This is a genomic window from Arenibacter nanhaiticus, assembly GCF_900141935.1.
GTDB classification, from domain to species: Bacteria; Bacteroidota; Bacteroidia; order Flavobacteriales; family Flavobacteriaceae; genus Arenibacter; species Arenibacter nanhaiticus.
On record NZ_FQYX01000008.1, the window covers coordinates 1 to 57671 of the forward strand.

Genomic DNA, 57671 nt, shown 5'->3' on the forward strand with positions numbered 1-57671 from the left:
TTCATGAATTCCTTTAAAAAACAATAGACAAGCCATGAATAAAAAACGAACCAGGGTCGAGAGTCAAAGGTACAGTGTACCTTTGGCTGGAGGAGCCAGCCGTAGCGTTGGCCTTTCTTGCGAAATGATTCATTCAGAATATTTTTTTGTCAGCACTTAAATTTTAGGAACTCGCTTTTGAAAAACAGCTAAATAAGATAATTCGTTTAGCTCAGACAGCCTAAAATCGCCAACGCGCAAGCTGGCCTCTTCACTAAAATAGTCCAGTGGACTATTTCTTAACCTTCGATCCTCATTCAAATTTTACGATAAATTTTCGATAGGCCAGAGAAAAATAAAACCTTTAAAAAGACCCCCATATTGTCAAAAATCTTTTAAAATACAGATATATAAAGTGTTTGCAAAGATTGGCTCAAATCGTTTAGGACGCTATTGGTTATATATTAATAAACAATCGTTTAAAGTTTTGTTTTTCCTTTTTTAAGGACAGTTCCTGATAGTTTAATCTGTCCGCTTCTTCTTCATTTACTCATGTATTTGTTATTTGTTTTCAATAGGTATTCGTGAACCGTCCATGACGGTTTCTTTTGCTTGTCCAGGGCCGAGACAAAGGTACGGTGTGCCTTTGGATGGAGGAGCCAGCTGTAGCGATGTCCTATCGTGCTAAAAGCTACAGTCTAGAGGAATAGTTCTTCCTCATCGAGTTCGAAAAACCGGTTTCAAAACTTCGCGTCGCCTCGTATCTTCTCCACGGCGCCAGCTGGCCCCTCACGACAAATGCAAATTGTTGCATTTTCTGCTCGGTCCTATGCGAATCAGGGTTTTTTGCTGCGCTGGCTTACTATCATATGACTAAAAATGTATTTGTTCAATATTTACCAAAAGTCATATTGACCAGTAGTCCCGCAACATGCGGGGGAGGTACTGATTACTTTTTATTACTAATTGGTTATTGTTTACTGAATACCGCGTTAGGGATTGCAGCGGCATCCTTTTTTAGAGGGCCATGGGACCTTTAAAAAAGATACAGCGGAAAGAGCGACCCGATAGGGGAACGCCCATATACATATATAATATGGAACTTTGAACAATCTTTTGGGCCAACAGGAAAGGTGTAAAAAGAAAAAAGCCTCGTAAAAACGAGGCTTTTAAGGTGGTGCCTCCAGGAATCGAACCAGGGACACATGGATTTTCAGTCCATTGCTCTACCAACTGAGCTAAGGCACCTTACTTGCTGTAAGCGGGTGCAAAGATAGTGGGTATTTTTAAATATGCAAATAATCAGCGAAAATAGTCTAGAACTATTTTTTTTTCAGGCAAAAATGTTAAAATTAGAAATGTTGCCCTCAGCCGACCTGAAACCATGGTCCAAGATGAAAAATATGGCTTATTGTAAGAATTTAATTCTTTTTCCATAGATGGGAAATCTCGGTATAAATTATAGGGCAAGGGTAGTGGAAAAGGTGTAAAAAGAAAAAAGCCTCGTAAAAACGAGGCTTTTAAGGTGGTGCCTCCAGGAATCGAACCAGGGACACATGGATTTTCAGTCCATTGCTCTACCAACTGAGCTAAGGCACCTTACTTGCTGTAAGCGGGTGCAAAGATAGAGGCAATTTTGTTATTTGCAAATAAAAATCATAAAAAAGGTGTTTATTTTTTATTGATTTATAATCTTTGTAACATGAATTTAGTTGTTGATGCCGGAAATACTTTTGTGAAACTCGCTGTTTTTGAGAAAACTAAAGAGGTTTCTTTTCAAGTTTTTGCACTTGAGGATTTCTGTAAAAAAAGTAAAGAGATTTTTAAAGTTTACCCGGAAATTAGCCATGCCATTGTTTCTTCAGTGGGTTTTTTAAGTGAAAAAGAAATTGCAATGCTTTCTGTTTTTTGCAAGGTTCACGTTTTGTCGCACCAAAGTAAAGTGCCTTTTAAAAATTCTTATGCCACTCCCCAAACATTGGGAGTCGATAGGATGGCACTGGCCGCGGCGGCATTTTATTTTAATCCAGCGGGGAATACATTGGTTATAGATGCGGGTACTTGCCTTACCTATGATATGGTGAACGATTATGGCGAATATTTAGGCGGTGCCATTTCACCAGGGGTTGCCATGAGATATCGGGCCATGCATCAGCAAACGTCAAAACTTCCGCTGCTCGAAAAAGGAGAAATTATCGATTTCATCGGAAATTCTACCGAGTCGAGCATGCATAGCGGAGTGGTCAATGGTATTTGTAATGAAATAGATGGCGTTATAAGCCAATATAAACAGCGATTTTTAAATTTAACAGTAATTTTTACGGGAGGAGACGCTCAATTTTTGTCAGAACGAGTAAAAAATACCATATTTGCGCATTCTAAATTTCTCCTATTGGGGTTAAATCATTTGCTAGAATACAACAAACGCTAGATGATCAAAAACTTTGTAATTGCAATTTTATGCCTAACTTCAGTTAGCATATATGCTCAGAACAGTACGTCTTCTCCATATTCTTATTTCGGTATAGGGGATTTGAAATTCGCTGGTACAGTGGAGAATCAAATGATGGGCGGAATAAGTGTTTATGCCGATAGTATACACTTAAACTTAAGAAATCCTGCCGCTTATAGCGGATTGGGATTAACAACTTACACCGCAGGGATCTCTCGAAAGGAGACCAGTTTTAGGGGTAACGGAGTACGTGAAAATGCTTCGAACGCTACATTAGACTACCTGTCCCTTGGATGGAGCCTAGGGAAAGGATTTGGGATGGGATTTGGTATCATGCCGTATTCTTCGGTAGGATATAGGTTTAAGGCTACCAGTACCGGTGCTAATGATGCGGAGGTTACGAATTCTTACTCCGGAGAAGGCGGCCTTAATAGGGCGTACCTGAGCATAGGATACGAATTGTTTAAGAATTTTAGTTTAGGGATAACCTCTAATTATAATTTTGGAAAACAGAGTGCTCAAAGTTTTCAGAACATAGAAAATGTTCAATTGGGCTCTTTTTCAAAAGTGTCCTCAAGGATTGAAGGTTTCGATTTTAATTTTGGGGCTACGTATGCCCCTAGGATTAAAGAAAAATATACTCTTTTTACTAGTGTGTCCGTAAATACACAGGCAAATTTAGTGTCAGAGAACGAAAAAACTTTTGGTTCCTATTCTACCGCCAACGGTATGGATGTAGAAGTTCGTACAGTGGATTTAGAAGCACAAGGCTTGGCTAGAACTGGAGTGCAAATCCCAACAACCACTAACATAGGGTTGGGGTTTGGAAAGGATATGAACTGGTTCCTGGGTGCTGAATATAGCTTTCAACAACTGAGTTCTTTTGAAAATGAACTGTCGCCATCGAGCAATTTAGAGTATCAAGACGCACAGGCTATTAGAGTTGGCGGATACTATATTCCTAACTATTCTGCCTTTTCTGGCTACTTCAATAGAGTAGTGTATAGGGCAGGTGCTAAAATATCAAAAAGTGGTATGCTAGTAGATAATAAAGAAATTAATGATTTTGGCATAACTTTTGGACTAGGGTTACCATTGGGAAGAACCTTTTCCAATATTAACTTAGGATTCGAACTCGGGAAAAGAGGAACACAAGCAGGAGATTTAATCGAGGAGAATTACTTTAAAGTTAATTTAGGTCTTTCGTTGAGCGATACAGAATGGTTCAAAAAAAGAAAAATTAATTAAATTAAAATTATTACTTTAACCACCTTAAAAAAATATACTATGAAAAAGAAACTCTACATCGCAGCAATTGCCATTATGGGGGTTGTTGGTTTAGGGAATGCACAGGCACAAAATCCAGAGTGTATGACGAACCTCTCAATTTATACCGAACATGTAAAGGTTAAGAATTACGAGGCTGCCTATACCCCTTGGAAAATGGTGTACGATAACTGTCCTGCTCTAAACTGGGCAAACTTCCTTTATGGAGAACGTATTCTTAAGGATAGGATCAAAAAATCTGAAGGAGCAGAGAAAGAAGCAAATATTAATGCTTTAATGGAGCTTTTCGATAAGAGCGCGCAGTATTATCCAGCAAAAAACACAGTAGCAGGAGTAGCTATTGATAAGGTGTTGTTGAAGTACGATAATAAAATGATTTCTAATGAGGAAATCTACAGCAGCTTGGACAAAGCTTTTAACGAGGACAAAGCGAATTTTAAAAACCCTAAAGCCCTTTACCTATATTTCTCTAGTTTGGTTGATTTGAACAGTGAGGGAAAAAAAGAATTGGAAGAGGTTTTTGAGAAGTATGACATTATTACTGAAAAAATCGAAGAGGAAAACGATACGTTTACTGCTGGGATCAATAAACTATTGCCAAAAGAAGATGCTGGTACGCTAACATCTAAAGAGAAAAGGCAATTGTCTTCTTATACTAGCTATTCTGAAAGCTACGGTAAAATTACCGAGAGTATCGATAGTAAGTTGGGAGCTTTGGCGAACTGTGAAAACCTTATACCATTATACGAAAAGAACTACGAGGCTAAAAAAGGCGATGTTACTTGGGTAAAAAGAGCCGTGAGTAGAATGTTTAGCAAGGAATGTACAGAAGATCCATTGTTTAAGAAACTGTTCGAGGCCCAATTGGCTTTAGAGCCTTCTGCTAGTGCCTATATGTATGGTGGTACCTTGAAAAACAACGCTGGAGATACCAAAGGTGCTATGGCCGATTTTAACAAGGCCTTGGAATTGGAAACAGATTCCAGAAAAAAATCGAATATTGCTCTAAAGATTGCTACTAGCTACAGAAATCGTAATAAATCGGCTTCTAGGAGCTATGCGCAAAAAGCACTGGATGCAAACCCATCTAACGGAAAAGCTTATTTGTTAATCGCAAGTTTGTATGCCAATAGTGCCAACGATTGTGGTAATACTGCTTTTGAAAAAAGAGCAATTTATTGGAAAGCCGAGGATATCGCTCGCCAAGCAGGTCGTGTAGATCCTTCTTTGAGCGGTAAATCTGCTCAGGCCGCAGCCAGTTATGCTGCTAAAGCCCCTTCCAAAACAGATGTTTTTAACTCTGGGATGGCAGGTAAAACATTAACCTTCCCATGTTGGGTTGGTGGTAGCGTAAAAGTACCAAGCCTATAAGATGAAAAAATCTTATTTAAATATATTTTCAAACATTGCCATAGTTATTTCTATGGCTTTGTTTTTTTTCTCATGTACCGATACCTACAAAAGAGTAGGAGATGAGGCCGTAAAAAAAATATACCCCACAGGAGTGGCCCAGGACTTTGTGCTTACCTCTACCGAAACCGATGATAAAGAAGGAATAGATAATAAGGAAGCAAGATTGCAATCGAGGGTAGTAGTCGTTTTAAAGAGTCCTTTGTGTAACGATTTTGACAATTTGGAATTTCCCCATCTAACCTTTCCAAAGGGACTGGTGGTGGAGTTTTTTGATGAAAAAGGTGAAAAAAGTACGATCTCAGCCGACTATGGTATTATATATTCCAAGACTAATTTAATAGATTTGCAAGGAAATGTCATTATTGAGACCAGTGATGGCAAAAGGTTAGAAAGTCCTCAATTGTATTGGGACAGGGCCAATGAATGGATTTTCACTCAAGAGAAATTTACATTTATCAATCCAGAAGATGGAACCGTTATGGATGGGGAGGGAATGGATTTTAATAGAGATCTGAGTTTTTTTAATGCCCATAGAACGTATGGGTTAATGAGTATAAAAGAGGAGTAATTATGATTAAAGTTTTAAGATATACCGAATATTTGTATTTAGCAGTAGCTGTAGTTTCTTTGTTTACCATTTATGAGGAGTGGAACGTAGATAGGGATCGCGCCTATTTGTTTGTGTTCTTTGCGGTGATTTCTATTGGGATGTTTATTTTCAAAAAATCGTACCGTAAAAAGTTCGAAAATCGTCAAAAAAATAACAAGCAATAATCTTGGACACCGACATAGTTATTATTGTTTTATCCCTTTTGTTTTCTGCCTTCTTTTCGGGAATGGAAATAGCCTTTATATCTGCTAATAAAATTCATATAGAAATAGAAAAGAAGCAAGATGGTTACTTGGCCAAGGTATTGACCTTGCTTACCAAAAAACCGTCAAAGTTTATTGCAACCATGCTTATAGGCAATAATATTGCCTTAGTGGTATACGGACTCTATATGGGAGAGTTGTTAATGAGTTGGTTTCAGGGGATGGAGACGGGATCAAATTCATTTCTGCACCTTTTGGTGACCGATTTTAGTCTGGTGGCCCAAACGGTTATATCGACCATTGTAATTTTATTGACGGCAGAGTTCTTGCCAAAGGTGTTGTTTCAGATTTATAGCAATACATTATTGCGGTTGTTGGCAATCCCGGCCTATTTTTTCTATGTGATTTTCTCGGTGATTTCCAATTTTATTATCTGGGTGTCAGATTTTATTCTTAGGGTTCTTTTTAAGACCAATGGTGATAAAGTTCCCCTGGCCTTTAGTAAAATAGAACTGGGAGACTATATAACCGAACAGATGGAAACGGTAGAAAAGGAAGATATTATAGATTCCGAGATACAGATTTTCCAAAATGCATTGGAGTTTTCCGCGGTGAAAGCAAGAGAAGTGATGGTGCCCAGAACAGAGATCGCTGCGGTAGAATTACACGAGACACCAAAAAATTTGGCAAAACTCTTTACGGAAACTGGTTTTTCTAAAATATTGGTCTTTAAGGATACCATCGATAATATAATTGGATATGTGCATTCTTATGAGCTGTTTAAGAAACCCAAGACCATAAAAAGTATCTTGTTGCCGGTAGAGTTTGTTCCAGAAACAATGCTGATCAACGATATATTAAATGTGCTTACAAAGAAGCGGAAAAGCATCGCCGTGGTGTTAGATGAATACGGGGGCACTTCTGGGGTGATGACTGTTGAGGATATTGTTGAAGAGTTGTTTGGAGAGATTGAAGATGAGCACGATACGCAAGATTTGTTCGAAGAGCAATTAAGCGAAAACATGTATAAGTTTTCGGGCCGTTTAGAGGTCGATTATGTAAATGAACATTATAATTTAGAGCTACCAGAAAGTGACGAATACGAAACATTGGGCGGGCTGATTATGAATGAAACCGGTGAAATTCCAGAAAAGAACTCCGAAATAAGGATAGGTGATTTTCTCTTTGTGGTCTTGGAGGTTTCTAGTAACAAAATAGATTTGGTTTCCTTGGAGATAGGTAAAAGGGACTAAGGCTAATACGTCAAAAATTTTGATTTTTTTTAGTTTTTAATATTTAAAAAGAAAGTGGTAATTTGGCCACCATATTTAAACATTTTATATAATGGCAGTTTTAGAAAGTATAAGAAAACGAACCACCGTTTTGATTTTAATTATAGGTTTGGCATTGTTCGCCTTTGTTATATCGGGGGTGTTTAGTAATGGAGGCATGGGAGACGGAAAAGTTGGTTCTTCTATAGCAGAAGTTAATGGCGAGGAAGTTTCAATCGATCAATTTAGAAGACAGGTAGAGAGTATGTCTAGAATGGCAGGTCCTAACGCTTCTTCATTGCAAGTGGTGAACCAAGTATGGGAAAACGAAGTGAGAAGTCTTTTGTTGGCTCAACAATTTGAGGATTTAGGGATTGAAATTGAACAAGATCAAATTATCAATTATGTAAAAACGATTCCTAATTATGTTCAGAACCCTGAGTTTCATAATTCGAACGGAGTGTTTGATGAAAATGTATTTAGAGGTGCTGTAGCAGATTGGAAAGCTAATAACCCCGCTCGTTACAGCATGTGGTTGCAAGATGAAGCTGCAATTATTCAAAATGCAAAAGAGCAAACTTATTTTAACCTTATTAGAGCTGGTTTGGGAGCCACTTTAAAAGAAGGTGAATTGGAATATAAACTGGCCAATGATAAGGTAGATGTCAAATATGTTCGCGTACCATACACTGCTATTGCCGATTCTTCTATTCAAGTATCCAAAAAGGAAATGCAAAAATACTTGGAAAGCCATAAACAAGAATTTAAGCAAGACAAATCTAGAGATATACAGTTCGTATACTTCGAGGAAAAAGCATCTTTGAAAGATGAGAATGCTGTGAAAGAAGAGATTACTGCTTTGTTAAACGATACAGAGGTGTATAATGCTCAGAAAGATGCCAACGAAACCATTCAAGGATTCGAAAATACCACTGATGTAGCTGCCTTTTTAGACCGTAATTCAGATATTAAATTCGATACCATCTATAAAGCAAAGAATGATCTGTCTGCAAAATATGCCGATACTTTAATGGCGTTGTCTATAGGAAGTATCTATGGTCCTTATCGCGATGGCGACTTTTTTAAGATTTCTAAAATGATGGGAAAAAAGGCTAACGGAGCAGTAAAAGCTAGCCATATCCTCATTTCTTACGCCGGGGCGCAATCTGCAAGTCCAGAGGTTACGAGAACTAAAGAAGAAGCCGAGAAAAAAGCTAAAGAATTATTGGCGGAAGCCAAAGGAAGGGATGCCGTTTTTGCCCAATTGGCAAGAGATAATTCCGATGGGCCATCTGCACCAAGAGGTGGAGATTTAGGGTTTTTCCAAGAAGGAATGATGGTAGAAGCTTTTAACGATTTTGCCTTTAAGAATTCTAAAGGAAGTATCGGATTGGTAGAGACCGATTATGGTTTTCACGTTGTGAAGATCGACGATAAGCAAGATGTTGTTCAAATAGCTACCTTGGCAAGAGAGATCGAGCCTTCTGAAGAAACGATCAATGCGCTATTTACAGAAGCGACAAAATTTGAAATGGAAACTTCTGAAGGAAAGTCATTGCCAGAATTGGCCAAAGAAAACAATTTTGTTGTACGACCAGTAAACAAAATTAAAGAATTGGATGAAAACCTGCCGGGCTTAGGCGCGCAACGTGCAATTGTACAATGGGCTTTTAACGGTGAGACTAATATTGGTGATATTAAAAGGTTTAATATTAATAACGGTTATGTAGTGGTTCAAGTAACCGCTGCCTACAAAGAAGGTTTAATGAGCGTTGAAGATGCTTCTGCTTTGGTTTTGCCTAAAATCAGAAAAGAGAAAAAGGCTGCTCAAATTATTGGCGCAAGCAAAGGAAAATCTATGGATGATTTTGCAAGTAGCTATAATGTAGTGCCATCTACTGCTACGGCCTTGACCATGAAAACACCTACCATACCTGGTGCCGGATCCGAGCCTTTGGTTGTTGGAAAGGCATTTGCCTTGGCTCAAGGGGCTACTTCAGGTTTGATTGAAGGGCAAACTGGAGTGTATATGGTTACCGTTACCAAAAAGGAGGAAGCTCCTAAATTGGATAACTATAGTACTTATGCTAATAACTTAAGGGCTGCTGAAGAAGGAAGAATCACTTTCTCTGTGTATAACGCCTTAAAAGAAGCTGCCACTATTGAAGATAAAAGACCTAGTTTTTACTAGCTAATCTGAATGATATCAAAAAAAACCTTCCGATCGGAAGGTTTTTTTTGTTTTCTACTTTTTTGTAAGGCCGAATGATTGCCTTAGTTTTGGCTAATTTTGTTTGCTAACCGATGGTTTAAGCTAAATATCGATACCTATTAACGAAGTTTTTATTGGGCCATATAACTCCAGGCCAACGATTACTTTACCATTTTTGAAAAAGGAATCACAGTAGTATATCCCTTGTTTTTAAAATAATCCGGAGTGTTTTTATTTCCGGTTACCAATATAAAATCGCCGCCCCAAGCGCCTAAACTTTTAATGGCACCTTTAAAATCCGGGAATAAACGTTCTTTGATTGGAGCTATTTCTAGAACCTCACTAAGGGCTTCTTCGTGTTTTTTTAATAACTTCTCAAACTGAGATAGACTGCTGGCCGTTAATACACGTTGAGTGAAATTGTTGATCTTTGATAGTAGCCCTATTTTATTGAAATCCTTGCTCTTGTATGCTGCAATGCCCTCCCTGCTATTTTGTTTTTGATTTAAGTAAACAAAATAAAGGCTGTTTTTATACGAGGGATTAAAAGAAACTTGATTTACTAGAGGTTTATTGTCCGTAAGTTTATACGTGATTGGCGAATGGTGCTGGGCGCAAGCAATATCATATCCACTGCCAGAAAAGGAATTCCAAAGCAAGCTATAGGCGTTTACATTGGCCCAGCTCGCAATATTATTAATTAAGGTAGATGATGTTCCCAAGCCCCAATTTCGAGGGAAATTTAAAGAGGTGGTGACCTCAAATCCTTGCTGGTGGGCTAAAAAACCCGGATTTAAGTTTCTTGCTTCTTTCAGTATGTTGGACAAGGTGGTGGCAATAGCCATTTTTTCCTCAGATTCTGTGTCGTTATGAGAGCTCGCTGTAGAAAAGCTATAGTCAGATTCCTTGGAGGATAATGCTAAAGTTTCTAAATCAAATACACCCTGGAACCAAACATTTCCTTTTTCATCCAGGCTTCGCCAAGCAAGTAGCGGGGCCTCAATTTTTTTTAATCCCAAAGACTGGCCATAAATAGTGGGGATGGCCAAGCTTTCGGCCCCGTCTAAAACGGCATACTCGCCGGTGATCAATAATTTTCCGTTACTGTAAAATTCTGTTTTCATACGTTATTTCTCAAGGCCTCAAAAGCGGTTACTACAGCGCTATGCGATGCAGTGTTCTTTTTAAAATGGTTTACCAGTGTTTGCTTTTCGGCTTCAGTGGCTCCTAATTGGTTTAAAATGTTTAACAGGTGCATTTTCATGTGCCCTTGTTGTATGCCGGTCGTTACCAACGATTTTACGGCAGCGAAATTTTGTGCTAATCCGGCAACGGCAACAATTTCCATCAGTTCCTTGGCAGTTGGGTTTTGTAAAATCTCTAAAGCGACCTTTACCAATGGGTGTAAATTCGTGAGACCGCCTACAGTACCTATAGCCAATGGAATTTCTATCCAGAATTTGAATTGGTCATCTTCTATACTGGCATGCGTTAGGCTGGTATATTTTCCGTCCTTACTGGCATACGCATGTGCGCCAGCTTCTATAGCCCTAAAATCGTTCCCAGTGGCCAAAACAACGGCATCTATGCCGTTCATAATACCCTTGTTGTGGGTAACGGCTCTAAAGGGTTCTACCTTTGCAATATTCACGGCGCGAACCATTTTTTTTGCAAACTCTAAGGAAGAGGCTGCATCTTGGGGTTTTAAATCGTTAACAGCACAACTTACTTCTGCACGGACCACACAATTGGGGACGTTGTTAGAAAGTATGCTCATCACTATCTCTATGTCTTTTTCCTGATCGGTAAAAGCAGGGTAATTTTGGGCCTCGGCCTTTAGGGTTTTTGCAAAAACCTCTAAACAGGAGTTTATAAAATTGGCCCCCATGGCATTCATGGTCTCAAAGGTGCAGTGCAGTTGATAGTAATTTTCTAACTCGGCTGTTTTGTTCCTTAGTTCAATGCCACTTATACCACCGCCACGCTTTTCCATGTTTTTGGTGATGGAAGCTACATTGGCCAAAAGTTGTGGCTTTAAGGCCGAGAAAAATTGCGCTAATTTTTCAGCATCGCCCGTATACATAAAATGAACCTGTCCTACCTTTTCTGTTCCTAGAATGGTCGTTTTAAACCCACCACGGGACAACCAGAATTTGGCGGCCTTACTGGCCGCGGCCACTACCGAACTTTCTTCTATGGCCATAGGTATGGCATATAAACGATCGTTGATTAAAAAGTTTGGGGCAATCCCAAAAGGTAGGTAAAAGTTGGTAATCGTATTTTCTATAAACTCGTCGTGCAACTTTTGTAGCTGCGCGTCCTTGTTCCAGTACTGTTGTAATAGTTCAAGCGTCTGCTCAGAATTATGGGTGTAATGTTTGGCAATCCAACTAATTTTAGCTTCTTTGCTAAGCTTGGAAAAACCTTCTATCGGTGCAATCATAAGGTATTTGATTTCTTGCGGCAAAGATAGTGATTAAGGAAATAAGCAAGGGGTGTCTAAATTGGAGGAAAAGGCAAATAAAATTGTTATTATTTTATTTAAAGTAGATGTTTGTGTGATTTTTTTAGTAAACTTGACAGTTTTAAGCATTTTTAAAAGTTTAAACGAATTTTCAATCAAAATTATTGGGAATAATTAATAAAATTCAGTGAAAAACGTGAGAAAAATTTCCTTTTTAGTAGCATTAACGTTCAGTATTTTTTCAACCATTACCGCCCAAAACAAACAAATTTCCCTAGAGGAAATTTATGGGGGTCACTTTAGAACCGAAGGTTTGGACAGGTTGAGATCCCTAAAAAATGGTAAACAATACACCATCCTGGATTTCGATAGCAGCAAGGGTACTACCGCCATAGACAAATACGATTATTCGACCCAAGAAAAAGTAGAAACCATAGTTTCTTCGGCAGATTTAAAGGAAATTTCCCATTTTAGTTCTTATGAATTTAGTGAGGACGAATCTCGGCTATTATTGGCTACCCAGTTAGAGTCCATCTATAGACGATCAACCCTAGGTGTTTATTATGTATACGATCTTCAGTCAAAAAATCTTGTAAAAATTTCAGACACTAAAATACAAGAACCTTCCCTTTCTCCCGATGGCACCCAAGTGGCCTATGTACAGGAGAATAATATTTATACCTTTAATTTAGCGACTAAAAAGACCAAGCAAATCACCACCGATGGGGTGAAAAACAAGATCATTAACGGAATTACGGATTGGGTGTACGAAGAAGAGTTTTCTTTTGTTAGAGCCTTTGAATGGAATGCCGATGGTACAAAAATTGCTTTTATCCGTTTTGATGAAACCGAGGTTCCTGAATTCTCTATGGATATTTATGGTTCTGAGCTATATCAAACACAGCAAGTTTTTAAATACCCAAAGGCAGGTGAAAATAATGCCGTGGTATCTTTACATTTGTTAGACGTCGCTTCCGGAAATACAACCGAAGTAGCCTTAGGCGATGCGTATTATATTCCCAGAATAAAATGGATGAACGATGCGAACACCTTAAGCGTACAGACCTTAAATAGGCATCAAAACCATTTAAAACTGTTGGCTGTTGATGCTAAAAAGAATCGTGTAAGCGTGCTCTTGGAAGAAAAGGATGCGGCTTATGTTGATGTTGCCGATAACCTTACCTTTTTAGAAGACGATAGCTTTATATGGACCAGTGAAATGGATGGTTATAACCACATCTACCTATATAACGCCAAAGGGAAACTTGTAAGGCAAATTACAAAAGGGCCTTGGGAGGTAACCAATTATTATGGATACGACCAAAAGCAAGATAAAATATATTATCAGTCCACCGAAAATGGCTCTATCAATAGAGATGTTTACAGTATTAAGAGCAATGGCAGAAAGAAACAACGCCTAACTTCCAAGGAAGGGACTAATGCCGCCGATTTTAGTACCGATTTCACCTATTTTATAAATACTTTCTCCAACGCAACCACACCGCCCGAATATACGTTGCATGCTGCCAAATCCGGTAAAAAGCTAAAGGATATCAAGGACAACAAGGCCTTACTTGAAAAGCTTGGCGACTACGCCTTAAGTCCTAAGGAATATGCCACCATAAAGGTCAATGGCAACGATTTAAACATGTGGATGGTAAAACCTACGGATTTTGATGCCAACAAACAATACCCCTTGTTTATGACACAGTATAGTGGGCCAGGTTCACAGTCAGTGTCCAACAGTTGGATGGGTTCTAACGATTACTGGTATCAAATGTTGGCCGATGAAGGCTATATTGTGGTTTGTGTCGATGGGCGTGGAACTGGATTTAAAGGACGCGATTTTAAGAAGGTTACCTATAAGGAATTAGGGAAGTATGAGGTTCAAGACCAGATCGATGCGGCAAAACAACTTAGCGAGCTGCCGTATGTAGATGAAAACAGGACCGGAATCTGGGGTTGGAGCTATGGCGGTTTTATGTCTACCAACTGCCTGCTAAAGGGCAATGATACTTTTGAAATGGCGATCGCTGTGGCACCGGTAACTTCATGGGGCTTTTATGATACCATTTATACAGAACGTTTTATGCGTACCCCACAAGAAAATCCTAGCGGTTACGAGGATAACTCACCTTTTAACTATCCTGAATTATTAAAGGGAAAATATTTATTGGTCCACGGTAGTAGCGATGACAATGTACACGTACAAAATACCATGCGAATGGTAGAAGCCTTGGTACAAGCCAATAAGCAGTTCGATTGGGCAATATATCCCGATAAAAACCACGGAATTTACGGAGGGAATACACGGCTGCACCTCTATACGAAAATGACCAATTTTATAAAAGAAAATCTATAACTAACTAAAGATACCTATGCAAAGTTCAGTAAAGGAAATACATCGGAAAGAATTATTTGGCCATCCCGTTGGTCTTTTTATATTGTTTTTCACTGAAATGTGGGAGCGCTTCTCATACTATGGGATGCGCGGAATCTTGGTGCTCTATATAGCTACCTCTGCCACTGCCATCGATCCAGGTTTGGGTTGGTCCAATAAAGATGCCATATGGCTGTATGGATGGTATACCATGTTGGTATATGTAGCCTCCATTCCTGGAGGTTGGATTGCCGATAAGTTTTTAGGGCAGAAAAAAACGGTCATGCTCGGGGGGCTACTGCTTTGTGCAGGGCATGTCACCCTGGCCATTCCACAAGATTGGGCCTTTTTTACAGGATTGATCCTAATTATCCTAGGGGTTGGTGGGTTAAAGCCTAACATTTCTACCATGGTAGGTGGACTGTACCAAGAAGGGGATATAAGAAGGGATAGCGGATTTACCATATTTTATATAGGTATTAATATAGGTGCTTTCTTAGCTAGTATTTCTGTTGGCTTGGTAGCTTATTATTACGGTTGGCATTATGGTTTTGGACTGGCAGGAGTAGGAATGTTGTTGGGGCAGGCTGTATTTATTTGGGGACAAAAGTTCCTAAAGGGAGTTGGAGAATTTAGTGGAGGTAAGAATGTTTCTGAAGAGGAACGTATCGCCGCCAAAAGGCCCTTGAACAAAATAGAAAAGGATAGAGTATTGGTATTATTGCTTTCATTTTTGATCGTGATCGTATTCTGGGGGGCTTTTGAGCAAGCCGGAGGCCTGATGAACCTGTACACGGATGCCAAAGTAGATAGGACTATAGGTTTAAGCTGGTTGCAAGAAATCCCTGCTGCCGTGTTCCAATCATTAAATGCCGGATATATTATCATTTTTGGAACGCTAGTGGGAGGCTTTTGGATCTGGTGGAAAAAAAGTGGAAAAGAATCGTCGTCTTTGTTTAAAATGGCCATAGGGACCATTATAATGGGACTTGGTTATATTTTTATGATGTTCGCCTCTAAAGAAGCCAGTTCGGAGGTCTTTGGGAAAGCAGCCATGATATGGATCTTTCTAGCCTATTTATTTCATACCATAGGAGAATTATGTACTTCGCCTGTATCGCTTTCATTTATTACCAAACTCGCCCCAATAAAGTATGCTTCTATTATGATGGGGGTTTATTTTGCGGCAACCGGATTTGGAAATAAGTTGGCAGGTAGTATAGGGGAGTCGTCTCAATTGCATCCTTATCAGGGAGAAATGATCGTAAGTAAGGAAGCTGTTCTTCCCTATATGAGCAAGGATTCCATGGAAATCAAAAATCCGGACAAAAAGATTGTCAAGATATATGATTACCCTATTAATGAGGACAAAAACTTTGGTATTAAAACCCAAGTGTATTTGGACAATGATGCGGTAGTGTTCCAGGAAATAAAATCGGGAAAACCTCTTAATGATCTGTTTAAGCTAACCGACAATAAGGACAATAACCTAGCCAAATTAAAAGAAACGCTTCAAGAAAACAACGCAACTTCTAGCAGTCCGTATCACGCCAAACTCGTATTCGAGAAAAATAGGGATGCCGCTCAAAAGATAGAAAATAAAGGAGATGGGGAAAACTACGAAGTTTCCTTTGTATTGGAAGAGGAACAAAGCGAACAAGAATACAGCACCTTTTTATGGCTGACGGTCTTTACCGTAAGTTTTGGGTTGCTGCTAATCTTATTCTTGAAAAAACTGAAGAAACTAACCCATGGTGCCGAGGATCATGAGCATGATATGAAGGATAATGAGCCTTATGAATTGGCGGGAACGGATATTAACAAAACAAATTAAGCTGCAGTTAAGGAAGTATTTAACGAATATAGAAATATGAATACCGATATTGAAAATTTATTTAAGGATAAGGTTATAGGGCATCCGGCCGGACTTTTTGTCTTATTTTTTACAGAGATGTGGGAGCGGTTTTCCTTTTATGGAATGCGAATCCTATTAGTACTTTTTTTAACGGCACCCTTAATTGGGGACAATCCTGGTTGGGAATGGCCCCGGGAACACGCCTTGGCGTTGATTGGAACTTACGCTTCCTTGCTTTATCTGACACCAATTATCGGAGGCTATGTAGCCGATAAATTTACCGGCTATAAATGGGCGGTGATCATAGGGTGTTTTATCATGATGTTGGGCCACGCTGCCATGGTCTTTGAAACGCAATTTACCTTATATCTAGGATTGGCATTTTTGGTTATAGGAACAGGATTCTTTAAGCCTAATGTCACTTCCATGATTTCCGAAATGTACAAAGGCAAAGAATCTAAGAAAGATGGAGCATACACTATATTTTATATGGGGGTTAATGCCGGTGCTTTCTTTGGAATGATGCTTTGTGGGTACTTGGCCGAGAATATCGGTTGGAGCTATGGCTTTGGATTGGCAGGGATTTTTATGTTCTTGGGAATGCTGCAATTTTGGTTGGCCAAAGATTTATTTGGTAGTATAGGGGAAAAACCTAGTAAAAAATACGAGGTAGAATTGCCGCAAAATATTAACGAAGAAAGTGTTGTAGTCGATGAGAATAAGGAAGCAGAAGAAAAACTAAACCCTTTTACGACACTAGACAAGGTGTTAATGATCTTATCTGCCATCGGAGGGGTGTTGTACCTTTTTAACGATCCGATGTCTAAAATAGGCGACATAAACCTTCTGAACTTTAGTATTGGTAACTATGATGGTTCGACGATAACAGTGCTAGCGGCCTTGGTGATGTTCTTGTGGCTTATTATCAGCAGAATCTTTAGATATACCAAAATTGTACGCGATAGAATTATTGCCGTTTCTATTTTTGGATTGTTTACGGTGTTTTTCTTTGCCGCCTTTGAGCAATCTTTGGGATCCATGACCATTTTTGCCAGAGATTATACGGCGAGGGAATTATCAGGAAATGCTGCTACGATTTTTAAAATCATAGATTTAATTCTGACGGTTGGACCTTTGGCGGTAATCTCATGGGTGTTGGTGTTATTGTTTAAAAAAACCTATACCAAGATTCCGTATTCCAATATTGTTTTGGCGCTTGCCTTTGTTTCGCTTTGGGGTGTTGTAATTTGGAAAATCGACAGGGAGTTTAGTAAGGATGCTACCGAAGTAGGAGCTTCATGGTTCGGAATTCTAAACTCCTTTTTTATTATCGTTCTCGCGCCTTTCTTTTCGAAATGGTGGGAAAGCAAATACAATCCGAGTGCGGCCATGAAATATGGGTTGGGATTAATTCTTCTGGGACTGGGATTCGGTTTTTTGGCCTTTGGAACTGCCGGAATACCTCCAGGAGCACAAACAGCTTCGGTGAGTATGGTGTTTTTAATTTGTACCTACTTTTTCCACACCATGGGAGAGCTTTGTTTGTCTCCCGTAGGCTTATCGTACCTAAGTAAATTGGTGCCTGGAAGAATGATCGGTTTTATGTTTGGTATTTGGTATTTGGCCATTGCCATTGGTCAAAAGGCCGCCGGAAATATGGGAGGAATGATCGATAAAATTGCGACTGAATATTCCCTAAGTACTTTCTTCTTAATTTTTACATTAATACCAGTAGGGGTAGGATTTATATCGATTGTATTAAATCCGATCATTAAAAAACTAATGCACGGAGTACGTTAAACTACTCAAAAGTATATATCAGAGCTCCCTTTTCACCAGTATAGTGAAAAGGGAGCTTTCTTTTTTTACAACTTGCTTCCCACTGTGCTATATAGCTTTTGTAGTTACTGCCATCGGCAACTATTATTTCTGGATGAAGCGTGTCAATAAGGCGATCTAAATTAATTTTTGGGGACTGTGTCAATAGCAAAGTAGTAACCTTGTAATCCGTCTTGGGATAAAATCCACTGCTGTCTACCACAAATAAGTTGTCCTCCCCATACCTAAAACTGTTTTGTAAGATACTGTAATTAATTTTCCCAATGTTTTTGGATAGACTAAAGTCGTTCACCACCCTTGCTGTGGCAAGGCTATCTCTATGAAAAACGCTTAAGCTATTGCCGCTTTGATACAGAATGGCAGAACTCCTAGGGATATGGGCTATCAGAATTGTTTCGGTTTTATAAAGTTCCAAGGAAACATAGTACCACCACAGCTGAAAACACAAAATACCAAGAAAACACATCAGCACTCGTTTAAAAGAAGCCTTGGCAAATAGCAGGCCCATTGAAATAATTATAACAAAGCTTAGGACCAATTGTACGGCATCAAAGTAAATATTCTTAAAAAGAAACAACTCTTGTTGCGCTATCTGTCCAATGACCCAGTTCATGCTTTTGATGATAGAATTATACCCTAAGGCCAAGAAGGACGGTAAAATATCGAAGACTACTAAAATTAACAACAGTATCCCCATGCCCAATATAAAGGCAAGGAAGGGGACCACTATAAGGTTCGAAACAAAGAAGAGCCCAGGGAATTGATGGAAATAAAAAAGGCTAATGGGCAATACGCCCAATTGTGCTGCGATACTGACCGAAAGCAGTTCCCATCCTTTTTTTAGGAACCAGTTTTTTGGCGTCCAGAATTCTTGAAGCTTAGGGAATATCAATACAATAGAAAATACGGCGGCATAACTTAATTGAAACCCTACCTGAAACAACAACATGGGGTTGATGAGGAGTAGGATAAAAAGAAGGGACAGGGCCAGAACATTAAAATTGCTGGTGGGCCTATTTAAATACAGCGCATAGGCTACAAAAGAAAACATAGTAACTGCCCTGATAATAGAGGCGGATAGCCCAGCTAAGAAGGCGAAATTCCATAAGCATAATACAATGATGAAGAGTTTAATGGTTTTGCCTTTGGGAAGCAATTCTAAGGGTTTTAGCAAGAAATGTAACAGTCCTAACAAGATGCCAATGTGCAAGCCGGAAAGAGCTAAGATATGAAAGGCCCCGGCATCCTTGTAATGCGTATTGGTCTCTTGGCTAAGGTCATTGCGCTCACCGAGCAATAAGGCTTGGATAACCCCCAACTCTTCTCGACCAAAGGGGTGTTCCCTTAATTTGCCGATGAGATGGTTTCTTGCCCTTGCTGCTATTCCCATTAAGGTTTTGGATGGGGTATCCTTTTTTGCGAATTGGACAGCGCTTATTTTTAGTCGATGGTAAATACCTAGGCCTTCTGCGTATTTTTTATAGTTAAATTGAAGTGGGTTTAAAGGAGAAGAAAGCGGGGTCAAGGCGGAATAGGCTATAATTTCATCGTCTACAAGAAGTGCGTTACCGGTAGAATCCCTGTTTATATTGAGAAATATTTTCCCAGAGGCCTTTAAGGAATCGGCCTGTTGTACTTCGGCAATGTAACGATGGCTGTAGAGGGTAGGTTTTAAGACCTCCCTGATTTTTAAGGTCCATTCCCTTTTTTCGTGCTGTGGAAAATGACTGTAGTGGTCCGGCCAGTTTTTTGGTTGGGAGAAGGAAAAGGAAAGTGCTCCTATTGAAATGGCCAAAAGCGTGGTAATAGTGCCAAATAATAAAGAAGAACTATGGTGTTTTCTTATGAATACAATCCCCAGGATTAGGAGAAAGAATAGGGTAAGGGATAAGGAGACAATAGGGGAGGGATTACTGAAATATCCCAATAAAATACCAAAAATAATGCAAAGAGTAAGTTTAACGGCTATGAATTTTAGCCATTGCATTTTATAATACTCTTGCAGCCTTTACAAAGGCATGGTTCCAGAATCCTTCGCGAAGCGAGGAGATAATAACCCCTCTAGAGGTAGAGGAATGAATAAACTGTACGTCATTGCCCTCTACGGCTACCACTAATCCAACATGGTTGATTTTTCTGCTTTTTCTAGAAGTTTTAAAAAAGACTAAATCCCCTTTGTTAATCTCGTCCAGCGGTATGGTTTCGCCGTGTTCCGCCATCTGATAGGAAGATCGAGGCAAGGAAATATCGTGTTGGCCAAAGCTAACATACATTAAGCCGGAGCAATCCATTCCGTTAGAATTGGTGCCGCCATATCGGTAGTTTACCCCAGAATAGGATAGGGCAGTATTTATTACCTGATCTGTGATTTTAGGGACTACATCTTTTATTTCTTCAGGAGCCAACACCATTTCGTTATGTTCTTCCAAAGATGGTATAGAAGCTGCAACACTTATTTTTCGTTCATCGCTTTGTGTGGCACCTCTTTTAGAGACCCCGCAACTGGCAAGCAAAATGATAAGCAATAGAGAAAGATGTTGGTGTTTCATCAACTAAAAAATTAATACCCTTACGGCCAAATTTAGAGAAATAACTTTATAGCATTCTAAATTTTAACCTTTTATAAGTAACGGTTTATTTCGCTCGCTTATTGTGTATCCTTGCCAATATTTGACATTTATTAATAATGAGATTTTCTTGGGCGTTCCCAAGAATTAAATACCGGTACTTTTAAGATGTAGCTGTATTTTCTACAATTAATTCAGCTGCTTTTTCACTGGCACCCTTACCTCCCAATTTTTTTTCCAACAGCGTATAGGCTTCAATCTGTGTGGTTCTATAAGGTCCCTCTAAAATTTTAGATAGTTCTGTTTTGATGTTTTTGGCATTAAGGTCGTTCTGAATAAGTTCTTTTACCACTTCCTTATCCATTATTAAATTCACCAAGGATATAAATTTAAGGGTAATGATCCGTTTTGCGATCGCGTAGGATATCCAATGGGCACGGTAGCAAACTACTTGTGGAACTTTAAATAAGGCGGTTTCTAGGGTAGCCGTGCCACTGGTTACCAGAGCAGCATGGGATAAGCTTAGAAGATCGTATGTTTTATTGGAGATTAGACTTACCTGGGAGGCCTTTAGAAAAGGGAGGTAAAAGTCTACATCTAAGCTTGGGGCCCCAGCAATGACGAATTGGTAGTCGGGAAAAGACTCGATCGCAGAGAGCATCAGGGTCAACATTTTTTGTACTTCTTGCTTACGGCTTCCAGGCAATAAAGCAATAATAGGTTTTGAAGGGTGTAGCTTGTTCTCTTTTCTAAATATGTTGTCCGGGGTCCTAGGCAAATCGTCAATGGCGTCGATTAGGGGGTGTCCGACAAAATTCACAGGGTATTGATGTTTCTTTTCATAAAAATCTTTTTCAAAAGGCAGAATGACATACATGGCATCGATATCCCTCTTTATTTTACGGATCCTAGATTCCCTAGAGGCCCATATCTGAGGAGAAATATAGTAATTGGTCTTAAAATTATTTTCTTTGGCCCAAGAGGCAATGCGAAGATTAAATCCGGAATAGTCTATAAAAATAATGACATCAGGGTTAAATTTGGCAATATCGGTTTTGCAGAAAGCGATGTTTTTAAAAATTTTATTGATGTTGGTCACCACCTCAATAAAGCCCATAAAGCCCATATCCTTGTAGTTTTTAACCAAGGTACCTCCGGCTTTTTCCATTAAATCGCCGCCCCAACAACGAATGTCGGCCTCTTTGTCCTTAAGTTTTAGTGCTTTTATAAGGTTAGAGCCATGTAAGTCTCCCGAGGCTTCTCCTGCAATGATGTAATATTTCATAAGTGGATATATATATTGTTTTTTTTGACGGACATATGTAATTCGCATGGCTCAATTCTTATTTGCGAGCCACTTTCTGTCATGCGCAGTTCATATGAAATGTCTATTTTCAAATACCATAAACCGATCGTTTCTATGGAGCCTTGTTGCTGGGCGCATTCCGGGAACCGATTCAGGGCTGATTATATTTTTTAAACCGATGAATAAATTTCGTCGACTTTTAAAAGACCTTATAATATAAAATTAGAATAGCGGTGAACAGTGTTGCCATCATAACCCCTCTGGCCCTATAATCTCTTCGAAGCTTTAAAAATCCAAAAAAGGCAAACAAATTCAATATTGCTCCAAGTGCCAATAGGCTCCCTACATGCCCTTGGGCAACAGCTGCCTGGTAAGTTTCCAAGATTCCGAAGTCAGAGAACAACACGATATAGGCAAGGGTTCCTATCGTATTGGCTATGAGTCCTACAACAAATCCTATTAATATCTCTTTTTTAATCATTTAGGTTCCAGTTGTTAATGAGTTGTATGGCGTGGTGTGCGGTTAGGTCAAATTGGGTAGGGACCACGGATATGTATCCTTGCGACAAGGCAAATTCGTCGGTGTCTTCTCCTTTATCCAACAGTTCAAATTCACCGGTAAGCCAATAGTATTCTTTGCCCGTAGGATTGGTGCGCTTATCGAATTTTTCCTTCCAATTAGCACGTGCCTGTCTGCAAATCCTAATGCCTTTTGGAGCTTCGGAAGTAGTTTTGGGTATGTTTACGTTGAGTACTACGCCTTTTGGAATGCCATTTTGCAAGGCTTCTTGGACTATTTTTTGAATGCTTTCTTTGGCCAGGTCAAAATTGGCATCCCAAGAATAATCGCAAAGCGAAAAACCAATGGCGGGAATTCCTTCGATACCGGCTTCAATGGCCGCACTCATAGTACCGGAATAAATAACATTTATAGATGAGTTAGAGCCATGGTTGATGCCACTGACGCAAAGATCGGGTTTCCGGTCCAATAATTCCTGAAGTCCCAATTTTACACAGTCGGCCGGGGTACCACTACAACTGTATTCCTGCTCTATCCCATTTTCAAGGTCTCTTTGGGATTTCTTAATATAGAGGGTGTTGTCGATTGTAATGGCATGTCCCATTCCGGACTGTGGACTATCCGGAGCAACTACTACTACATCGCCTATTTCTTTCATAAAACGAATTAACGCCCTTAGACCAGGGGCAGTAATACCATCGTCATTGGTAACAAGAATCAAAGGTTTTGTCATGGCATATAATTTATGGGGCAAAAATACGTTTTTAATATGTTATTGGTTTTAGCCTATATGGCTAGCTCTTAGAAAGTTTAAAAATTAAGATACATTTTTAAAGAATCAAGGATAATCCTTTGTTTTCTAGAAAAGCCTGTATATAATATTAACAAAACATTAATGTCATAAATGCTAATACTGGCATGGTTTTTACTTTATTTTAGGCGAATCCTTATAATTTCTGGGATTTAAATGGCAAAGCTAGGATTACGCTTGCCATTTGATTAATTTTATAGAATCCGAATAATATAAAAATAGATGAAAAGAAATTTAGCTTACGCATTATTAGTAATGCTTGTTGCGGTGGCTTCATGTAGTTTTACCAATAAAACTTTTGAAACAGATGATAAGGATAAGTTATTGTTGGATTTGATTACTTATGTACTGGAGCGAGGCCATTATCAGCCCAAAGATATTAACGATGATTTCTCGGTAGAAGTGTTTGATAGTTTTATAGATATAATAGATCCTACCAAACGTTATTTCTTAGCGAGCGATATAGAAGAGTTTGAAAAGTACAAATTTCAGATTGACGATCAGATAAAGAATGTCGATATTACCTTTTTCGATATCGTTTACGGGCGCCTTGTACAAAGAATGGCCGAAGCCAAAGAAATTTACAGGGAAGTTTTAAAGGAGCCTTTTGATTTTTCGGTAGAGGAAACATTGGATGTTAAGTACAATAAACAGCCGTTTGTATCTTCTAAAAAGGAATTGAAAGAGCGCTGGAGAAAGCAATTGAAATATGCTACTTTAGGAACTTATGACAGCAAATTAGAAGGCAACAAGCTCAAAGCGGTAGATAAGGAAACCGATGTAAATAAGGAGGGCCCTTCCAATGCTTTTGAAGACAATACCCCTGCGGCTCCATTGGGTCCGGCGGAAGCAGAGAAGGTCGCAAGGGAATCGACTAAAAACACCTTGGACGATTATTTTGAGTTCATAGATGAATTAGAGCGTAAAGATTGGTTTGTACAATACTTAAATACTATTGTAGAAGTTTTTGATCCCCATACTTTTTATTTTGCCCCAGATGACAAAGAAAAATTCGATACCAGTATGTCTGGAAAATTCGAAGGGATTGGCGCTAGGTTGCAAAAGAAAAAAGACCAAACCAAAATTGTAGAAATCATTTCTGGTGGTCCGGTTTGGAGGAACCAACAAATTGAAGTTGGTGACGAGATCTTAAAAGTAGGTCAAAACGGCGAAACTCCCGTTGATATTGTGGGGATGCGTTTAGATGATGCCATTAAATTTATTAAAGGCCCCAAAGGGACCATTGTAGATTTAACGGTAAGAAAAGTAGACGGTTCCATTATCGTAGTTTCTTTGATGCGCGATGTAGTAGAATTGGAGGAATCTTATGCTAAATCTGCCACTGTAACAAAAAATGGGCAGAAATATGGACTGATCAATCTTCCTAAATTTTATGTGGATTTTGAAGATTACAACGAGCGAAATGCAGCCACCGATGTGGCTAAGGAAATAGAACGCTTAAAAGAGGCCGGTGTCGAAGGGTTGATATTGGACTTAAGGGACAACGGTGGTGGATCTTTGAAGACCGTAGTCGATATGGCCGGGCTTTTTATCAAAGAAGGACCTATCGTACAGGTGCGATCTACCAATAAAGCACCAGAAGTGTATAACGATAAGGATGACCGAATTCAGTGGGACGGACCTTTGGTTATATTGGTGAACGAATTGTCGGCCTCAGCTTCGGAAATTCTGGCAGCTGCGATGCAAGATTATAAAAGAGGGGTGGTAATAGGAAGTAAGCAGACCTTTGGTAAAGGTACCGTTCAGAATGTAATTCCTTTAGAGAATATTGTTCGTAGTAATGAATACGGAGATTTAGGAGCGATAAAAATTACGACCCAGAAATTTTATAGAATTAATGGGGGCTCAACCCAGTTGGAAGGAGTAAAGAGCGACGTGATTGTTCCAGACCGTTATAGTTATATTGATATAGGAGAAAAAGATCAGGAAAACCCGTTGGGTTGGGATAAAATAGCCCCGGCAAAATATGCTCCATGGGACGGGTACATCGATTATGAAGCAACGATTGCCAATAGTACCAAAAGGATGGCTGGTAACGAGCAGATAAAACTGATAGATGAAAATGCTAGATGGATTAAGAAAGCTCAGGACGAAACGATAGTTTCCTTAAAGTATAACAACTATAAGAAAGAGTTGGAAAAGGATAAGGAGACAGCCAAGTATTTTAAAACTATCAATGATTACAATTCTCATTTGCTTTTTGAATCTTTAGGCTACGAAAAAGAGCTTTTTGCAAAAGATACGGTGCTAAAGGAAAAACGTGTTCGTTGGCATAAGGATCTGACAAAAGACGTATATATAGAAGAAGCGGTAAACGTTTTGCAGGATTTAAAAATGAATCATATAAATGAGACAAAAGTTGCCAGTGTTAAAAATAAATAGTTGCCATCAATAATGGTACAAAAAAAACCTGCTCTAGAGCAGGTTTTTTTGTTTTTGGGCTGTAGGATTATTGTTAATCGATTCCCGCGTTAGGGACCGCAGCGGCATCCCCGCAGCAAGGCAAGGGATATAGCGAAGGCCCCGACCGACGAAGGAGGGAACGCCCAAATTATTCTTCTAAAAATTATTAAAGTTAGGAACTACAGGATAACATAGAGCAGCCTGGCTTGTTTCTTGCCCATTCGGGTCGTTTGGCAAACCATTTTACCTTTTCCTCTTGTTCGCTATACGGAGCTTTTAAGAGCTGGTACAGTTCTTCGATTACCGAATAATCGCCCTTGTCCGCGGCTTCAATAGCCAATTGTGCCATATAATTTCTAAGCACATATTTAGGGTTTACGGCATTCATTTTTTGTTGTCTCTCTAAATCCGACAAACGTTCTTGCCTTAAACGCGCTACATAGGAAACGAACCAATGTTTCCATGTTTCGCGTACATTTTCGTCAAGTTCTTGGGGAGCATAGAAGGCCTCTATCACCACGGATAAAAAATCGTCTGTGACCGCTTTGTCCTTTTTGATATCGGCCAGGTTCCGGAAGAAAATAGTCATATCCGTTTCTGTCAGTTGCAGGTTTTCTTCTAAGGTATTGATCAGCGCAATGTCGCGGGCATCTTTTTCGAACAGTCCGATCTTAGACTTCATCATGCTAAGATATTGTTGCTGATAAGCGTCTTGGTAGCCTTTTAGAACGGCCTCCACGGGCGCTGTCTCATCTATGAGAGGGTAGAGGGCATTGGCCAGACGATATAGGTTCCAAAGGCCTATATTGATCTGGTTGCCGTATCGGTAGCGTTTATGCTGACGGTCCGTGGTGTTCGGGGTCCAACCCTCATCATATCCTTCCAGCCAACCATATGGCCCATAATCGATCGTTAACCCTAAAATAGACATATTGTCGGTATTCATTACCCCGTGGACAAAACCAACCCGCTGCCAATGAATAATCATTTCCAAGGTACGCTCTGTGACTTCTTTAAGAAATAGCAGGTAACCTTCTTTGCTGCCCGATTGAATGTGGGGAAAGAAGTGTTTTATAGTATAATCTGCCAGGGTTTGAAGCGTCTCTTTATCTTCCCTGGCCATTAAAATCTCAAAATTTCCGAAGCGCAAAAAGGAAGGTGCTACTCGGCACACTACAGCCCCTTTTTCATATTCGGGATTTCCTGTATATAAGATGTCGCGTAAGACCTTATCTCCGGTTTCGCATATGGATAAGGCTCTTGTGGTAGGGACTCCCAAATGGAACATGGCTTCGCTACATAAATATTCCCTTATTGAAGAACGAAGTACGGCCAAGCCATCTGCTGTTCTAGAATAGGGAGTTTCTCCGGCGCCCTTTAGTTGTAGCGCCCAATGTTTGTTGTTATGGGTTGTTTCGAACAAATTTATAGCCCGCCCATCGCCTAGCTGTCCGGCCCAATTCCCAAATTGATGTCCCCCATAGCACATGGCATAAGGCTGTGTATCTGGGTAAATAGCGTTGCCAGAAAATATGTCTAGAAAGACCTCGGAACAGAGGTCTTTTTCTTCCATCCCTAATTCCTCGACCATTTCATGAGAGGCGTGTACCAAAACAGGCTTGCTTGTTTTTTTAGGACTTACATAAGAAAAGCAAGCGTTTACCTGCCTTCGGTAATTCTCTAGAATAGGATCTGCAGGGAGTTCCTTGGTAAATGTATCTTTGATGTTAAATTTCATTTGTGTGCTATGTTGGACTGCTTAAATCGCTGTCCGATTATTCAATGATGGCATTCCATTTTTTACTGCTACGGGCTATTTTGTCGACGTATGAGCAAACAGCCACTGCCTTGTAGCCTTCCTCCGTTAATTTTTCAAAAGTTTTTTCGACCAAGATTTTTCCATACCCTTTAGATCGTACATGAACGGGAACTTCTGAATACGTTAAAAACATTTTTCCTTGGCTAAGACTATAATCTACCGTAGCGATCCCGTCGTCTAAGGGCAACTTATACCGGCGGTTTTCCTTGTCGTGTTGTATTTCCAATTTGTTGTTTTTTTAGGAGGTTGTAGTATTTTTATTAAATCGACTTTCTTTTGCAAAGGTGCCCAGATCGGTTTGTAGAAGGCCTATGCTTCTACATCTTAGTGTTCTTTAATTTATCGGCATGTAGCTGTCTTAGTTTTGCCAATTTAGGGGTAATCACCGCACTGCAATAGGCTTGTGTTTTATTGTTCCGATAATACCCCTGGTGCTCTTTCTCGGCATCATAAAAAATTCCGGCTGCGCTAATTTCGGTTACTATAGGATGGTCGTAATATTGCGCTACTTCCTTCACCGTTATTTCGGCTAACATTTTTTGTTGCTCGTTGTGGTAATAAATTACCGAGCGGTATTGGGTGCCAACATCGGCCCCCTGACGGTTTAAGGTGGTAGGGTCATGGCTTGTCATAAATACGGACAGCAAATCTTGATAGGAAATTTTATTGGCATCAAAGGTTATTTGCACCACTTCTGCATGACCGGTAAGGCCAGAACAGACTTCCCTATAGGTAGGTCTGCCCGGAGCGTTGCCCCCGGTATATCCGGAAACTACCTTTTCTACGCCATTCACTTCCTGAAATACGGCTTCTATACACCAAAAGCATCCGCCGCCTATGGTGATCAATTCTAATTTTTTATTGCTCATGAGTGTGTTTTTCCAAAGTTATGGATTCAGAATTTATACAAAAGCGCAAACCGCTTGGGGGCGGACCATCGGGGAATACATGTCCCAAATGACCATCGCAGGTATTGCACATGACTTCTACTCTAATCATCCCATAACTATTGTCTTTTTCGTATTTAATGGCATTTTGTTGAATTGGCTGTGTAAAACTTGGCCATCCTGAATTGGAATTAAATTTTATGGTCGAATCGAAGAGGGGGGCATTACAACAAACACAGTGGTATTTTCCCGACTCATGGCTACTGCACAAGGCACCGCTATGTGCGGGTTCTGTTCCTTTTTCCCTAGCTATCCTAAATTGGGAAGGAGAAAGTAGTGCTTTCCATTCTTCGCTAGTTTTATCTACTCTTTTGTCGGGCTTTGGATTGCCCATGACACAGTAATTAATGATGTCTTTCCAAGTTAGCATAGTAAAATTTCTTTTTTATTTTATGGGTTATCCTTTGTGCCTTTTAGGCATAGGACGAAAAATAGTTATATACAGGCTTGATGGCGGTTACATCTTTTTCCATTTTGTCGCTTCCAAGCCGGTCAACTTACAAAGTTGCCCGTAGCAATATAGGGAATTCAGTTATCTTTGGCCTATGCATGCAACTAAGAAAAATAGACGTATTTATACTTTGTTATTGGCCATATGTATGGTCGGGTTTTGGCTTTTTGAAAACTTCTATAGGCCTGCTAGCCCCACCGATTCTAAGGAGCCGTTAACAACTGAAGCCCTATTGCCTCATTCGAATACGGGGGTGGTGGTTAACCATAATTATTATGTGTTATCTTATAGCGAGCCTCATGAACAGGCAGAATGGGTGGCTTACGTTTTGGAGCGGGAGCATTTGACCTATGACGATAGAAAAAGACCTTATTTTATAGCGGACCCCAAGGTGGGCAGCAAGTCCGCAGATTGGAGAAACTACAAGGGCTCGGGATACGACCGCGGACATTTATGCCCGGCTGGGGACCGCAGGTTTTCGGAAGCGGCCTTTAACGAAACCTTTTACACCAGTAATATTAGTCCACAAGACAGGGAATTTAATGCAGGGGTATGGAATCGTTTGGAGAAACAGGTTCGGTATTGGGCCAAAAAAGAAGGGCCGTTGTTTGTGGTAACAGGGGGAGTGTTGGAAGAGGGACTTCCCAGTATAGGCGAGGAGAACGTGGCAGTGCCCAAATTTTATTATAAAATAGTAGCCAAAGGGAAAGGGGCCGACTTAAAAGTGCTGGCTTTTCTTTTTCCTCATAGGGAAAGCAATGCCAAATTAAGCCGTTTTGTGGTACCGGTAGATGAGGTGGAAGCCTTGACGGGAATCGATTTTTTCCCAGATCTTCCCGATACTCAAGAAACAAAATTGGAAGCCAAGAAAGACCTTTCTACCTGGAAGTTTTAAAAGAGTTCTTTTAATCTGTTGGCATCTAATTTTAGGAAAATAAACAATAAGGCCGTAAAAAAGAGTAGGCCCGAGCCACCATAGCTAAAAAAAGGCAAGGGAATCCCGATCGTGGGCAAAATACCGATAACCATACCAATATTAATAAAATAATGGACCAATAATATGGAAATCACCCCATAGCCGTACATTCGGCTAAAGGGGTTTTTTTGTCGTTCCGCCAAATAAACCAGCCGCAGCAGCAGTGTCGTAAAAAGGATTACTACCGTGGAGGTACCTAAAAAGCCCCATTCTTCACCTACGGTACTAAAAATGTAATCGGTATGTTGTTCGGGAACAAAATTTCCCTTGGTACGGGTGCCTTCTAAAAACCCTTTTCCAAAGAATCCCCCAGATTCAATAGCTTTTTCAGATTGATAGGTGTTGTAGCCAATGGTTCTTATAATCTCATTTAATTTTCTGGGGTCTTTTTCTAAGCGTAGCCAAAGGCTAAAACGGTCGCGGTGCCTTTGTTCGAAGACAGAATTATAAATAAAACTAACCGAAAAGGAAAAGAGTATGGTAGCCACAAAAACCAAGGAAAGGGGTATGACGGGCACCTTAAAAGATGGTTTCTTTAACAGTAGGAATAAAACCAAAAGCAAGGCTAGAATTATCAATACCCAAAGCGTCCCGTATATAAGGGTAAGAACAAAAATCACTAAAAGCGCAGTAGCAATACCCAAGTAATATAGGGGCAGGCCTTCTCGGAAAATAACAAAGCTCATCGCAAAGAAGACCAAGGCGCTCCCAGGGTCGGGCTGTGGCACGATAAGAATTACCGGGATAAGCAGTATTCCCAAGGCGTACAACTGGTCCTTAGGACGTTTAATATCGGTCCGTATATCACTGAGATACTTGGCCAGGGCGAGGGCAGTGGCAACTTTAGCCAACTCCGAGGGTTGTAAATTGAAAAAACCGAGGTTATACCAAGAGGTTGCTCCGTTAATGGTTTTTCCAAAGGGGTATATGCCCAGTAATAACACCATGGAAACAAGGTACAGCAAGCCCGAAAATCGTTCATAAAAATTAGCCTCTATTGCCAAGAGGAGGACAATGGCAATACCACTGGCCATAATAAAGGACAATTGTTTGCCATGTAGGGCAGAAAAGTTCAAAATATTGGCGGTATCCTCTGTAACCGTAGCGGAATATATATTTAGCCACCCTATAAAAACCAAGGCTATATAGAGCAGCACACTAAACCAATCTAACCTTTTAATGACACTTTTACCAGACACGCTCATTTATTTTAAAAGGTTGTCCACTATACGGTTTTGCATATTCGGCTTCTAAGGTTTTTTCTAACATTCTCTTTTCCAGGTCTGTTCTTGTAATTTCTCCTTTGATGTATTTCTCGATCATCAAGGACGCTATATGTCCGGCATATCTAGATCCGAAGTAGCCGTTTTCGATGTATACGGCAATGGCGATTTTCGGATTTTCTACAGGGGCAAAAGCGATAAATACGGAATGGTCGGTTAATTGGGTACGCACCCCGTCTATCCTGGTAAAGTTTTCTACCGTTCCTGTTTTTCCTGCAATGGTGATATCATTTACCTTTAGCCATCTGGCGGTTCCATGTTCATATACATTGGCCATGGCTTGTACAACGCCATCAAAATGCCTTTTGTCTATGGTGGTGTGTTTAGGTATGGTGTATTCTGGTATGTCAATAGGCGCTCCTTCTATTTCCTTAAGGATGTGTGGCGTAAAATAATATCCCTTGTTGGCAATAGCAGCGGTCATGTTTGCCAATTGTATAGGGGTAGTGGCAATTTCACCCTGTCCTATAGAATTGGAAATAATATAGGAAGAAGCCCATCTGTTCTTTCCGTATACCCTATCGTAATATTCTTTAGAAGGGATGCGTCCTGGTCTACCGGTAGGAAGGTCGTATCCAAGGTAAGTGCCCAGGCCAAAACTTTTAGCATGCTCTTCCCAAACATCCATACCTTCGGCGGTAGTGTTGTATTTATCGTAAATTTTTCTAAAGGCTACAGCAAAATAGGCATTGCAAGATTTAAAGATCCCGCTATTAAGGTCTCTCATGCCGCCTCCACAGTGGCAGCCTCTTTTCTTATTTCCGACATAAAATCCGTTGTAACACGGAATTTTGGTAGTGGGGGTAACAACCCCTTCCTGTAGGGCTATTAGGGCATTCAATATTTTAAATGGGGATCCAGGGGATGGTTCGGCCAAAATAGAACGGTCCCATGTAGGTTTAGCGATACTATCGTAATGTAGTTTGCTGTAATTCTTAGAGCGATCCCTACCAATCAACAGAGAGGGATCATAGGTAGGGCCGGAAATCAGGGCCAATATTTCACCTGAACTGGGTTCCAAGGCTGCGATGCCCCCTCGTTTTCCAACCATTAATTTTTCCCCGTATTCTTGCAATGCCTTATCTAGAGTCACGGTTATTTCCCTTCCTTGGGTAGGTAGCGTATCTAGAAGCCCATCTTTATAAGGACCAATATCTCTGTTAAATCGGTCTTTTTGAATGTATTTTACGCCTTTATGGCCTCGCAAGATATGTTCATATTGTTTTTCTATTCCGGTACGGCCAATAAGTTCCCCTGCTATATAGTGTGGGTTGTTCTGTAAATCTCGGGCATTGACCTCTGCGATATATCCTAAAACATTGGCACCACTATCGGTGTCATAGTAGCGTAAGGATCGTTTTTGGATGTAAAATCCTTGAAAGCGCCTCATTTTTTCCTGAAGCCTAGCATAATCTTTTTTGGAAAGTTGCGGCACTAAAACCGAGGGCAGTCTAGGGGAATATACCCGTGCTTTGGCCAGTTGGGTTTTAAATGTCTTTTTATCGATCCCCAATAATGCGCAAAATTCTAGGGTGTCCAGGGGTTGAACCTCTCTAGGAATGACCATTACGTCATAAGCCGGTTGGTTGGCAACTAAAAGCTCCCCTTTCCTATCAAAAATATAACCGCGTTCTGGGTAGTCGTAGATAGCTTTTATGGCCGGATCTTCCATAACTTGGTTAGGGGAAAAACTAAATATCTGTAGATAGGATAATCTGGCGATAAAAGTAATCCCTATAACAAGGATGATAGCAGCTAATAAAAATTTTCTCATTCTTTTTTCACACTAAAGAGTGACCCTAAAAGTAAGCTCATGATTAGGGTCGCAAGGCTTATGGACGCAACTTTTTTCAAAATTAGTAGGACGTTTTCATAACTAAAAATTTCTAGGTTAAAGAAAACGAAGTGATGAATTACGATCATTAAGGCTAAACATGTTATGCGCTGTGCTCTGTTGGTATTGGTCAGTTTAAAATTTTGGAGTTCAAAATTTACGCCAAAGCAAAAACGCATAATGGTTGGTCGCAAATAGGCCAGGGTTACGGTAGATGCCGCATGAATGGCCATGGTGTCCGAAAATATATCGACCATTAGTCCCATTAAAAAACTTATAAAAATAAAAAGAGACCTATTTTGGGTTAATGGATACCAATACAGAAACAAAATATAAACCATTGGGTTTATATATCCAAAAAAATTGAGCCTATTAAAAACAAGGACCTGTACCAAAATTAGTAATATAAATCTAGTCGTATTTATAAGGTAGCCATTACTAGTCATTTTTGGTCGTAGATTCTAATTGTTGTATTTCTTCTCGGTGGTGGTTCTCTATAATATAAATATGTTTAACATTGGTCATATCGTTAAAGAGGGCCACATCTATGTGATACGAGTTTTGGGTGTTGTTTAGATTGAAATTCTTTATAATTCCTATAGGAATGTTTTCTGGAAAGATACTAGAACTTGCCCCAGTAACGATGGTGTCTCCGATATTTATAGGTACTAACCTTTGTATATCGGTAAGTTGAACGGTGTTGTAATCTTTGGTGTCCCAAACTAAAGAGCCAAAATGGTTGGTATTTTTAATTTTGGCATTGATACGCGAGTTGGTGTTCAAGATACTCTGTACGGTAGCAAAATTCGGGGAAATATTTTCTATAATTCCCAGGATACCATTGGCCGTAATAACGCCCATGTCGGCTTTTATACCATCATTTCTTCCCTTGGCTATAGTGATATAATTTTTTGGTAAAGAGAAGCTATTCTTAATAATTTGAGAGGCAATTACAGTGTATTTATAATTGCTGGTATCTAAAGGGATGGTATCTTTTTCTGTTTTGTTAAACAAAAGAAATCGAAGTCTTTGGTTTTCTTCCTGGAGATTTTGGTTTTGTTCTTTTAGGCTAAAATAGGAGGAAATATTACTTTGTGTTTGAAAGATATTCCCGGTGAGCCAATTAGCAGAGTTAAAGAACTTGGAATGGTGGTACAAATGCGATTGCACCGTAAAAGCAAAGGAAATAGTGAACAGCAAGACATAGAGTAAGAAATTCTTGTTTCTTATTATAAAATTGATAATCTGCTGCATTCACCTAGATTGTTTTTTTAATTCTTTTTATTGTAAAGGATTGAAAGGAAGGTCTTTGAAGACCTTCCTATATTTAATTTTATGATTTTTCCTAGTAGGAAGTACGTTAATCGAATTGTTATTTGATTAGAATACTCTTGTAGCGATCTAGGTTTTTTAGAGCAATACCAGTACCTCTGACAACGGCTCTTAAAGGATCTTCCGCGATATATACGGGAAGATCGGTTTTTTGCGACAATCTTTTATCCAATCCTCTTAACATAGAACCTCCACCGGCTAAATAAATACCGGTATTGTAAATATCGGCCGCCAATTCTGGAGGCGTCTGCGATAAGGTTTCCATTACCGCGTCTTCTACCCTTAATATGGACTTGTCCAGTGCCTTCGCTATTTCGCGGTAAGAGACGGCAACTTGTTTTGGCTTTCCAGTTAAAAGATCGCGCCCTTGCACGGACATTTCATCTGGAGGTGTTTGCAAGTCTTCTGTCGCCGAACCTATCGTTATTTTTATGTTTTCGGCAGTAGTTTCCCCAACATAGAGGTTGTGCTGCGTTCGCATATAGTAAATAATGTCATTGGTAAAAACATCTCCTGCAATTTTAACGGATTTATCACATACAATTCCCCCTAAGGCAATAACCGCAATTTCGGTGGTACCCCCTCCTATATCAACGATCATATTTCCTTTTGGTTGCATGATATCCAGGCCAATACCAATGGCTGCTGCCATGGGCTCGTGAATAAGGTATACTTCTTTGCCATTCACTCTTTCGGCAGACTCTTTTACCGCGCGCATTTCTACCTCGGTAATGCCTGAAGGAATACAAATAACCAATCTTAATGCTGGAGGAAACCATTTTTTCTTTAAGGCCGGAATATTTTTAATAAACATCATGAGCATCTTTTCAGAGGCATCAAAATCTGCGATAACGCCATCTTTTAGAGGGCGTACGGTTTTGATGTTTTCATGTGTTTTTCCCTGCATCATGCTGGCTTCTTTCCCGACAGCAATAATTTTACCACTAATTCTGTCCCTAGCAACGATCGATGGACAGTCTACTACCACCTTATCGTTGTGAATAATGAGGGTGTTAGCAGTTCCTAAGTCTATTGCTATTTCCTCGGTTAAGAAGTCAAAAAATCCCATTTATTAATTGTTAGGTGTCTGTTTTTTAATGTATAATGCTCTAATGTATTAAATTTAATGTTTAAAATGACGTGTTCCTGTCATAACCATTGCAATTTTATTGTCATTACAATAATCAACACTCAATTGATCTTTGATTGATCCTCCTGGTTGTATAACGCTTGTTACCCCACTTTTATGCGCAATTTCTACACAGTCTGGGAATGGGAAAAAAGCATCACTGGCCATTACAGCCCCATTCAGGTCAAAATTAAAGGACTGTGCCTTGTGAATTGCCTGGTTCAAGGCGTCTACACGAGAAGTCTGTCCTGTTCCACTAGCACATAATTGCTTGTTCTTTGCCAAAACAATAGTGTTGCTTTTGGTGTGCTTACATAATTTAGAAGCAAAAATCAAATCTTCCAATTCTCTTGCCGATGGTTTCTCGGTAGTTACATTGGTTAGGTCTTCAAGAGTGTCGGTCTTATCGTCCTTTCCTTGTACCAATATTCCGTTTAGACATGTTCTTACCGTAGTTGTTGGTAAGGCAGCGTCCTTTTGGATTAAAATAATACGGTTCTTTTTTCCTTTTAGAAGTTCCAAGGCCTCGGCATCATAACTTGGTGCAATTACGACCTCACAGAAAAGTCCGTGAATTTCTTGTGCCGTAGCCAAGTCAATGGTAGTATTACTGATCAATACCCCTCCAAAGGCTGACACTGGATCTCCTGCCAAAGCATCTACATACGCTTGGTGAATAGTGCTTCTTGAAGCCAGCCCACAGGCGTTATTGTGCTTTAAAATAGCAAAAGTAGGCTCGTTTTCTTTAAATTCGTTGATAAGGTTCACGGCCGCATCAACATCTAACAAGTTGTTATAAGAAAGTTCTTTTCCGTTCAGTTTTTCGAACATAGCGTCGAAATCTCCAAAGAAGAATCCTTTTTGGTGTGGGTTTTCCCCGTAACGCAATACCTGGCCGTTATCTTCACTGATTTTTAAGGCAACCTCTTCTTGGTTTTGGTTAAAGTAGTTAAAGATAGCAGAATCGTAGTGAGAAGACACGTTGAACGATTTTGTGGCAAAACGTTTTCTGTCTTCCAAGGTAGTACTACCGTTTCCTTTGGTAATTATATCAAGAACTTCATCGTAATCCTTCATTGAAGAAACACAAAGAGTGTCTTTATAGTTTTTGGCAGCAGCTCTGATCAACGAAATTCCGCCTATATCTATTTTCTCGATAATATCTTGTTCTGAAGCACCGCTAGCAACCGTTTTTTCGAACGGATATAGGTCAACAATAACGATATCCAATTGCGGAATTTCAAATTCTTTTAATTGTTCCTGATCTTTCTCGTTGTCCTGTCGGTTTAAAATACCACCAAAAACTTTTGGGTGTAATGTTTTAACCCTGCCGCCCAAAATAGACGGATAGCTGGTAACGTCTTCCACAGGAACTACATCAATGCCTAATTCTTTTATAAAGGTTTCAGTGCCTCCAGTAGAATAGATGGTTATACCTAGTTCGTTAAACTTTTTTACTAAGGGCTCTAGGCCATCTTTATGAAATACAGAAATTAAGGCTGAAGTAGCTTTTTTTGTGGTACTCATTTTTATGTGCTTATTGTTAAGGATTATAAGGACGCAAAAGTAATATTTTGAGCGCAAATAACAGTAGTAATACTAATAATCAATGGAAAGTTTTATAGAATTTCTGCTACTTTCGCATTTATGTATTCCAAAAAGCGTTCATCGGCTTCGGAAAAGGGATCAGCGGTATTAGAATCTATGTCTATTTGTCCTATGTTTTTGCCATTGACAAACAATGGGACAACAATTTCAGCTTTTACCGTAATGCTACATGCTATATAGTTGTCCTGTGCTTTTACATCGGGGACAACAAAATTTTGGTTGGATACCGCTACTTGTCCACAAATACCCTTGCCAAAAGGAATAATCGTATGGTCTGTCGGTGCTCCGGCATAAGGCCCTAGTTTTAGCTCCTCCTTGTCTCCATTTTTAAAATAAAAGCCCACCCAATCGTAATAAGGGACATTTTCCTGTAAAAGCGTACAAACAGCTTGTAGTTTTTCTGTGGTATCTATTTCTTTATCCTCAAGGATAAGTGTAACTTTTGGTCGTAATGCCTCTAACATAAAAATAAATTTGTTCAAAAATAAGGCTAATTCAAAATATTTTCATGGTAAAGTGCCTAAAATTAAGTTGATAAACTACCTAAAATTTAGTTAATGTTATTTGGAGGATTCCTAATTTTGCGCTTATTGTATACTTTAGCACTTATGAAAGGAAAGGCTTTTAGGATCGTATCGACCGTGATGGCATTTTTGATGCTACTCTCCAGCGTGTCTTGGACCATAGAAAAGCACTACTGTATGGGAAGCCTTATCGATGTGGCTTTTTTTCATAAGCCGGATAGCTGTGGGATGCCTTTGGACGATACCGTGGTTTCCCAAGCCGTGATCAGCGATCTCAATGCCTGTTGCAGTAACGAAATCATTACTATCCCAGGACAAGAGGAATTAAATTTGTCCTCTGGAAGTTTTGATTTGGATCAACATGTATTCCTTGCGGCATATGTTTTCTCCTATTACAACTTATTTAATGTGGCTCCGGAACGTCTTGTTCCTTTCAGCGATTATCAGCCTCCAATGGTGGTCAAGGACATTTGTGTGCTGGACCAGGTTTTTCTAATTTGATTTTTCAGGGTTTTAAGTAAGGTGCTTGCCGTTTTTTAATGGGGAGCATGACTTGGTATTTTATCAAGAGAAAATTATTTTTAATAAATTGAAAATTCCAAGGTGTCCTTATAAATAAGGCTTTCTACGGCTATATGGGTATCTTGATCAAGAAAATTATAATACTTAAACTCAATGAAATTTTATATTTTTTTATTGTTGTTGCTTCCTTGTGTGGCCTTGTCACAAAGTAAGGTAGAAGGAAGGATCAACGAAGCCAATGCCGAAAACAAACCCATGGGGCTTGCTGGTGCCAATGTGTATTGGTTGAACTCTCCGATAGGTACGGTCACCAAGGACGACGGTAGTTTTGTGATACCTTTTGATGCTGCATATTCGCACTTGGTCATTAGTTATGTGGGTTTTGAGACCGATACCTTGCAGATAAGTGCCCCAAAAAAGGTGCAGCATTGGATGCGTCCTGCTAATTCCTTGGACGAGGTCGTTGTGCAGCAAAAAAGGGAGGCTGTTCAAAAGTCTTTCTTCAGCACTCAAAATGTGGTCACCATTAATAGTGCGGAACTGCTAAAAGCGGCTTGTTGTAACCTGTCGGAAAGCTTTGAAACTAACCCGGCCATAGACGTAAACTTTTCCGATGCCCTTACGGGAACCAAACAAATACAAATGTTGGGACTTACCAGTCCATATTTGTTAATTACCCAAGAGAATATTCCCATGGTGAGAGGCGCTTCTCAGGCCTATGGGTTGACCTTTACCCCTGGGACATGGGTAGAGAGCATTCAGATAACCAAAGGAGCCGGGAGCGTAGTCAATGGCTATGAAAGTATTTCGGGCCAGATTAATACCGAATTGGTGAAGCCTTTTACTGATAATGCTTTGTTTGTGAACGGCTATGCGAATTTAAACGGCAGGTTAGAATTGAATACTCACTTTAATAAAAAACTGACCGATAAATTAAGTACCGGACTCTATGTTCATGGAAGTGAAAGAAGGGTGAAGGAGGATGAGAACAAGGACGGATTTTTAGATGCTCCCTTGGGCAAGCAGATCAATGTTTTAAATAGATGGCAATACCAAAATGCAACAACGGGTTGGGTAGGTTTTTTTAACGTACGTTTTTTAAATGATGAAAAGCAATTAGGCGAAACCCGCTTTGATGCCGATACAGATAAGTTTACCGAAAACGCCTGGGGGAGCGAGATCGATACCAGAAGGTTCGATACTTCGGTGAAATTGGGGTATGTATTTCCCGAACTTCCTTTTCAGAGTCTTGGCTTTCAGGCGGCGTATAACATTCATAAGCAAGATTCTTATTTTGGTCTTAACCAATACAATATTGATCATGAGAGTTTGTACAGTAACCTAGTGTTTAATTCTATCATCGGCAATACCTTTAATAAGTTTAAAACGGGTCTTACTTTTGCCTACGACGGGTATAACGAATTGGTAAATGTGCAGGATTACTCCAGAACCGATAAATCTGCCGGTGCCTTCTTTGAATATAGTTATGACAACCAAAAGGCCTTAAGCTTAACGGCTGGTGTCCGTGTAGACACCCACAATGCCCTTGGTGCCTTTATTACCCCAAGGGCACATATACGTTACATTCCTTGGGAGAATGCCACGCTTAGGGCTTCTGTAGGCCGAGGAAGGCGCGCAGCGAACATCTTTGCAGAAAACCAACAGTTGTTCGGTTCCTCGAGGCAAATTTTAGTAGAAGGGGGTAACAGGGGTATTTATGGGTTGCAACCAGAAGATGCTTGGAACTATGGCGTGAGTTTTTTACATGGATTTAGGTTGTTTAATAGGCCAGGGAGTATATCCTTGGATTATTATGTGACCGATTTTAAAAATCAGGTGGTCGTAGATTGGGAGCGGAAGCAGGAAGTGTCCTTTTATAATTTGGAAGGAAAGAGCAAGGCCAATAGTTTTCAGATCGAAGTAAATCACGATATCCTGAAAAATGTAGAACTAAGGACAGCCTACAAATTTTATGATGTTAGCACCGATTACAAATCGGGTTCGCTACAAAAGCCTTTACAGGCCCAGCATCGGTTTTTTGCGAATTTGGGATATGCTACCACCGCGAACCAAAGGGGAGGGCAGTGGCGATTCGATTATACCTTGCATAGTTTGGGGAAACAACGATTGCCTGCCAGTACTGCTGCTGCTTCAGAAACGATGAATGTCTATTCTCCTACCTACAGTCTGATGAATAGTCAGGTTACCAGAGTTTTTAATGCGCAATTTGAGATATATGTAGGCGGGGAAAATTTAACTAATTTTACCCAAGAGGATGCTGTGATAGGTGCCGATAATCCTTTCGGCCCCGATTTTGATACCGCTATTGTGTATGCCCCAATTATGGGACGAATGTTCTATGCAGGGTTTAGGTTTAAAATATAACAGAGCGATTGGGGCGTAGGACGAATTGATTAATAGACAAGTAAGTATATATAAAGTAATTTATAAAATAAAGACAGATGAAAAAAATAATTTTAGGAGTGGTATTTGCTTTTGTTTCTGTGGTAGTGAGCGCACAGGAAAAGAATAAAAAGATGAGTTTTGAAGTCGATGGAAAATGCGTGATGTGCAAAGAGCGTATAGAGCAGGCGGTATTGGGTGTAAAAGGAGTGAAGTATGCTTCTTGGGATATTCCGACACATGAATTATCCTTAATTGTAGATGAGCGCAAAACCAATGCGATGAAAATAAAAACGGCTATTGTTGCGGTTGGGCACGACACCAAAGAATTAAAGGCAACCGAGGAAGTATACGATAAGATACATCCTTGCTGTAAGTACCGAGAAGACAATACCGATGATAGCGGAAAGCACTAGAAGTGTTTAGAAATTTAAGGAGGATTCCTAGTCCGGCTAGAGCGGGCTGGGAAAGCCTCTCTTTAAAATGTGTCGTTGAGGTTTCAATATTTTCCAAGCTAGGTTTCTAAGGGGGACCCTTTAAAGGTCTAGGATTTTTATCTTAGTTCGTTATTTTGCGTTAGGGATCGCAGCGGCATCCCCGCAGCTGCGCAAGGGATATAGCGAAGAGCCCGCCCGACCTAGGAGGGAACGCCCAAAGGAGTATGCTAAAAGATATAGGAATTGAACCTTTACCTAGTATTTGGTATAAAAATAAAAACCGTCTCTGGAATTCCAAAGACGGTTTTTTGCGTTTTAAGGCATGCTGTAGTGTGCTACTACATCATTCCAGGCATTCCGCCACCCATTGGAGGGGCAGCAGGAGTGTCTTCCTTAATATCGGTTAAAGCACATTCTGTAGTTAAGATCATACCGGCAACAGAGGCAGCATTTTCCAAGGCTACTCTAGTTACTTTCTTAGGATCTATAATACCTGCTTTAAGCATATCTACATACGTTTCTGTTTTGGCATCATATCCAAAATCACCAGAACCGTCCAATACTTTAGCGACAACTACAGAACCTTCTCCACCAGCGTTTTCAACGATAGTTCTCAAAGGTGTCTCAATAGCTCTGGCTACAATTTGCAATCCAGTTGCCTCGTCAGCGTTTAGGGTTTCAATAGCAGCAAGCACAGCTTTAGCTCTTACCAAGGCAACACCACCACCGGCAACGATACCTTCTTCTACAGCAGCTCTAGTAGCGTGCAATGCATCGTCTACCCTGTCTTTTTTCTCTTTCATTTCTACTTCAGAAGCAGCACCTACGTAAAGGACGGCAACACCACCGGCTAATTTAGCCAAACGCTCCTGTAATTTTTCCTTGTCGTAATCTGAAGTAGTAGACTCTATCTGAGATTTAATTTGGTTGACTCTTGTTTTGATAGTTTCAGCATCTCCGGCACCATTCACAATAGTAGTATTGTCCTTGTCGATAGAGATTTTCTCACAAGTACCCAACATATCCAAGGTAGCATTTTCCATAGTGAAGCCTCTTTCTTCGGCAATCACTGTACCACCTGTAAGGATAGCGATATCTTCTAACATTGCTTTTCTTCTATCTCCAAATCCTGGAGCTTTTACAGCAGCAATCTTTAAAGAACCTCTTAATTTGTTTACTACCAAGGTGGCTAGGGCTTCCCCGTCTACATCCTCAGCAATGATCAAAAGTGGTTTTCCTGATTGTGCCACTGGCTCTAGTATTGGCAACAAATCTTTCATCGAAGAAATTTTCTTGTCGTACAACAAGATGTAAGGGTTCTCCAAGTCGGCCGTCATTTTTTCAGAGTCGGTTACGAAGTATGGAGAAAGGTATCCTCTGTCGAATTGCATTCCTTCAACAACGTCTACATAGGTATCGGTACCTTTTGCTTCTTCTACAGTGATAACACCTTCCTTACCTACTTTTTCAAAAGCTTGGGCAATAAGGTCGCCAATAGTTTCGTCGTTATTAGAAGAGATGGCAGCAACTTGTTTGATCTTTTCTGAAGAATCGCCTACTTTTTTGGTTTGTTTTGACAAATCTTCTACGATAGCCTCAACGGCTTTGTCGATTCCTCTTTTAAGATCCATTGGGTTAGCACCTGCCGCAACGTTCTTTAAGCCTTCTTTTACGATGGCTTGAGCCAAAACAGTAGCAGTAGTAGTTCCGTCACCGGCCAAATCGTTGGTTTTAGAAGCAACTTCCTTCACCATTTGCGCACCCATATTTTCTAATGGATCTGCCAATTCGATTTCTTTAGCTACAGTAACACCATCTTTTGTAATGTGTGGTGCTCCAAATGATTTGCTAATGATAACGTTTCTACCTTTTGGTCCTAAGGTTACTTTTACAGCGTTTGCCAAAGCATCGACACCTCTTTTTAGGCCGTCTCTTGCTTCGATATCAAATTTTATATCTTTTGCCATATTAAAAATTCTTTTTAATTGCCTGAGTATACAAGCAATGAGTGTGATTAATTATTTGATTTGTATTTGTCGTTAGCTTGCGCTAGAAAGAAATACAGATTATATGATTGCTAAGATGTCGCTTTCGCGCATCATCAGGTATTCTGTGCCTTCAAGTTTTAATTCCGTACCGGCGTATTTTCCGTAAAGAACTGTGTCTCCAACAACAACGGTAACTTTTTCGTCCTTTGTACCTGGACCAACAGCAACAACTTTACCTTTTTGTGGTTTTTCTTTTGCGGTATCTGGGATATAAAGACCTGAAGCAGTCTTTGTTTCAGCAGCCATAGGCTCTATAAGAACTCTATCCGCTAACGGTTTAATGCTAAGTTTAGCCATATTATTAGATTTTTATTATTTAATTATTTTGCATTAACATGGCAGAAATTATGCCATCTGTATAAAACTGACACTTTGTTAAAACAAAAATGCCAGCTTGTCATTAAAGCTGGCATTTTTTATATGTTATGTGAGTGTAGTTGTGTTATTCTGCACTGTCCTGTGGTGTTTCCAATTTAGTGGCAGGCGCTACTGGTTGCGCTTGCTCAGTTTTGGTTTCGACAGGGGCGCCATTCAGTAATTTTGAATCGTTACCGCTGAAATTTCCTTTTACGGCTACGTTCGAAAGTAAAATAAGGACAACTAATAAAGTTGCTAATGTCCAGGTACTCTTATCTAAGAAGTCACCTGTTTTCTTTACTCCTCCTACGACTTGGTTACTGGCTCCAAAGCTCGAAGATAGTCCGCCTCCTTTAGGGTTTTGTACCATTATTACAAGCATTAATAATAAGCAAACCAGGATGATAAGTGCCAAGAATATTGTAAACGTTGTATTCATTCTCTAAAGGTTTTCGTGTTGTATTTTTTCTATCTCTTTTATTCGGTCAGCAAAGAAACTACTTTTTTCTGGATATTTCAAACTTAAAATCTTGTAAGCCTGAATTGCTTTTTTATATTTCTTCTGTTCTAGATATACTTTTGCCAGGGTTACGGTCATTAATTGATTTTGATCAAAGGTGACAGATTCGGCAATATTAACCTTGGTGGTATTTTCTTTAGGGACTATTTTGGGGTTGTTCTCAATGAATTTATCGATGAGTTCAAACTTTTTGGTCTTAAGGCTATTCATCTTTTTTTGTGAAGCGTTTTCCTTGTTGGGGCTAGGTGGGTTGATAGTTTCTCTTGTTACAGGATCTTGATTGGTTAATTGCAACCATTCCCCGAAGGAATATTTTTCTTTTTTTGTAAACGGCAAAGGCTGCCCGATCTCCAGTGTATCCTCAACTTTTTTTTTGTCCTTTGCAATAGATAGGTCTATTTTGGGATCCTTGGATTTGAAAAGGGAAGGGTCTAGGAGGTTGTCAGCATCTTTTTTGGTTCTTGGCAGGGGTTCGTCTTCCGAGCTTGCTATAAGGGCTTTACTTTCCTTAAAATCCTGAACAAGTTCTTCCGAAACAATTTCGGTGTCGTTCAAGGAGGTCGATTTTCCCGAAATAGAATCGGCAATGCCATTTTGAAGAAAATCTTTGGAAGTAATAAAGTCGAACAATATATCCCGGTCCGCTGTATAGGCTGCCGTAATTTTTAGGGCATTGTTGTATTTAAAACTGTTAAGGTTCTTTAGTCCTTTTAGATGTAAGGCTCTTGCTGCCTGGAAATATGGGTATTCGGCCAGTACATCTTCTAGGTGATTGGTCTGTACAGGGGTAACGACCTTGTCCGGGTGTTGTAATAGATATGTAAAGTCCTGTACGTTCATGGTTTACCAGTCGGCCAATGATTTGTTGAAAATATCTTGGGTAATACGCTCAAAAATAATTTGGTGTGCCTCATCTTTTACCGTAGCTAACTGTGCGTTGGCAGGATAATCGAAAAAGAACGAAAAGCGCTGTTCAAAATCCACATTCTCCTTGGTATTGTTAAAAAAACGTACCTGTACGGCAATGCTCAAACGGTTTTGTGCGGCATTTTGTTGTGCGGTAGCCGACATGGGCGATACGCGGTACTCTACAATTTCGCCTTCGTACAATAGGTCACCATTCGCCTTTACCAGATCTAGGCTGGTCTGGTTTAAGATTAAATCCTGTAAGGCTAGGGTAAAATCCCTATCTACCCCCGGTTCAAAGGTGGACCCTGGATTTTGAGAGGCGTAATTTTGAAAATAGTTTACCTGAAAGGTTTTTGCGGTTCCTACATCCCCGCCCGTAAAATTATATATTCCGCAACCCATGGCCGTTAGAAGGACCATAAGAAGGAGTAATTGATTTTTAATTTTAAGCATTTTAAAGGTCGTATTGTTTGATTTTTCTATAAAGGGTGCGTTCTGAAATTCCTAGTTCTGTTGCTGCCGCTTTTCTTTTTCCCTTGTTTCTTTCCAGCGATTTCTTAATCAGTTCTATTTCCTTGTCGTGTAAAGATAAGGTTTCTTCTTCTTCAATTTCCTCGGCAAAATGATACTTGTCTTCTACTATAGGTTTGCCTACAACGGGCTCCCTAGGCGGCTCGGGCAGTTGCAAAACATTAAGTTCTGAGCTATCTTCTTCCTCGTTATATTGCTTTTCCCTTTCCCCGTAAATTTTTCGGATCAGGTTTTCGTTTTCTTCCTGAACCTTTTCCGTATCGTTATTTTTAAGGATCTCTAAAGTTAATTTTTTTAAATCGTTCAAGTCACTTTTCATGTCAAAAAGTACTTTGTACAAAATTTCGCGCTCATTGCTAAAATCACTTTCTTTTTTCTCTTTGGCTACAATAGCCGGGAGATTGGTATTAGAGGAGTTTGGCAAATAATTGTTCAGGGTTGTCATGGTGATGTTTCTGTCTTTCTCCAAGACAGAAATTTGTTCAGCAATATTTCGCAATTGTCGAATGTTCCCCGGCCAACGATATTTTATCAGCAGTTGAATGGCGTCATCTTCTAACCTAAGGGTGGGCATTTTGTATTTCTGACCAAAATCGGAAGCAAATTTTCGAAAGAGGATATGGATGTCCTCTTTTCGTTCTCGCAGAGGAGGAATATTGATTTCCACGGTACTTAACCGATAATACAGGTCTTCTCTGAATTTTTCGTTTTTAATGGCTTCAAACATATTGACGTTTGTTGCTGCTACGATTCTAACGTCGGTTTTTTGAACTTGTGAGGAGCCTACTTTTAAAAATTCTCCATTTTCCAATACCCTTAATAAACGCACCTGCGTGGTCAGGGGCAGTTCACCTACTTCGTCCAAAAAGATGGTACCTCCATCGGCCACTTCAAAATAACCGCTTCGGGTAGCGGTAGCTCCGGTAAATGCACCTTTTTCGTGTCCAAAAAGTTCACTGTCTATAGTTCCCTCGGGAATAGCACCACAGTTGACAGCGATGTATTTGGCATGTTTTCTGTGCGAAAGGGAATGGATGATTTTAGGGATAGCTTCCTTTCCAACACCACTTTCACCAGTGACCAATACAGAAATGTCTGTAGGGGAAACCTGGATTGCTTTTTCTATGGCACGATTGAGTTTTACATCGTTGCCAATGATCTCAAAGCGTTGTTTTATAGATTGAATCGATTCCATATTCTGAATAGAAATATTAGGCTGACCTTAAAATGTTGTTAAGTGAATTTTTGGGTTTCAAATCGGGTCCTGATTTTAATTGTTGTCCGAGAGACCTACCGCAGAACCAATGAGGGTACCTGAAGTACAGTCCGTAATTTTTACCAAAACAAAATCCCCAACCTTATATTGTTCTTTAGGGAAAACCACCACAGAGCTTTGGGAATTTCTTCCCATCCATTCCTGATCCGATTTTTTGGATGTTCCTTCGATTAGAACTTCTTCTATTTTTCCAATATGCTGTTTGCTCCTAAAGTGGCCGTGGGTTCTTTGCAAGGCGATAATTTCTGATAGCCTTCTGTTTTTTGTCTCTTGTGGCACATCGTCTTCCAAATTACGGGCGGCAGCGGTGCCAGGTCTTTCGGAATAGGCATACATATAGCCAAAATCGTACTTTATTTCTTCCATCAAAGACAGCGTGTCCTGGTGGTCTTGTTCGGTTTCTGTAGGGAAGCCGGTAATCATATCTTGTGAAATAGAGCAGTCTGGGATGATGGTTTTGATATTTTTTACCAGTTCTATATATTCTTCACGAGTATGTAGGCGGTTCATTTCCTTTAAAATTCTATTGCTGCCGCTTTGTACTGGAAGGTGAATATAGTTGCAAATATTTTTGTGCTTGGCTACCACTTTGACAACATCCAAGGTCATGTCCTGAGGATTAGAGGTAGAGAAGCGGATTCTTAATTTAGGTTGTGCTACGGCCACCATGTCCAAGAGGTCTGAAAAGTTTACGGCAGTAGCTTTCTGCATATCCGAGGCTTTTACAAAATCTTTTTTAAGTCCCCCACCATACCATAGGTAGCTGTCGACATTTTGGCCAAGAAGGGTAATTTCTTTAAACCCTTTTTCGCAAAGGTCGTTTACTTCTTCTAAAATAGATTGTGGGTCGCGACTGCGTTCTCTTCCTCTGGTGAAGGGCACCACGCAAAAAGTACACATATTATCACAGCCACGGGTAATGGAAACAAAGGCCGTGACCCCGTTTGAATTGAGTCTGACAGGTGCAATATCGCCATAGGTTTCTTCCTTGGACAAGATTACGTTTACCGCATTGCGGCCATCATCTACTTCTTGAATTAGATTGGGTAGGTCTTTATAGGCATCGGGGCCAACGACCATGTCAACAATTTTCTCCTCTTCAAGTAATTTTGTTTTAAGACGTTCTGCCATACAGCCTAGAACGCCCACTTTCATGTGCGGTCTTGTTCTTTTAACGGCATTGTATTTTTCAAGACGTTTCCTTACGGTAAGTTCTGCTTTCTCACGGATAGAGCAGGTGTTTACCAAAACAAGGTCTGCGTCTTCCAATTCCTGTGTGGTACTAAATCCTTCTTGGGAAAGAATGGAAGCAACAATTTCACTGTCCGCAAAATTCATGGCGCATCCATAACTTTCTATATACAGCTTTCGGCTGCTATTAGGTTTCTTTTCGATAGATAAGGCAGTACCTTGTACAGATTCGTCTATGATCTTTTCCTCGTTATTGTGCATTTGTCTTAAACTTTAAGGGTTTGCAAAGATAGCACTATATAGGGAGTTGTGACAAATTGACAGTTAAATATTTCTCAAAAATCAATAGTCGGACTAAAATTTCAACTTGTGAATAACGGGCTTTATGCCAGTTTTGTACATTGGGTTTCATATTTTCGGAGCAGCTTTGTATTTTGCATATGCAGATGTCTGTTGTTTTTTTAACGGTCATACTTGGGTTTCGCTCGGTACAAAGATGTGATCAGGATTTGCGACCAGTTTTCGGTCATGCTCATTTCAGGGATTGGTTTGTCCTTAATAATAAGGTTCAACTAATTTAAAAAATCCAAAAGGTCTTATAATTAAGGAATGTTTGCCTATTAATAGAGTATAGATTGCGTTTTTTTTGGAGAAGTGAGAATAGAAGACCGTTATGGGCCTTTTAGGCGGGTAGGGGCAGTGTTGAAAATAGTGAAAACTAATTCCTTTAAATACCATGTGATAAAAATTAGGGAAAAGAGAAGAAGTTTTTTACATTGGAGGAGTCTATAAAAAGGGACGTTTTTTAAAGTGCTTTTCAGCGAGGTGATTCGAATATAAAAGCTGTGAAATACCACTTTAAAAAGGTGTTGTTTTTAGGGCCTTAGGAAATGATAATCTTATAAATAAAAAAATTGGTATACTTTTGTGTATCCAAAAACAAGTTAATGGCAAAGAATTTAGTAATCGTAGAGTCTCCGGCTAAAGCGAAAACAATAGAGAAATTTTTAGGTAAAGACTTTAAGGTAGAGTCCAGTTTTGGGCATATTGCCGATTTGCCTTCCAAAGAATTGGGGGTAGATGTCGAGAATGATTTTACGCCTAAATATATTGTTGATAGCGATAAAAAAGCCCTTGTTAAAAAATTAAAGGATTTAGCGAGTAAGGCAGAAACGATATGGTTAGCGAGTGATGAAGACCGTGAGGGAGAGGCCATTTCTTGGCATTTGGCCGAAGAGCTTAAATTGGATAAAGACAAGACCAAACGGATTGTTTTTAATTCCATTACCAAATCGGCCATTCAAAAGGCTATTGAAAATCCAAGGGAGATTAATTTTAATCTAGTAAATGCCCAACAGGCAAGAAGGGTATTGGATAGATTGGTGGGATACGAACTTTCGCCAGTTTTATGGAAAAAGATCAAACCGGGGCTTTCTGCCGGTCGGGTACAATCTGTAGCGGTGCGTTTAATTGTTGAGCGCGAACGCGATATAGAATCCTTTACCCCAGAAGCTTCTTTTAGGGTGGCGGCATCGTTCAAAACTGCGGAGGGCAACGTATTTAACGCAAAACTTAATAAGACTTTTGCGAGTAAAGAAGAGGCAGAAGCCTTTTTAAAACAAAATATAGGGGCTAATTTCTCTATTGCCAGTCTAGATAAAAAGCCGGCCAAGAAATCACCGGCCGCTCCTTTTACGACTTCTACCTTACAACAGGAAGCTTCGCGTAAATTATATTTTTCGGTTTCCAGAACCATGCAGGTGGCCCAACGTTTGTACGAGGCCGGACTTATTACTTATATGAGAACCGATAGTGTCAACCTTTCAAAGGAGGCTATTGATGCTGCCAGAGAAGCCATTATTTCCAATTATGGAAAAAAATATAGTAAGGAAAGAAGTTTTACGGGTAAATCTAAAGGTGCACAGGAGGCCCACGAAGCCATTCGCCCTACAGAAATGACCAATCAATCGCCATCCTTAGAAAGGGATCAGGCTAAATTATACGAACTTATTTGGAAACGTACCCTGGCATCTCAAATGAGTGATGCAGAATTGGAACGTACCAACGTTAGGATAAAAACAGATACCCATAATGAAGCCTTTACGGCCAATGGAGAGGTGATTAAGTTTGACGGGTTCTTAAAAGTTTACTTGGAAGGAACCGATGACGAGGACAATGCTGAAGAGCAAGAAGGAATGCTTCCTGCCATGAAGGAAGGTGAAGAGATATTAAACAACTATATCACCGCTACCGAACGTTTCTCTAGAGCGCCTTACAGATTTTCTGAAGCGTCTTTGGTTAAAAAACTCGAAGAATTGGGAATTGGAAGACCGTCGACCTATGCGCCAACTATTTCTACCATTCAAAATAGGGGTTATATAGAAAAGGGAACGATAGAAGGGGTAGAACGAAAATATGTACAGCTTGTTCTTGAGTCCAATAAGGTCGCTACCAAGAACCTTTCGGAAAACGTAGGGTCGGATAAAGGAAAGATGGTACCTACAGATATAGGTGTTATCGTAACCGACTTTTTGGTTAGTCATTTTGAAGGTATATTAGATTATCACTTTACGGCTAAGGTAGAGGAGGATTTTGATGAAATTGCCTCTGGAGGTGAAGACTGGAAGAAAGTGATGAAGGATTTTTACAGTGACTTTCATCCTAAAGTATTACATGTAGAAGAAAATGCAGATAGGGCCAGTGGTGAACGTATTTTGGGGACCGACCCAAAAACGGGGAAACAAGTTTCTGTACGTTTAGGGCGTTTTGGCCCCATGGTACAGATAGGAACTGTTGATGACGAGGAGAAGCCGACTTTTGCGAGCTTGTTGCCAGAGCAGTCCTTGGCCTCCATTAGTTTTGAAGAAGCAATGGAGTTGTTTAAGCTCCCAAGATCCTTAGGTGAATATGAGGGAGAAGAAGTAGAAGCAAATGTGGGAAGGTTTGGACCTTATATCCGTTTTGGAAAGAAATTTATTTCTTTGGATAAAGACGAGAGCGCCATGGACATAGGCATGGACAGGGCCATTGAACTTATAAAGGCAAAACAAAAAGCCGATGCTCCGATTGCCGAGTATGAAGGTCACGAAGTGACCAAGGGCGTAGGAAGGTTTGGTCCGTTTATAAAATGGAATGGGATTTTTATCAATGTAAGCAAGAAATACGATTACGATAATCTAAGTAAGGCCGATATCGAAGAGCTTATAGAAATAAAAAAACAAAAGGAGATAGACAAGGTTGTCCAGGACTGGCCAGAAGAAGGAATCAGAATAGAAAAGGCTCGATGGGGAAGGCATAATATAATAAAGGGAAAAATAAAGGTTGAGTTATCGAAGGATATTGATGCTGCCAATTTTCCACTGAAAGAGGCGATTGCGCTGATAGAGAAAAAGACGCCCAAGAAAAAAACAAAGGCAAAACCAAAGCCTAAGGCTAAAAAATAATATGGCATTCGATTTTTTGGTACCTGTTAGTGAACAGGTATTGGACCATTGTGAACAATTGCCTTCCCAAGCACTGGGAAGGCATATTAATAAGCATACTGCTCGTTATGGGCTACCAGAATTAGACAAGGTAAACCTTGCTGTTTTGGGGGTGAACGAGTCTAGGAATGCATTGGAGACTAAATCCGAGCGATTGGATTTATCCCAGATCAGATTGCAGTTATATGCGCTGATGAAGGGGAACTGGAATGTTTCTATAATAGATTTGGGAGATATAGAAGAGGGGAACTCTATAGCAGACACCTATTTTGTTGTGAAAGAGGTAGTGGCTCAACTGTTACAAGACAATATAGTTCCTGTGGTGATAGGGGCCACCCAAGACATTACCTATGCTACCTATAGGGCCTTTGATGGTTTAAAAGAAATGGTCAATTTGGTGGCCATTGATAGTAGGTTCGACTTTGGGATGGACGAAAATATTATAGCTGCTCATTCTTATATGAGTAAAATTATTACCGACAAGCCCAATAATCTTTTTAATTTTTCCAATATAGGCTACCAAAGCTATTTTAACTCTCAGGAAGAAATAGACTTAATGGATCGGCTTTTTTTTGATGCCTATAGGCTTGGCGAAATAATTTCGGATATTAGCTTGGCTGAGCCGGTGCTTAGAAATGCTAATTTGGTGAGTATGGATGCCCGCGCAATAAGATCGGCAGATATTGGGTATTCCGATAGTTTTTCTCCAAACGGATTTACTGGGCGCGAAATCTGTGCCATTGCACGGTATGCCGGAATTAGTGAAAAGGTATCCGTATTCGGAATCTACGAGATAGAAAACTCAAATCAGTCTTTTCAGTTGATGGCACAAATCATCTGGTATTTTATCGAAGGCGTTAATTTTAGGATAGTGGAAGAGCCTACTAGTGATAGCAATGATTTTACGAAGTACACTGTTCCTACCGAAGATAGGTCATTGGTCTTTTTTAAAAGTCATCTTACCGAAAGGTGGTGGGTAGAAGTGCCTTCTGTTTTAAGTTCCCATACTAAAATATATTCACCTGCGTTATTACCGTGCACTGAGGCCGATTATTTAGAGGCCTGTAACCAGAATATTCCTGAAAGATGGTTTAAAGCCTATAAAAAAGGATTTAATTAATCAATTAATTTTAAGAGGATAGATTGTTTTAAACAATAAATTATTTAAAAAGTAGTTTTAAGAATAGTAATTGTGTTGGCATTTATAATCATAATCGAAATTTAACCTAAAGTATGAAGAAGCTATTGTTGTTATCTATAGCATTTGTTTTTTTACTCGCAAGTTGTGGGTCCAAGACAAAAGGAGAACTAGTCGGAGTCAAGGGAAAAAAATGGTACCCCGAAAAGCCTTATGGTATGGAGTTAATCCCACGCGGATCTTTTATCATGGGTAAGGCCGAAGAGGATATGGCCCAAGTTCTGAATGCACCTACTAAAACCGTTACCGTACGTTCTTTTTATATGGATGATACGGAAATTACCAATAGTGAATACAGACAGTTTGTCGAGTGGGTAAAGGATTCTATCACCAGAACTAAATTAGCCATTCTTGCCGATGAATTGGGGTTAGGTCCTGACGATGGCGGTATTGGAAGATATGCTTTCAAAGATGCCGATACTACAAGAGCATCCGTATATGATAAGTATATGCTCGATAATTATGCCGGGATGGGAACTACAGGGTATGAGGAAAGAGCTCTTAATAAGAAGATAGACCTAATTTGGGACGTAGCTAAATATCCGGATGAATATTATGCGGAGATTATGATCGATTCTATTTATCTGCCCTTGGAAGAGTCTTATAATGGCTTAAGTTCTATCGATGTTAAAAAACTAAAATATAAGTACAGCTGGATGGATATCGAAGCAGCTGCCCGCGCAAAATCTGGTAAAAGAAAAGATTTTATTCGTCAGGAAGAGCTTAGCATTTATCCAGATACAACGGTATGGATCAAGGATTTTGAATATTCTTATAACGAACCTATGCACAACGATTACTTTTGGCACGATGCCTATAGCGATTACCCAGTGGTAGGTGTTACTTGGCAACAGGCAAAAGCATTCTGTAACTGGCGTACCAAGTATAAGAATGACGATCAAAAAAGTAAGGGGAAGCAATTCGTAAACCAATTTAGACTACCTACGGAAGCCGAATGGGAGTATGCTGCCAGAGGGGGTATCGAAGGAGGTACCTATCCTTGGGGAGGGCCTTATGTAATAGGAGATACAGGTTGCTTTATGGCGAACTTTAAGCCTAATCGTGGCGATTATGCTGCCGACCAGGCCCTGTATACCGTAGAGGCAAAGTCGTATGAACCCAATGATTACAATTTGTACAATATGGCCGGAAACGTATCGGAATGGACCAACAGTAGTTATGACGCAAATTCTTACGAATATGTTTCTACCATGAACCCTAATGCCGGGTCTAACCAGAATGCCAGGAAGGTTATTCGAGGAGGATCATGGAAAGATGTTGCTTACTTCCTACAGGTAAGTACCAGGGATTATGAGTATCAGGATTCTGCCCGTAGTTATATCGGTTTTAGAACCGTGCAAGACTATATGGGAGAGGAAGATGCTACCACCAGGTAAAAGCATAAAAACTTAACCTATGTATCAAATACTTATTATTTATGTAACCTAATTAAAAACTAAAATCATGGCGCAATCAAAATCAACAAAAAAACTATTTAATATGGCCTATGGCCTTGGAGCTTCGGTGGTAATTATTGGAGCATTGTTTAAAATTCTTCATTGGCAGTTTGGCCCCCTTACGGGAGGATTATTGTTGGCGGTAGGTCTTATAACCGAGGCATTAATTTTTGCGATCAGTGCTTTTGAGCCCGTAGATGACGAATACGATTGGTCTTTGGTATACCCAGAGTTAAACGGAGGAGCTTCCGCAGGGAAAACTAATGCCATTGCCGAAACGAAGGAAGCAGAAGCCTCCTTGTCTAAAAAATTGGACGAATTATTAAAAGAGGCTGGGGTAGATGCCCACCTTATGGAGAGTCTTGGCTCTAGCATTAGAAATTTTGAAGGAGCAGCCAAAGGGATTGCCCCAACAGTGGATGCTATGGAGTCTACAAAGAAATATTCCGATGAAATGGTCCAGGCGGCAGCGCAAATGGAATCATTGAACAGTCTTTACAAAGTACAATTGGAAAGTGCAAGCAGGCAAGCGACCATTAACGAAGAAGTAGTCCAAAATTCTAGCGCTCTGAAAGAGCAAATGCAATCCTTGGCTACCAATTTGTCGTCCTTAAATGGAGTGTATGGAGGAATGTTATCTGCCATGAACAGAAACTAGTTAGTGGTTATCATAACCAAACCCAAATCAATTTAACAATTAAAACTAATTAGAAAATGGCAGGAGGAAAAGATACACCACGTCAGAAGATGATTAATCTTATGTATTTGATTTTCATCGCGATGTTGGCCTTAAACATGGGAAAGGAAGTGCTTTCGGCTTTCGGTCTTATGAACGAAAAGTTAGAAGCGTCTAATATTAAGACGACCGAAAATAACATGGCTTTCCTTAGTGGATTAGAAACCAAAGCCTCGGAAAATAAAGAAAAATTTGGTCCCCTTTTAGAGGATGCAAAAAGAATAAAGGAATTGTCTCAGGAGTATTACCTCTATCTAGAAGGACTGAAAAAAGAGATGATGGCCGATGTGAAGGATCCTAAGGACTATCAAGTGATGGACAAGACCGATTTCTTGGATCAACGGTTTTTTCAAGGAGATAATTTAAGTCAGGAAGGGAAAGAATTCTTGGATAAATTGATAGCATACCGCACCCAGGTCTCCGAGGCTATGCCCGAGGAATTAAAAGATGTCAGGTCGTCTGTACAATCCAGGTTCGAGACTGGCGATGCCAATGGAAAAGTAGAAAAAAGGGACGGTTCTAAACAGGATTGGTTGAACTACAACTTTGAAGGGTATCCATTGGTGGCTTCCTTGACAAAAATCACCTCTTTGCAGGCCGATGTTAAGGCTACCGAAGAAGACGCTTTAAAAGCAATGTTACAAGGCCAGTTGAGCAGTGAAGTGTCCATGACCAATTATACCACTCTTTTAGAGCAGGAGAAGTCTGCTTTTTACGCAGGGGAAAAGTTTGTCGGAAACATTGTTTTAGGCCGTAAAGATGCCTCGACAAAACCGAATGAGGTGAATTTAACCTTGGATGGTAGAAAATTGGTGGAAGGTACGGACTATGCTATAGAAGACGGAAAAGTTAGATTAATGGTGAGCGCTGGTAGTGCCGGTGATCACAAGATAGAAGGTAATTTGGTGTTCTTACAAGATGGGGAGCGTACCGAGGTGCCAGTATCGTCTACCTTTGCAACCATTACCAAGCCAAATGCGGCCGTTATTTCGGCCGATAAAATGAATGTCGTGTACCGTGGGGTGGCAAACCCTATTACCATATCCATTCCGGGAATTCCGGATAACAATGTGAGTGCTTCCGCTGCGGGACTAAGCAAACAAAGCGGTAGTAAGTATGTTATGAATCCTGGTACGGGAAGAACAGTTTCTATTACGGCCTCAGGAAAACTTCCAGACGGACAAACGATAAGGACTTCTTCAGAATTTAGGATCAAAGATATCCCTAGACCTTCGGGATCTATCAGAGGGGAGTCCGGAACTGCTAAAATGGGTAAAAATAATTTGGAAATTGCTACGGTGGGGGCTCTTTTAGAAGACTTCGATTTTGATCTAAACCTTGCCGTAAGCGGATTTAAATTTAAGGTGCCGGGACAGCCAACAGTGAGCGTAAACGGAAATAAACTGGATGCTAGAGCCAAGTCTGCCTTACAAAGAGCAGGTCGGGGTGATGCCGTTCAAATATTCGATATAGAAGCGTATATTACGAATAATAAAAACTATAAGCTTAAAAAAGTATCTCCGGTAGTTGTGGAGATCACCAACTAGGAGCTAGTGATTTTGTAACATAAACCAGTACATAGTGACGCTGCTACAATATGTACTGGATATTACATCTGAACTATAAGAACTATAAATTTTAACAGATGAATTGGAAGAATGTTTTATTAATTGGTGCTGTAACGCTGTTACCGATATCTCTTTCGGCACAGGCAAATATTTTAAATGCCAAAAAGCCGGAACAAATTGGTAAAAAAACGGAAGCACAGAAGGAGAAAGACAATGACGCTCCGCTAAAATACGGTTATGTAGACGATAGGGATATCCTTTGGTCCAAAACCGTATGGGAAGTGATAGATTTGGACGAGCGCGTTAATTTCCCATTGTACTACCCATTGGATACCATTGATATTGGTGCCGATAGAAGGTCTTTGTACGATGTGCTGATTAAAAACATTAAAAATGGAAGGTTAAAGGATATTTATGTAGACTCCTATTTTACCGAAAAAAGAGAGTTTAAAGATCTAGAGGCTACTTTGCAAAAGGTAGATACCACCGATATGGGGTATGAGCAGTACAACGCAGGGGAACAGGTTTCTCCAGAATATATCAACAGACGTAATATTGTCGCAGCAGATTTAGAGGAGTACCTTATTAAGGGAATCTGGTATTTCGATAAAAGACAAGGGGAACTTAAATACCGCTTGCTGGGGATTGCCCCAGTGGCCCCGGATGTTAACTTTATAGATGATGATTCCATGGATTTGGAAGAAGCAAAAGTGCCTTTGTTCTGGGTATGGTACCCAAGTGCACGACAAATTTTGCACGAGGCAAAGGTATTTAACCAACGGAACTCTGCCCAGCCAATTTCTTTTGATATGTTGTTGAACTCTAGGCGCTTCAATGCCACTATTTATAAGGAAGACAACGTGCATGGAGACCGTAGTGTAAAAGATTATATTTCCGATAATGCCTTGTTTCAGTTGTTAGAAGCCAAACGTATCAAAGAAACCATCAGGGATAGGGAACAAGATATGTGGGCTTACTAAGAACCTATAACAAAAATTCACTTTATCTATATAAAAAAAGAGGTTATCTTTCTAAGATAGCCTCTTTTTTTGTGCCTTTCACTACCTTTGGGCCTATGGTAGATTATTTGGTAGTAGGCTTGGGATTAGCGGGAATTTCCTTTTGTGAGCATTTGGATAGGAACGGCAAGTCTTTTATGGCGATCAGTGACAATTCCCAAACCTCGTCCGTGGTGGCAGGCGGATTGTACAATCCGGTGATTTTAAAGCGATTTACCCTGGCATGGGACGCACATGAGCAGTTAACGGAAGCCATTCCATTTTATAACGCTATAGAAAGAAAATTAAACACGACTTTAGATTATAAAGTTCCTGTATTGAGGCGTTTTGCCTCCATAGAGGAACAAAACTTATGGTTTGAGGCGGCCGACAAACCCAGTTTGGCACCCTACCTATCTACCAAAATACGGGTCAATAATAATGCTAGTATAGAAGCGCCGTTTGGGTATGGCGAAGTTTTACATACCGGCAGATTGGACACCCCAAAACTATTAAGCTCCTATGCTCATTATTTGAAAGAA

47 protein-coding genes and 2 tRNA genes (1 of these 49 running past the window's edge) are annotated in these 57671 nt (G+C 39.9%); 22 read left to right on the forward strand and 27 right to left on the reverse strand.

What is annotated here, in order from left to right; all coding sequences use genetic code 11:
• Window positions 1-1154 precede the first annotated feature (1154 nt).
• Together BUA16_RS06665 and BUA16_RS06670 are read right to left on the reverse strand one after the other, a co-directional pair.
• Window positions 1155-1227, reverse strand: a tRNA-Phe gene (locus BUA16_RS06665).
• 278 nt (window positions 1228-1505) lie between these two features.
• Window positions 1506-1578 (reverse strand) — tRNA-Phe (locus tag BUA16_RS06670).
• 103 nt (window positions 1579-1681) lie between these two features.
• Between BUA16_RS06670 and BUA16_RS06675 the strand changes: the two genes are divergently transcribed.
• The 7 genes from BUA16_RS06675 to BUA16_RS06705 all read left to right on the forward strand — a co-directional run bounded on the left by BUA16_RS06675 (window position 1682) and on the right by BUA16_RS06705 (window position 9406).
• Window positions 1682-2410 carry a type III pantothenate kinase gene (locus tag BUA16_RS06675; protein WP_072763979.1) on the forward strand — a complete coding sequence of 243 codons (729 nt, stop codon included), beginning with the start codon at window positions 1682-1684 and terminating at the stop codon, window positions 2408-2410.
• On the forward strand, window positions 2411-3679 hold the full coding sequence (locus BUA16_RS06680; protein WP_072763980.1) for a BamG family beta-barrel-assembly machinery protein: 1269 nt from the start codon (window positions 2411-2413) through the stop codon (window positions 3677-3679).
• A gap of 39 nt (window positions 3680-3718) precedes the next feature.
• Window positions 3719-5089 (forward strand): tetratricopeptide repeat protein, encoded by a 1371-nt coding sequence (locus BUA16_RS06685; RefSeq protein ID WP_072763981.1) that lies wholly within the window; start codon window positions 3719-3721, stop codon window positions 5087-5089.
• Between the two features lies 1 nt (window position 5090).
• Window positions 5091-5699: an LPS export ABC transporter periplasmic protein LptC gene (gene lptC / locus BUA16_RS06690; RefSeq protein ID WP_072763982.1), complete on the forward strand. Its 609-nt coding sequence runs from the start codon at window positions 5091-5093 to the stop codon at window positions 5697-5699.
• 2 nt (window positions 5700-5701) lie between these two features.
• Window positions 5702-5905, forward strand: coding sequence for a hypothetical protein (locus BUA16_RS06695; protein WP_072763983.1), 204 nt, complete (start codon window positions 5702-5704; stop codon window positions 5903-5905).
• A 2-nt stretch (window positions 5906-5907) separates the two neighbouring features.
• The gene (locus BUA16_RS06700) at window positions 5908-7197 is read left to right on the forward strand and encodes a hemolysin family protein (RefSeq protein ID WP_072763984.1); all 1290 of its coding nucleotides are present in this window, start codon (window positions 5908-5910) and stop codon (window positions 7195-7197) included.
• A 91-nt stretch (window positions 7198-7288) separates the two neighbouring features.
• Window positions 7289-9406 carry a peptidylprolyl isomerase gene (locus tag BUA16_RS06705; RefSeq protein ID WP_072763985.1) on the forward strand — a complete coding sequence of 706 codons (2118 nt, stop codon included), beginning with the start codon at window positions 7289-7291 and terminating at the stop codon, window positions 9404-9406.
• Between the two features lie 182 nt (window positions 9407-9588).
• Here the strand turns inward: BUA16_RS06705 and BUA16_RS06710 are convergent, their stop codons facing one another.
• Together BUA16_RS06710 and BUA16_RS06715 are read right to left on the reverse strand one after the other, a co-directional pair.
• Entirely contained in the window at window positions 9589-10551 is a 963-nt protein-coding gene (locus BUA16_RS06710; RefSeq protein ID WP_072763986.1) for a GYDIA family GHMP kinase, read from the reverse strand.
• Window positions 10548-11882, reverse strand: coding sequence for a hydroxymethylglutaryl-CoA reductase, degradative (locus tag BUA16_RS06715; RefSeq protein WP_262482954.1), 1335 nt, complete (start codon window positions 11880-11882; stop codon window positions 10548-10550). Before BUA16_RS06715 ends, BUA16_RS06710 begins: the two co-directional genes overlap by 4 nt.
• A gap of 205 nt (window positions 11883-12087) precedes the next feature.
• Here BUA16_RS06715 and BUA16_RS06720 point away from each other — a divergent pair, with 205 nt between their 5' ends.
• From BUA16_RS06720 to BUA16_RS06730, 3 genes are read left to right on the forward strand one after another with little or no spacing between them, the layout of a single operon-like run.
• Window positions 12088-14253, forward strand: coding sequence for a S9 family peptidase (locus tag BUA16_RS06720; protein WP_072764084.1), 2166 nt, complete (start codon window positions 12088-12090; stop codon window positions 14251-14253).
• Between the two features lie 16 nt (window positions 14254-14269).
• Entirely contained in the window at window positions 14270-16105 is a 1836-nt protein-coding gene (locus tag BUA16_RS06725) for a peptide MFS transporter (RefSeq protein ID WP_072763988.1), read from the forward strand.
• Between the two features lie 36 nt (window positions 16106-16141).
• A complete protein-coding gene (locus BUA16_RS06730) occupies window positions 16142-17926 on the forward strand; it encodes a peptide MFS transporter (protein WP_072763989.1) in 1785 nt (594 codons plus the stop codon).
• Window position 17927: 1 nt separating this feature from the next.
• Here the strand turns inward: BUA16_RS06730 and BUA16_RS06735 are convergent, their stop codons facing one another.
• From BUA16_RS06735 to surE, 5 genes are all read right to left on the reverse strand, one after another.
• On the reverse strand, window positions 17928-19952 hold the full coding sequence (locus tag BUA16_RS06735; protein ID WP_072763990.1) for a ComEC/Rec2 family competence protein: 2025 nt from the start codon (window positions 19950-19952) through the stop codon (window positions 17928-17930).
• Window position 19953: 1 nt separating this feature from the next.
• Entirely contained in the window at window positions 19954-20514 is a 561-nt protein-coding gene (locus tag BUA16_RS06740) for a C40 family peptidase (protein ID WP_072763991.1), read from the reverse strand.
• A gap of 181 nt (window positions 20515-20695) precedes the next feature.
• A complete protein-coding gene (gene lpxB / locus BUA16_RS06745; RefSeq protein ID WP_072764085.1) occupies window positions 20696-21817 on the reverse strand; it encodes a lipid-A-disaccharide synthase in 1122 nt (373 codons plus the stop codon).
• Between the two features lie 220 nt (window positions 21818-22037).
• Window positions 22038-22319 (reverse strand): hypothetical protein, encoded by a 282-nt coding sequence (locus tag BUA16_RS06755; RefSeq protein ID WP_072763993.1) that lies wholly within the window; start codon window positions 22317-22319, stop codon window positions 22038-22040.
• Complete coding sequence (gene surE, locus BUA16_RS06760; RefSeq protein ID WP_072763994.1) at window positions 22312-23091, reverse strand: 5'/3'-nucleotidase SurE; 780 nt, start codon at window positions 23089-23091, stop codon at window positions 22312-22314. The genes BUA16_RS06755 and surE overlap by 8 nt, the downstream gene beginning before the upstream one ends.
• A gap of 300 nt (window positions 23092-23391) precedes the next feature.
• Here surE and BUA16_RS06765 point away from each other — a divergent pair, with 300 nt between their 5' ends.
• A complete protein-coding gene (locus BUA16_RS06765; RefSeq protein WP_072763995.1) occupies window positions 23392-25572 on the forward strand; it encodes a carboxy terminal-processing peptidase in 2181 nt (726 codons plus the stop codon).
• Between the two features lie 193 nt (window positions 25573-25765).
• Here BUA16_RS06765 and BUA16_RS06770 read toward each other — a convergent pair whose 3' ends face one another.
• From BUA16_RS06770 to msrB, 4 genes are all read right to left on the reverse strand, one after another.
• On the reverse strand, window positions 25766-27331 hold the full coding sequence (locus tag BUA16_RS06770; RefSeq protein ID WP_072763996.1) for a protein adenylyltransferase SelO: 1566 nt from the start codon (window positions 27329-27331) through the stop codon (window positions 25766-25768).
• Between the two features lie 37 nt (window positions 27332-27368).
• Entirely contained in the window at window positions 27369-27638 is a 270-nt protein-coding gene (locus BUA16_RS06775) for a GNAT family N-acetyltransferase (RefSeq protein ID WP_072763997.1), read from the reverse strand.
• A gap of 91 nt (window positions 27639-27729) precedes the next feature.
• Entirely contained in the window at window positions 27730-28281 is a 552-nt protein-coding gene (msrA, locus tag BUA16_RS06780; RefSeq protein ID WP_072763998.1) for a peptide-methionine (S)-S-oxide reductase MsrA, read from the reverse strand.
• Entirely contained in the window at window positions 28271-28729 is a 459-nt protein-coding gene (gene msrB / locus BUA16_RS06785) for a peptide-methionine (R)-S-oxide reductase MsrB (RefSeq protein ID WP_072763999.1), read from the reverse strand. The genes msrA and msrB overlap by 11 nt, the downstream gene beginning before the upstream one ends.
• A gap of 175 nt (window positions 28730-28904) precedes the next feature.
• Here msrB and BUA16_RS06790 point away from each other — a divergent pair, with 175 nt between their 5' ends.
• Window positions 28905-29705: a DNA/RNA non-specific endonuclease gene (locus BUA16_RS06790; RefSeq protein WP_072764000.1), complete on the forward strand. Its 801-nt coding sequence runs from the start codon at window positions 28905-28907 to the stop codon at window positions 29703-29705.
• Here the strand turns inward: BUA16_RS06790 and rodA are convergent.
• From rodA to BUA16_RS06825, 7 genes are all read right to left on the reverse strand, one after another.
• Window positions 29702-30991, reverse strand: a complete 1290-nt coding sequence (gene rodA, locus BUA16_RS06795; protein ID WP_394333069.1) for a rod shape-determining protein RodA — start codon at window positions 30989-30991, stop codon at window positions 29702-29704. The two genes, BUA16_RS06790 and rodA, sit on opposite strands and share 4 nt — an antisense overlap.
• Window positions 30975-32843, reverse strand: coding sequence for a penicillin-binding transpeptidase domain-containing protein (locus BUA16_RS06800; protein ID WP_072764001.1), 1869 nt, complete (start codon window positions 32841-32843; stop codon window positions 30975-30977). Before BUA16_RS06800 ends, rodA begins: the two co-directional genes overlap by 17 nt.
• Window positions 32840-33160 (reverse strand): hypothetical protein, encoded by a 321-nt coding sequence (locus BUA16_RS19145; protein ID WP_317045387.1) that lies wholly within the window; start codon window positions 33158-33160, stop codon window positions 32840-32842. The genes BUA16_RS06800 and BUA16_RS19145 overlap by 4 nt, the downstream gene beginning before the upstream one ends.
• 181 nt (window positions 33161-33341) lie before the next feature.
• Window positions 33342-34157, reverse strand: coding sequence for a rod shape-determining protein MreC (mreC, locus tag BUA16_RS06810; RefSeq protein WP_072764003.1), 816 nt, complete (start codon window positions 34155-34157; stop codon window positions 33342-33344).
• A 118-nt stretch (window positions 34158-34275) separates the two neighbouring features.
• Complete coding sequence (locus tag BUA16_RS06815; protein ID WP_072764004.1) at window positions 34276-35304, reverse strand: rod shape-determining protein; 1029 nt, start codon at window positions 35302-35304, stop codon at window positions 34276-34278.
• A gap of 54 nt (window positions 35305-35358) precedes the next feature.
• Window positions 35359-36891, reverse strand: a complete 1533-nt coding sequence (gene purH, locus BUA16_RS06820; protein WP_072764005.1) for a bifunctional phosphoribosylaminoimidazolecarboxamide formyltransferase/IMP cyclohydrolase — start codon at window positions 36889-36891, stop codon at window positions 35359-35361.
• Between the two features lie 92 nt (window positions 36892-36983).
• Window positions 36984-37436, reverse strand: a complete 453-nt coding sequence (locus tag BUA16_RS06825; RefSeq protein ID WP_072764006.1) for a GAF domain-containing protein — start codon at window positions 37434-37436, stop codon at window positions 36984-36986.
• A gap of 144 nt (window positions 37437-37580) precedes the next feature.
• Between BUA16_RS06825 and BUA16_RS06830 the strand changes: the two genes are divergently transcribed.
• The 3 genes from BUA16_RS06830 (at window position 37581) to BUA16_RS06840 (ending at window position 40837) form a co-directional block, all read left to right on the forward strand.
• Entirely contained in the window at window positions 37581-37997 is a 417-nt protein-coding gene (locus BUA16_RS06830) for an HYC_CC_PP family protein (RefSeq protein WP_143150468.1), read from the forward strand.
• A 174-nt stretch (window positions 37998-38171) separates the two neighbouring features.
• Complete coding sequence (locus BUA16_RS06835; RefSeq protein ID WP_072764007.1) at window positions 38172-40403, forward strand: TonB-dependent receptor; 2232 nt, start codon at window positions 38172-38174, stop codon at window positions 40401-40403.
• A 77-nt stretch (window positions 40404-40480) separates the two neighbouring features.
• The gene (locus tag BUA16_RS06840; RefSeq protein ID WP_072764008.1) at window positions 40481-40837 is read left to right on the forward strand and encodes a heavy-metal-associated domain-containing protein; all 357 of its coding nucleotides are present in this window, start codon (window positions 40481-40483) and stop codon (window positions 40835-40837) included.
• A 359-nt stretch (window positions 40838-41196) separates the two neighbouring features.
• Here the strand turns inward: BUA16_RS06840 and groL are convergent, their stop codons facing one another.
• The 7 genes from groL to miaB all read right to left on the reverse strand — a co-directional run bounded on the left by groL (window position 41197) and on the right by miaB (window position 47951).
• A complete protein-coding gene (groL, locus tag BUA16_RS06845) occupies window positions 41197-42825 on the reverse strand; it encodes a chaperonin GroEL (RefSeq protein ID WP_072764009.1) in 1629 nt (542 codons plus the stop codon).
• Window positions 42826-42924: 99 nt separating this feature from the next.
• Window positions 42925-43203 (reverse strand): co-chaperone GroES, encoded by a 279-nt coding sequence (locus BUA16_RS06850; RefSeq protein WP_072764010.1) that lies wholly within the window; start codon window positions 43201-43203, stop codon window positions 42925-42927.
• 145 nt (window positions 43204-43348) lie between these two features.
• Complete coding sequence (gene secG / locus BUA16_RS06855; protein ID WP_072764011.1) at window positions 43349-43702, reverse strand: preprotein translocase subunit SecG; 354 nt, start codon at window positions 43700-43702, stop codon at window positions 43349-43351.
• A gap of 3 nt (window positions 43703-43705) precedes the next feature.
• Window positions 43706-44623 (reverse strand): hypothetical protein, encoded by a 918-nt coding sequence (locus tag BUA16_RS06860; RefSeq protein ID WP_072764012.1) that lies wholly within the window; start codon window positions 44621-44623, stop codon window positions 43706-43708.
• Window positions 44624-44626: 3 nt separating this feature from the next.
• The gene (locus BUA16_RS06865; protein WP_072764013.1) at window positions 44627-45145 is read right to left on the reverse strand and encodes an LptE family protein; all 519 of its coding nucleotides are present in this window, start codon (window positions 45143-45145) and stop codon (window positions 44627-44629) included.
• A gap of 1 nt (window position 45146) precedes the next feature.
• Entirely contained in the window at window positions 45147-46418 is a 1272-nt protein-coding gene (locus tag BUA16_RS06870; RefSeq protein ID WP_072764014.1) for a sigma-54 interaction domain-containing protein, read from the reverse strand.
• A 75-nt stretch (window positions 46419-46493) separates the two neighbouring features.
• Window positions 46494-47951: a tRNA (N6-isopentenyl adenosine(37)-C2)-methylthiotransferase MiaB gene (gene miaB, locus BUA16_RS06875; protein ID WP_072764015.1), complete on the reverse strand. Its 1458-nt coding sequence runs from the start codon at window positions 47949-47951 to the stop codon at window positions 46494-46496.
• A 686-nt stretch (window positions 47952-48637) separates the two neighbouring features.
• Between miaB and topA the strand changes: the two genes are divergently transcribed.
• The 7 genes from topA to BUA16_RS06910 form a co-directional block, all read left to right on the forward strand.
• Window positions 48638-51133, forward strand: coding sequence for a type I DNA topoisomerase (topA, locus tag BUA16_RS06880; RefSeq protein ID WP_072764016.1), 2496 nt, complete (start codon window positions 48638-48640; stop codon window positions 51131-51133).
• Between the two features lies 1 nt (window position 51134).
• Window positions 51135-52292, forward strand: a complete 1158-nt coding sequence (locus BUA16_RS06885) for a formimidoylglutamase (protein WP_072764017.1) — start codon at window positions 51135-51137, stop codon at window positions 52290-52292.
• Between the two features lie 113 nt (window positions 52293-52405).
• Window positions 52406-53767: a T9SS ring complex lipoprotein PorK/GldK gene (gene porK, locus BUA16_RS06890; RefSeq protein WP_072764018.1), complete on the forward strand. Its 1362-nt coding sequence runs from the start codon at window positions 52406-52408 to the stop codon at window positions 53765-53767.
• A gap of 67 nt (window positions 53768-53834) precedes the next feature.
• Window positions 53835-54485 carry a type IX secretion system motor protein PorL/GldL gene (gene porL / locus BUA16_RS06895; protein WP_072764019.1) on the forward strand — a complete coding sequence of 217 codons (651 nt, stop codon included), beginning with the start codon at window positions 53835-53837 and terminating at the stop codon, window positions 54483-54485.
• Between the two features lie 56 nt (window positions 54486-54541).
• Window positions 54542-56110: a type IX secretion system motor protein PorM/GldM gene (gene porM, locus BUA16_RS06900; protein WP_072764020.1), complete on the forward strand. Its 1569-nt coding sequence runs from the start codon at window positions 54542-54544 to the stop codon at window positions 56108-56110.
• A 98-nt stretch (window positions 56111-56208) separates the two neighbouring features.
• On the forward strand, window positions 56209-57111 hold the full coding sequence (porN, locus tag BUA16_RS06905) for a type IX secretion system ring subunit PorN/GldN (protein ID WP_072764021.1): 903 nt from the start codon (window positions 56209-56211) through the stop codon (window positions 57109-57111).
• A gap of 95 nt (window positions 57112-57206) precedes the next feature.
• On the forward strand, window positions 57207-57671 hold the 5' end (the start) of the coding sequence (locus BUA16_RS06910; protein WP_072764022.1) for an NAD(P)/FAD-dependent oxidoreductase. 591 nt of this gene lie beyond the right edge of the window; the window shows 465 of its 1056 coding nt (coding positions 1-465); its start codon is at window positions 57207-57209; its stop codon lies off the right edge, out of view.

What these genes read in the sequence shown, in the direction of transcription:
- BUA16_RS06765 (WP_072763995.1), top strand. Translation starts at nt 23,392, where the DNA reads ATGAAAAGAAATTTAGCTTACGCATTATTAGTAATGCTTGTTGCGGTG.
- secG (WP_072764011.1), bottom strand. Translation starts at nt 43,702, where the DNA reads ATGAATACAACGTTTACAATATTCTTGGCACTTATCATCCTGGTTTGC.
- BUA16_RS06830 (WP_143150468.1), top strand. Translation starts at nt 37,581, where the DNA reads ATGAAAGGAAAGGCTTTTAGGATCGTATCGACCGTGATGGCATTTTTG.
- purH (WP_072764005.1), bottom strand. Translation starts at nt 36,891, where the DNA reads ATGAGTACCACAAAAAAAGCTACTTCAGCCTTAATTTCTGTATTTCAT.
- msrA (WP_072763998.1), bottom strand. Translation starts at nt 28,281, where the DNA reads ATGAGCAATAAAAAATTAGAATTGATCACCATAGGCGGCGGATGCTTT.
- BUA16_RS06755 (WP_072763993.1), bottom strand. Translation starts at nt 22,319, where the DNA reads ATGATTAAAAAAGAGATATTAATAGGATTTGTTGTAGGACTCATAGCC.
- BUA16_RS06860 (WP_072764012.1), bottom strand. Translation starts at nt 44,623, where the DNA reads ATGAACGTACAGGACTTTACATATCTATTACAACACCCGGACAAGGTC.
- BUA16_RS06825 (WP_072764006.1), bottom strand. Translation starts at nt 37,436, where the DNA reads ATGTTAGAGGCATTACGACCAAAAGTTACACTTATCCTTGAGGATAAA.
- BUA16_RS06815 (WP_072764004.1), bottom strand. Translation starts at nt 35,304, where the DNA reads ATGGGATTTTTTGACTTCTTAACCGAGGAAATAGCAATAGACTTAGGA.
- BUA16_RS06685 (WP_072763981.1), top strand. Translation starts at nt 3,719, where the DNA reads ATGAAAAAGAAACTCTACATCGCAGCAATTGCCATTATGGGGGTTGTT.
- BUA16_RS06870 (WP_072764014.1), bottom strand. Translation starts at nt 46,418, where the DNA reads ATGGAATCGATTCAATCTATAAAACAACGCTTTGAGATCATTGGCAAC.
- BUA16_RS06790 (WP_072764000.1), top strand. Translation starts at nt 28,905, where the DNA reads ATGCATGCAACTAAGAAAAATAGACGTATTTATACTTTGTTATTGGCC.
- mreC (WP_072764003.1), bottom strand. Translation starts at nt 34,157, where the DNA reads ATGCAGCAGATTATCAATTTTATAATAAGAAACAAGAATTTCTTACTC.
- topA (WP_072764016.1), top strand. Translation starts at nt 48,638, where the DNA reads ATGGCAAAGAATTTAGTAATCGTAGAGTCTCCGGCTAAAGCGAAAACA.
- BUA16_RS06675 (WP_072763979.1), top strand. Translation starts at nt 1,682, where the DNA reads ATGAATTTAGTTGTTGATGCCGGAAATACTTTTGTGAAACTCGCTGTT.
- BUA16_RS06850 (WP_072764010.1), bottom strand. Translation starts at nt 43,203, where the DNA reads ATGGCTAAACTTAGCATTAAACCGTTAGCGGATAGAGTTCTTATAGAG.
- BUA16_RS06710 (WP_072763986.1), bottom strand. Translation starts at nt 10,551, where the DNA reads ATGAAAACAGAATTTTACAGTAACGGAAAATTATTGATCACCGGCGAG.
- porK (WP_072764018.1), top strand. Translation starts at nt 52,406, where the DNA reads ATGAAGAAGCTATTGTTGTTATCTATAGCATTTGTTTTTTTACTCGCA.
- lpxB (WP_072764085.1), bottom strand. Translation starts at nt 21,817, where the DNA reads ATGAAATATTACATCATTGCAGGAGAAGCCTCGGGAGACTTACATGGC.
- BUA16_RS06740 (WP_072763991.1), bottom strand. Translation starts at nt 20,514, where the DNA reads ATGAAACACCAACATCTTTCTCTATTGCTTATCATTTTGCTTGCCAGT.
- groL (WP_072764009.1), bottom strand. Translation starts at nt 42,825, where the DNA reads ATGGCAAAAGATATAAAATTTGATATCGAAGCAAGAGACGGCCTAAAA.
- BUA16_RS06680 (WP_072763980.1), top strand. Translation starts at nt 2,411, where the DNA reads ATGATCAAAAACTTTGTAATTGCAATTTTATGCCTAACTTCAGTTAGC.
- porM (WP_072764020.1), top strand. Translation starts at nt 54,542, where the DNA reads ATGGCAGGAGGAAAAGATACACCACGTCAGAAGATGATTAATCTTATG.
- miaB (WP_072764015.1), bottom strand. Translation starts at nt 47,951, where the DNA reads ATGCACAATAACGAGGAAAAGATCATAGACGAATCTGTACAAGGTACT.
- BUA16_RS06725 (WP_072763988.1), top strand. Translation starts at nt 14,270, where the DNA reads ATGCAAAGTTCAGTAAAGGAAATACATCGGAAAGAATTATTTGGCCAT.
- porN (WP_072764021.1), top strand. Translation starts at nt 56,209, where the DNA reads ATGAATTGGAAGAATGTTTTATTAATTGGTGCTGTAACGCTGTTACCG.
- BUA16_RS06730 (WP_072763989.1), top strand. Translation starts at nt 16,142, where the DNA reads ATGAATACCGATATTGAAAATTTATTTAAGGATAAGGTTATAGGGCAT.
- BUA16_RS06840 (WP_072764008.1), top strand. Translation starts at nt 40,481, where the DNA reads ATGAAAAAAATAATTTTAGGAGTGGTATTTGCTTTTGTTTCTGTGGTA.
- porL (WP_072764019.1), top strand. Translation starts at nt 53,835, where the DNA reads ATGGCGCAATCAAAATCAACAAAAAAACTATTTAATATGGCCTATGGC.
- BUA16_RS06865 (WP_072764013.1), bottom strand. Translation starts at nt 45,145, where the DNA reads ATGCTTAAAATTAAAAATCAATTACTCCTTCTTATGGTCCTTCTAACG.
- surE (WP_072763994.1), bottom strand. Translation starts at nt 23,091, where the DNA reads ATGACAAAACCTTTGATTCTTGTTACCAATGACGATGGTATTACTGCC.
- rodA (WP_394333069.1), bottom strand. Translation starts at nt 30,991, where the DNA reads ATGAGCGTGTCTGGTAAAAGTGTCATTAAAAGGTTAGATTGGTTTAGT.
- msrB (WP_072763999.1), bottom strand. Translation starts at nt 28,729, where the DNA reads ATGCTAACTTGGAAAGACATCATTAATTACTGTGTCATGGGCAATCCA.
- BUA16_RS06705 (WP_072763985.1), top strand. Translation starts at nt 7,289, where the DNA reads ATGGCAGTTTTAGAAAGTATAAGAAAACGAACCACCGTTTTGATTTTA.
- BUA16_RS19145 (WP_317045387.1), bottom strand. Translation starts at nt 33,160, where the DNA reads ATGGTCGATATATTTTCGGACACCATGGCCATTCATGCGGCATCTACC.
- BUA16_RS06835 (WP_072764007.1), top strand. Translation starts at nt 38,172, where the DNA reads ATGAAATTTTATATTTTTTTATTGTTGTTGCTTCCTTGTGTGGCCTTG.
- BUA16_RS06885 (WP_072764017.1), top strand. Translation starts at nt 51,135, where the DNA reads ATGGCATTCGATTTTTTGGTACCTGTTAGTGAACAGGTATTGGACCAT.
- BUA16_RS06695 (WP_072763983.1), top strand. Translation starts at nt 5,702, where the DNA reads ATGATTAAAGTTTTAAGATATACCGAATATTTGTATTTAGCAGTAGCT.
- lptC (WP_072763982.1), top strand. Translation starts at nt 5,091, where the DNA reads ATGAAAAAATCTTATTTAAATATATTTTCAAACATTGCCATAGTTATT.
- BUA16_RS06770 (WP_072763996.1), bottom strand. Translation starts at nt 27,331, where the DNA reads ATGAAATTTAACATCAAAGATACATTTACCAAGGAACTCCCTGCAGAT.
- BUA16_RS06800 (WP_072764001.1), bottom strand. Translation starts at nt 32,843, where the DNA reads ATGAGAAAATTTTTATTAGCTGCTATCATCCTTGTTATAGGGATTACT.
- BUA16_RS06735 (WP_072763990.1), bottom strand. Translation starts at nt 19,952, where the DNA reads ATGCAATGGCTAAAATTCATAGCCGTTAAACTTACTCTTTGCATTATT.